This window comes from Segatella bryantii (assembly GCF_022024215.1).
Lineage (GTDB): Bacteria > Bacteroidota > Bacteroidia > Bacteroidales > Bacteroidaceae > Prevotella > Prevotella bryantii.
Genome location: NZ_CP091798.1, coordinates 115,344 through 173,014, shown reverse-complemented (window position 1 = coordinate 173,014; position 57,671 = coordinate 115,344). Strand labels below are relative to the sequence as shown.

General features: G+C 37.9%; 37 protein-coding genes and 1 tRNA gene (2 of these 38 cut by a window edge). 19 read left to right on the top strand and 19 right to left on the bottom strand.

Annotated elements, in window-relative coordinates; translation table 11 throughout:
• The 9 genes from L6471_RS04930 to L6471_RS04890 form a co-directional block, all read right to left on the bottom strand.
• Positions 1–3,121 carry the 5' portion of a family 78 glycoside hydrolase catalytic domain gene (locus tag L6471_RS04930; protein ID WP_027453128.1) on the bottom strand. Its footprint begins 632 nt before the window's first position, so the window shows 3,121 of its 3,753 coding nt (coding positions 1–3,121); its start codon is at positions 3,119–3,121; its stop codon lies off the left edge, out of view.
• A gap of 51 nt (positions 3,122–3,172) precedes the next feature.
• Positions 3,173–4,639, bottom strand: a complete 1,467-nt coding sequence (locus tag L6471_RS04925) for a glycoside hydrolase family 140 protein (RefSeq protein ID WP_074614321.1) — start codon at positions 4,637–4,639, stop codon at positions 3,173–3,175.
• A gap of 25 nt (positions 4,640–4,664) precedes the next feature.
• Positions 4,665–7,076, bottom strand: a complete 2,412-nt coding sequence (locus tag L6471_RS04920; RefSeq protein ID WP_237797744.1) for a glycosyl hydrolase family 95 catalytic domain-containing protein — start codon at positions 7,074–7,076, stop codon at positions 4,665–4,667.
• Positions 7,077–7,760: 684 nt separating this feature from the next.
• Positions 7,761–9,062, bottom strand: coding sequence for an alpha/beta hydrolase family protein (locus tag L6471_RS04915; RefSeq protein ID WP_036857966.1), 1,302 nt, complete (start codon positions 9,060–9,062; stop codon positions 7,761–7,763).
• A complete protein-coding gene (locus tag L6471_RS04910; protein ID WP_223918707.1) occupies positions 8,995–11,190 on the bottom strand; it encodes an alpha-L-rhamnosidase in 2,196 nt (731 codons plus the stop codon). Before L6471_RS04910 ends, L6471_RS04915 begins: the two co-directional genes overlap by 68 nt.
• On the bottom strand, positions 11,191–14,505 hold the full coding sequence (locus L6471_RS04905) for an MGH1-like glycoside hydrolase domain-containing protein (RefSeq protein WP_051214634.1): 3,315 nt from the start codon (positions 14,503–14,505) through the stop codon (positions 11,191–11,193). It lies immediately after the preceding gene.
• Positions 14,506–14,552: 47 nt separating this feature from the next.
• Positions 14,553–15,467, bottom strand: a complete 915-nt coding sequence (locus L6471_RS04900; protein ID WP_027453132.1) for a glycoside hydrolase family 43 protein — start codon at positions 15,465–15,467, stop codon at positions 14,553–14,555.
• On the bottom strand, positions 15,464–17,176 hold the full coding sequence (locus L6471_RS04895) for a right-handed parallel beta-helix repeat-containing protein (protein WP_450103972.1): 1,713 nt from the start codon (positions 17,174–17,176) through the stop codon (positions 15,464–15,466). Before L6471_RS04895 ends, L6471_RS04900 begins: the two co-directional genes overlap by 4 nt.
• Before the next feature lie 96 nt (positions 17,177–17,272).
• Complete coding sequence (locus tag L6471_RS04890) at positions 17,273–17,740, bottom strand: nucleoside deaminase (protein WP_006282660.1); 468 nt, start codon at positions 17,738–17,740, stop codon at positions 17,273–17,275.
• A 104-nt stretch (positions 17,741–17,844) separates the two neighbouring features.
• Between L6471_RS04890 and L6471_RS04885 the strand changes: the two genes are divergently transcribed.
• The 3 genes from L6471_RS04885 (at position 17,845) to L6471_RS04875 (ending at position 22,572) form a co-directional block, all read left to right on the top strand.
• A complete protein-coding gene (locus L6471_RS04885) occupies positions 17,845–21,291 on the top strand; it encodes a DEAD/DEAH box helicase (RefSeq protein WP_237797496.1) in 3,447 nt (1,148 codons plus the stop codon).
• A 359-nt stretch (positions 21,292–21,650) separates the two neighbouring features.
• Complete coding sequence (greA, locus tag L6471_RS04880; RefSeq protein WP_006282662.1) at positions 21,651–22,118, top strand: transcription elongation factor GreA; 468 nt, start codon at positions 21,651–21,653, stop codon at positions 22,116–22,118.
• 49 nt (positions 22,119–22,167) lie between these two features.
• Complete coding sequence (locus L6471_RS04875) at positions 22,168–22,572, top strand: HIT family protein (RefSeq protein ID WP_006282663.1); 405 nt, start codon at positions 22,168–22,170, stop codon at positions 22,570–22,572.
• A 74-nt stretch (positions 22,573–22,646) separates the two neighbouring features.
• Here L6471_RS04875 and L6471_RS04870 read toward each other — a convergent pair whose 3' ends face one another.
• Positions 22,647–23,735 carry a mannose-1-phosphate guanylyltransferase gene (locus tag L6471_RS04870; protein ID WP_006282664.1) on the bottom strand — a complete coding sequence of 363 codons (1,089 nt, stop codon included), beginning with the start codon at positions 23,733–23,735 and terminating at the stop codon, positions 22,647–22,649.
• Positions 23,736–23,907: 172 nt separating this feature from the next.
• Here L6471_RS04870 and L6471_RS04865 point away from each other — a divergent pair.
• A tRNA-Leu gene (locus L6471_RS04865) sits at positions 23,908–23,989 on the top strand.
• 400 nt (positions 23,990–24,389) lie between these two features.
• Here L6471_RS04865 and mutY read toward each other — a convergent pair.
• Complete coding sequence (gene mutY / locus L6471_RS04860) at positions 24,390–25,391, bottom strand: A/G-specific adenine glycosylase (RefSeq protein WP_006282665.1); 1,002 nt, start codon at positions 25,389–25,391, stop codon at positions 24,390–24,392.
• A gap of 66 nt (positions 25,392–25,457) precedes the next feature.
• Between mutY and L6471_RS04855 the strand changes: the two genes are divergently transcribed.
• Positions 25,458–25,646 carry a hypothetical protein gene (locus tag L6471_RS04855; protein ID WP_237797495.1) on the top strand — a complete coding sequence of 63 codons (189 nt, stop codon included), beginning with the start codon at positions 25,458–25,460 and terminating at the stop codon, positions 25,644–25,646.
• 127 nt (positions 25,647–25,773) lie between these two features.
• Here the strand turns inward: L6471_RS04855 and L6471_RS04850 are convergent, their stop codons facing one another.
• Positions 25,774–27,528 carry a 1-deoxy-D-xylulose-5-phosphate synthase gene (locus L6471_RS04850; protein ID WP_074614316.1) on the bottom strand — a complete coding sequence of 585 codons (1,755 nt, stop codon included), beginning with the start codon at positions 27,526–27,528 and terminating at the stop codon, positions 25,774–25,776.
• Between the two features lie 552 nt (positions 27,529–28,080).
• On the bottom strand, positions 28,081–31,887 hold the full coding sequence (locus tag L6471_RS04845) for a response regulator (RefSeq protein WP_237797494.1): 3,807 nt from the start codon (positions 31,885–31,887) through the stop codon (positions 28,081–28,083).
• 236 nt (positions 31,888–32,123) lie between these two features.
• On the opposite strand from L6471_RS04845, the gene xyl3A reads away from it, so the two are divergent.
• The 4 genes from xyl3A to L6471_RS04825 all read left to right on the top strand — a co-directional run bounded on the left by xyl3A (position 32,124) and on the right by L6471_RS04825 (position 38,659).
• Positions 32,124–34,697, top strand: coding sequence for a xylan 1,4-beta-xylosidase (gene xyl3A / locus L6471_RS04840; RefSeq protein WP_237797493.1), 2,574 nt, complete (start codon positions 32,124–32,126; stop codon positions 34,695–34,697).
• A 9-nt stretch (positions 34,698–34,706) separates the two neighbouring features.
• Positions 34,707–36,176 (top strand): D-xylose transporter XylE, encoded by a 1,470-nt coding sequence (xylE, locus tag L6471_RS04835; protein ID WP_006282670.1) that lies wholly within the window; start codon positions 34,707–34,709, stop codon positions 36,174–36,176.
• A gap of 196 nt (positions 36,177–36,372) precedes the next feature.
• On the top strand, positions 36,373–37,041 hold the full coding sequence (locus L6471_RS04830; protein WP_006282671.1) for a Crp/Fnr family transcriptional regulator: 669 nt from the start codon (positions 36,373–36,375) through the stop codon (positions 37,039–37,041).
• Between the two features lie 22 nt (positions 37,042–37,063).
• Positions 37,064–38,659: an RluA family pseudouridine synthase gene (locus L6471_RS04825; protein ID WP_237797492.1), complete on the top strand. Its 1,596-nt coding sequence runs from the start codon at positions 37,064–37,066 to the stop codon at positions 38,657–38,659.
• A 190-nt stretch (positions 38,660–38,849) separates the two neighbouring features.
• Here the strand turns inward: L6471_RS04825 and L6471_RS04820 are convergent, their stop codons facing one another.
• The 3 genes from L6471_RS04820 to L6471_RS04810 all read right to left on the bottom strand — a co-directional run bounded on the left by L6471_RS04820 (position 38,850) and on the right by L6471_RS04810 (position 43,568).
• On the bottom strand, positions 38,850–40,592 hold the full coding sequence (locus L6471_RS04820; RefSeq protein ID WP_006282673.1) for a helix-turn-helix domain-containing protein: 1,743 nt from the start codon (positions 40,590–40,592) through the stop codon (positions 38,850–38,852).
• A gap of 482 nt (positions 40,593–41,074) precedes the next feature.
• The gene (locus L6471_RS04815; protein ID WP_006282674.1) at positions 41,075–42,736 is read right to left on the bottom strand and encodes a putative transporter; all 1,662 of its coding nucleotides are present in this window, start codon (positions 42,734–42,736) and stop codon (positions 41,075–41,077) included.
• A gap of 13 nt (positions 42,737–42,749) precedes the next feature.
• On the bottom strand, positions 42,750–43,568 hold the full coding sequence (locus tag L6471_RS04810) for a pyridoxamine kinase (RefSeq protein WP_006282675.1): 819 nt from the start codon (positions 43,566–43,568) through the stop codon (positions 42,750–42,752).
• 197 nt (positions 43,569–43,765) lie between these two features.
• Between L6471_RS04810 and L6471_RS04805 the strand changes: the two genes are divergently transcribed.
• Together L6471_RS04805 and L6471_RS04800 are read left to right on the top strand one after the other, a co-directional pair.
• Positions 43,766–44,683, top strand: coding sequence for a helix-turn-helix domain-containing protein (locus tag L6471_RS04805; RefSeq protein WP_237797491.1), 918 nt, complete (start codon positions 43,766–43,768; stop codon positions 44,681–44,683).
• Between the two features lie 20 nt (positions 44,684–44,703).
• Positions 44,704–45,579: a helix-turn-helix domain-containing protein gene (locus L6471_RS04800; protein WP_143031339.1), complete on the top strand. Its 876-nt coding sequence runs from the start codon at positions 44,704–44,706 to the stop codon at positions 45,577–45,579.
• 103 nt (positions 45,580–45,682) lie between these two features.
• Here L6471_RS04800 and L6471_RS04795 read toward each other — a convergent pair whose 3' ends face one another.
• The gene (locus L6471_RS04795) at positions 45,683–46,399 is read right to left on the bottom strand and encodes an ABC transporter ATP-binding protein (RefSeq protein ID WP_237797490.1); all 717 of its coding nucleotides are present in this window, start codon (positions 46,397–46,399) and stop codon (positions 45,683–45,685) included.
• 87 nt (positions 46,400–46,486) lie between these two features.
• Here L6471_RS04795 and L6471_RS04790 point away from each other — a divergent pair, with 87 nt between their 5' ends.
• The 4 genes from L6471_RS04790 to L6471_RS04775 are packed head-to-tail and all read left to right on the top strand — an operon-like array spanning position 46,487 to position 51,541.
• Positions 46,487–48,388 carry an AAA domain-containing protein gene (locus L6471_RS04790; protein WP_027453143.1) on the top strand — a complete coding sequence of 634 codons (1,902 nt, stop codon included), beginning with the start codon at positions 46,487–46,489 and terminating at the stop codon, positions 48,386–48,388.
• The gene (locus L6471_RS04785; protein WP_006282680.1) at positions 48,381–48,773 is read left to right on the top strand and encodes a hypothetical protein; all 393 of its coding nucleotides are present in this window, start codon (positions 48,381–48,383) and stop codon (positions 48,771–48,773) included. The genes L6471_RS04790 and L6471_RS04785 overlap by 8 nt, the downstream gene beginning before the upstream one ends.
• 27 nt (positions 48,774–48,800) lie before the next feature.
• Complete coding sequence (locus tag L6471_RS04780; RefSeq protein WP_027453144.1) at positions 48,801–49,730, top strand: bile acid:sodium symporter family protein; 930 nt, start codon at positions 48,801–48,803, stop codon at positions 49,728–49,730.
• A 41-nt stretch (positions 49,731–49,771) separates the two neighbouring features.
• On the top strand, positions 49,772–51,541 hold the full coding sequence (locus L6471_RS04775; protein WP_237797489.1) for a GH25 family lysozyme: 1,770 nt from the start codon (positions 49,772–49,774) through the stop codon (positions 51,539–51,541).
• On the opposite strand, the gene dinB is transcribed toward L6471_RS04775, so the two are convergent.
• Positions 51,534–52,625: a DNA polymerase IV gene (gene dinB / locus L6471_RS04770; RefSeq protein WP_006282683.1), complete on the bottom strand. Its 1,092-nt coding sequence runs from the start codon at positions 52,623–52,625 to the stop codon at positions 51,534–51,536. The genes L6471_RS04775 and dinB overlap by 8 nt on opposite strands.
• A gap of 78 nt (positions 52,626–52,703) precedes the next feature.
• Here dinB and L6471_RS04765 point away from each other — a divergent pair, with 78 nt between their 5' ends.
• The 3 genes from L6471_RS04765 (at position 52,704) to L6471_RS04755 (ending at position 56,196) form a co-directional block, all read left to right on the top strand.
• Positions 52,704–53,762 (top strand): alpha/beta hydrolase, encoded by a 1,059-nt coding sequence (locus tag L6471_RS04765; protein ID WP_237797488.1) that lies wholly within the window; start codon positions 52,704–52,706, stop codon positions 53,760–53,762.
• A 129-nt stretch (positions 53,763–53,891) separates the two neighbouring features.
• Positions 53,892–55,709, top strand: a complete 1,818-nt coding sequence (argS, locus tag L6471_RS04760) for an arginine--tRNA ligase (RefSeq protein WP_094448308.1) — start codon at positions 53,892–53,894, stop codon at positions 55,707–55,709.
• 13 nt (positions 55,710–55,722) lie between these two features.
• Positions 55,723–56,196, top strand: coding sequence for an RNase H family protein (locus tag L6471_RS04755; RefSeq protein WP_006282686.1), 474 nt, complete (start codon positions 55,723–55,725; stop codon positions 56,194–56,196).
• A 52-nt stretch (positions 56,197–56,248) separates the two neighbouring features.
• Here the strand turns inward: L6471_RS04755 and ribD are convergent, their stop codons facing one another.
• The gene (gene ribD / locus L6471_RS04750) at positions 56,249–57,211 is read right to left on the bottom strand and encodes a bifunctional diaminohydroxyphosphoribosylaminopyrimidine deaminase/5-amino-6-(5-phosphoribosylamino)uracil reductase RibD (RefSeq protein ID WP_006282687.1); all 963 of its coding nucleotides are present in this window, start codon (positions 57,209–57,211) and stop codon (positions 56,249–56,251) included.
• Positions 57,212–57,270: 59 nt separating this feature from the next.
• Between ribD and prmC the strand changes: the two genes are divergently transcribed.
• Positions 57,271–57,671, top strand: partial view of a peptide chain release factor N(5)-glutamine methyltransferase gene (gene prmC, locus L6471_RS04745; protein WP_027453146.1) — the 5' end (the start) only. Its footprint extends 427 nt past the window's final position; the window shows 401 of its 828 coding nt (coding positions 1–401); it begins with the start codon at positions 57,271–57,273; its stop codon lies off the right edge, out of view.

Here is a 57,671-nt window from a genome sequence, read left to right as displayed (position 1 = left end):
GTAACATTTCACGTTTGCTCCAGGTTTTACCACCATCCTTAGATTTAACAACCCATCCCTGCCAGTCAGAGATTTCCTCTGCTATCTTAAAGAAGCACCATATCTCTCCATCAGGCATAGTAAAGAGAACAGGATTCCAACAAGCTTTACGAGCTTTGTCTGTACTATTGAGTGGACGATGTAGATAATCATCTGTACCATCTGCAATCATCATTGGAGCCTCCCACTTATCAGCACCCTTTGGTTTTCTGCTTACCCAAATACATACATCAGGATTTTTCTCTTTTGTTCCACCAAAGTAAGCTGCAAGCAGGTCACCATTTTTCAACTCGGTTATAGTAGAGGCATGAGCCTGAGGGAAAGACGTATACTCATAGAGGAACTGATCTTCCATGAAAGCCTCATCCTTGACAGGCATCATCACATCATAAATATATCGACCACTTTCAACAGTCTTTCTGCTTCCATCTGGGAATACAAGTTCTGCATCTGTATTGACAGGCACCTCAACTTCCCAATGAACTTTCTTACCATCTTTTTTCCAATTACTAACCACCTTACCATATGGGGTAACATAAGAGGTATTAGCATGGAAGCAATTCGGTATTTCAAAACTTGGTTTTAGCAACAGATGCTTATAAGCGATACTATTCTTCTGCTGTTGGATACCACCTACATACTGATAGCACCAAGTTAGCAAATCGCCCAAAAGCATAACATGATTACCAGAATTCATTGCAGGATCAGCTTTATCGCCATTCCACAATTCCCAAATAGTAGTAGCTCCATTTTTAACCATATATCCCCAAGATGGATAAGTAGCATTGGTAGCCAACATCCAAGCAACATCAGCAAAGCCATGATCAGAGAGTCCTCTGAGCAACCAACTTATACCGATAACACCACAAGTAACATGACCTTTTCCTGGAGTGATAATATTGTCTACTATCTGCTTTACGATATCACTCTTTACACTATCAGGAACTATACCAAAAGCAAGTGGCAATAGATTAGCTGTAGCTGTATTATTACCATAATAAGTACTATCTGGATAAAGCACATGACCTGGACGAACAGAAGTGCCTTTCTTTACAGTCAGGTATTTTTTATTAAAAGCTTCAGTCATTTGAGTATACTGTTTTTTCCAGTAAGCTGCATCTTCGGAAAGATTTTGTAATTGAGCAAATTGTTCCAACAACTGCATCACACGAACACCATAAGCTGTAGCGATGAGTGAACCATCGGTTACACGTTTAGGATCCTGACTGTGAATCAATTCCAATTTTTCAGGTGGTACACACCAATCACCATATTTATCTTTGGTAATAATACCATCCTGTGTATTTTCATCAAGCATATGAAGCATCCATTTCTTCATATACGGATAAGACTCTATGATCGGTTGCTTATTACCATACTGTCGATAAAGCATATCACAACCAAACGGCAAAGCAGCAGGCCACGTCATATCGTCGGTATAATAATTCCAAAAAGCAGGAGCAACATCTGGTATGACACCGTCTGAACGCTGAGACTCACAAATATCGCGCATCCACTTGGTGTAGAGGCGTTCATTGTCAAAGAGGAAACTTTCGCCCAAACTACCTACAGTACGGTCACCCAACCATGGCTGACGCTCATTACGTTGTGGACAATCTACAGGCATACCTTTATAATTATCTTTCACACCCCACCAGGCATTCTTCATAATTTGATTCAACAAGGTATCAGAAGTTTCAAAAGTGCCAATTGTAGTCATCTTATCGCCAACCATATAAGCTAAGAAATCCTCCTTCTTCGCATTTTTTACACCAGAAACTTCAACATAGCGGAAGCCATGATATACAAAAGTTGGACGCCAAATCATACCCTTTTCCTGCCCATTGCAGACATAGATATCCTCAGAATAGGCATTGCGAAGGTTATCACGATAAAGCGAACCATCCGCATTAAGTTTCTCTGCATATTTCACACGAATAGTATCACCCTTGACACCACGAACTTTAAATCCAACCCATCCTGCCAAGTTTTGACCAAAATCGAGGATATAGTTATTCTTATGCTTCTTTACAGATATCGGCTGACCATAAATTTCTTCGGTCATTGTAGGAAGCATATGTGATTTAAGAGTACCATCAGGAATTGAAGTACGATCAGCCTTACGCCATTTGCTATCATCAAAACCAACCTGATTCCATCCAGTTAACTGCATACGGGCATCATATTCCTCACCATCATACTCATTAGTATTACGAATAGGACCATTGGCTGAGAGCTTCCAGTCTGTATCCGTATTCCATCGTTCTGTCTTGCCATTAGCATACTCTACAAGAATGTTAATACGGCATTTTGGCAATCCGAAAACAGGAGCCTTATAATATTTTTCCTGACGCATAGGGAATACACGTCCAGCAGCCAATGAGATTGCTATAGCATTTTTCTGCTGAAGAAGAGAAGTGATATCATAAGTCTTATAGAGAATCGTTTTGCGATAATCTGTTGGAGAAGGAGTTAGTGCTTCATTTCCACCAACTTGCTGACCATTAACATAGAATTTGTAAAGACCAAAACCTGCTACATAAGCAAAGGCACGCTTCACTTCGTTTTTGGCTGCAAATTCTTTACGAAGATAGCGAACAGCAAGACGAGGATGAATACCACGGCACTCTCCTGGTTGAAGTTCCTCCAAGCCTATCCATCGGCCACCCCACTTTGACTCAGTAAGCAAACCGATGCTAAACTTCTGAACAGGGCTCCACCCTGATTTTCCTTTATTAGTAGCAACACGTGCCTTCCAATAAACCAACTGATTGCTTACCAGAGCTTTACCCTGATAAGCAATCGCTAATTGTTGGGCGCTCTGCACAGATGAACTGTTCCAAAGATCACCCTCATTATTATTCAATTTTGCTTCAGAAGAAGCAACAAGAATTTGATATTCAGTCTGTTTAACTTGCTTCTTATCTGATTTTATTTTCCACGAAAAATGAGGTTTCACGACATCTATACCCAAAGGATTAGTTAGATGCTCCACCTGTAAATCATAGATTTCTACTTGAGCTGCCTGAACAGTAAAGGCCCAGAACAACAAAGCTAAAAATATATTCAGTTGCTTCTTCATCATCTTCTATTGCGTTTTACCTGCGTACACTATGTAATATTTGAATTATCCTTATTCATTTAAGTCTCTTTTTTTATCGGCCAGACTGATACCCGAAATTTCCTGCTGATCTATAGTAAGATACTTTTTGCTAGCGTCTACAGCTATTAGTACACCATCAGCAACCTTCTTATTACCACGGCTTGGAGTATACCGGTATGTTTTATCTGAAGATTGACCTAAATAAGTAAGTTTACCTGTAGCTGCATCCATCCACCAAAGCTGTTTCTTTTTACCTGAAATCTTTTTCAGATTTATCTCGATAGGATTACTGTTATAATCGTACACCAACATATAATCATTACCACGGGTAGCAATCAGTCTGTCGTAACGAACCCCATTTTTACCCAAAAGCACACTCTGGTCTGGAATACGTTCAAAATAAGGAAAACTCAAAATCAAATATTTAAGATATTTCATTTGATTAAAACCAGGATCTTTCAATCCTTGATACCATGCTTTCTCAGCCCCATCACTACCATAACTGGTAGGATAACCCGGTTTAAGCATCTGCATAATAGCATTATGACCATAAGTATGCCCAAAGCTTCCAGCAAACACACTCCAATAAGCATAACGGCGAACATCATAATCCATCCATCGCTCTTCATTTGGGTCGTGCAAACCTTTAGGAATATCCTCATAACTAGGTTCATCATCAAGGACAGGTTTTATCGGCTTATAAGCCCAAGTAGAGTCTACATACATCCAATTATCCTCTTCTGTATTATCTGGGATAGGATAATCTTTATTACCCATACGCTGACCATATTTACGATGACCACTCTGGAACATATGGAAATCGAGCCAAGAAGCTTTACTCCACCATTTAGCTGATGTATAACGACCACGAGGATGATAAGTCATCAGATGATGATGATCGAGTCCCTTGATCGTTGTTGCTAAAGCATCCCATACCTCTGGACGAATATCACCCTGAATATCACCACCGATAATCCAGATAATATTAGGACAATTCTTATAACGTTCAGCCAAGAAACGACCATAAGTCTTAGCCTCTTCTACATTCATATGGCCATCTTTGACAAGACCACCCCAAATAGGCACCATACCAATGTATATACCATTTTGCTGAGCAAGATCTACGATATAATCGAGATGATCCCAATAGGAATACACTCCCTTTGGATCTGCAGCGTCCATATTCCAACCATCAGGGTTGGATGATTGACCATAAATATTATACGAAGGAACTCCATTGAGCACTTGTACCTGTACCATATTATAACCAGCACGGCGACACTGCATCAGATAATATTGCGCCTCTACGCGATCAAGTCGTTCAGGAAGGAGCCAGCCTGTTTCACCCAACCAGAAAAAGGGTTTGCCATTTTTAAACTGCAAATATCGATTATTGGCAGAGACCTGCAATTCTCCATTATCCCATGGCTTATTCTGTGCATGCAACGTTGTCATCGAGAGCATTGCCGCCAGGATTGTCAGTATGTATTTACGCATATTAGTTGTTATAATTTATTCTTGTTTACAGTATTTTTATGATTTCACCAGCTTTTGTTGATATATCATACAGGTAACTCTTGGGCAAAACCACTTTATTTAGTTTTACCTGGGCAGAATTTAGAACCTCTTTTTTATCATATAAGCAGAATAAAGCATTAGGATTTTCACCTTTAGCTTTCTTCAAACCTTTGACTGGGGCATTAAGACGAAGGCGCAAATTACCACCTACCTTAGACTTGATCACCAATTTGGTAAGTTTGCCATTCTTCCATGCCATATCTACGATTTCAAAACCACCACGAGCAACGATACCTTTTACCTCACCATCCTTCCAAGCATCTGGTAAAGCTGGCAAAAGTGCGACACAACCATCATGACTCTGCATCAACATTTCTACAATACCAGCAGTACAACCAAAATTACCATCAATCTGGAATGGTGGATGAGCATCGAAAAGATTACGATAAGTACCACCCTTCTTCTTGTTCGTACCAAAAGCTACAAATCTATCATTTGTCAGAGTAAGCTGATTATGAATCAATTTATAAGCATGATTACCATCCAAGAAACGTGCCCAAAGACATACCTTCCATCCCATTGACCATCCTGTTGACGGATCACCACGGTGTATCAAAGAGGTACGAGCTGCGTCAAATAATTCAGGAGTACGATATGGAGATATCAGATTACCTGGGAACACTCCATAAAGATGGCTAACATGACGATGGGTATCCTCAGGATCATCCCAGTCTTTAAGCCACTCTTGTAACTGTCCCCATTTTCCAATTTGCATCGGAGCCATTTTCTTTAATCGCTCTGCATAATAACTTTTAAGCGTATCATCCACACCTAGAATCTGTGAAGCAACCGACACACTATTGAAGAGTTCATGTAATAGCGTGTTATCCATAGTTGTACCATAAGTAATAGCAATCTTACCATCCTTAGATGGATGATAATTCTCAGGAGAAACCGATGGAGAAATAACCAACCAACCATGCTCAGGTTCAGGTATCAACATTTCATCTAGGAAAGTTGCAGCACCCTTCATCAGAGGATAAGCCTTTTTCAAAAACTCCTTATCGCCAGTGTAGAGATAATGTTGCCAGAGATGAGCACAGAGCCATGCACCTCCTAACATCCACATACCACTGGAAGCATGGTCGATTCCACCAGTTACACGCCAAATATCAGTATTATGATGTAATACCCATCCGTCTTTGCCATACATCATCTTGGCACTGATACTACCACTTTCACTCACTTCACGAATGAGTCGAAATAAAGGTTCATTCAAATCTGAAAGATTAGCAATTTCAGATGGCCAATAATTCATTTCCAGATTAATATTAGTAGTATACTTACTATCCCATGATGGCCATACACGATGATTCCAGATACCTTGCAGATTAGCAGCTTGTCCTCCTGGTTGAGATGAACAAATTAGTAAATAACGGCCAAAATTAAAATAGGTGGCTATCAAACCATTGTCATCACGATGAGCAAAATTGATAATACGCTGATCTGTAGGTTCATTCTGAAATAAATCTTTACCTAAAGACAGTGACACACGATTCATGAAACTCTGGAATTTTGCAATATGTGTCTTTTTACTTTGCTCATAATCCTTAGCAATAGCCTGACGGAGAATCTGCTCAGATTTGGCTACTTCATCACCACTGATATCTTTGTAATTGACAAAATTTGTCGCAATAGAAATATAGATGGTAGCCTCATCCGCATTTTCTACCGTGATTTCTCCATCTCGCGAAGAAGCTTCTTGGCGAACACCATTCTTCATGGTCTCACAGAGCATACGCCCCATGAAACGCACTTTACCTTTACAGCCTTCCAACTTACCACTTACACCTTCAAGAATAGCTTCATTCTTCTCACTGCGAATTAATATTTCCTCTTGAGGAGTAGAATAATGAGCACCAAAAGTCAGCTTACCAGACTTTGAAGCTGTAAGATGAATAGTAATAACGTTGCTATCAAAAGACGTAATAACTTCTCGACGATAAGTTACGCCATCAACAGTATAGGTAGTAACAGCAATTGCAGAATCTAAACTCAATTCTCTACGATAATTGGTATATCTTAGAGCATTTGGAGTAGTGATATATACATCGCCAAAGGTTTGATAAGCCATACCCCAATTGGTACCCGACATGACATTATCGTTAGCCATTTTATCAGCTGTATGATATCTACCTTCAAAAAGAAGTTGCTGAATCTTGGGTATTGCGTTCAAAGCTTTCTTATTGGCATTATGATTAGGTTGTCCTGTCCAGATTGTCTCTTCATTCAACTGGATATGTTCTGTACTAGGTATACCATATACCATAGCACCTAGACGACCATTACCTAATGGAAGGGCATCAGTCCACACCTGTGCCGGCTCATTATACCACAACTTATATTGGCCATACATAGGCAGCACCGAAAGAAACAGTCCCGCAAGGGCACTAAATGCTTTTGAAATAGTCATATACATCAAAATTATATATTCTGTAGACGAATAAGATGTGTATTTGTCACTGAAAAATGAGAGAAAAATCCATATTGTGAAACGGGCTTTTTTTATTGGGAACAAAAAATATTTAAGCAAAATTTCAACTCTGAAAGTTTTTCAACTATTACTGAATGATTTCCGAGCAACTATCATTATTTTGTCGCATATTATACTTTTATTGTCGCATAAAAGGGAAAAAAAATATTGTCTGATTAATCGTATTATCGTATCTTTGCAATATCAAAAAAAACAAAGTTGATTATTCGCAAACATTAAAAGATAAAAAGAGATGTGAATCTCACATAATGGTTATAGGTTATTTATTCGCATTAGATTAGAAGACACAAGTGATTTATGTTACGCATCAACATCAAAGTTCAATAAGTTTGTATTAAATCAAGTGAGAGGTAAATAGAGGATGTCACCGTAAAAGGGACATCCTCTTTTCATTAATACTATTCAGCCCACAAAAAATATTTGTCATCATCAAGCCCTGAAAGCCGATATTAATGCATAGAAAAAGGTGCACCGGATAAGACCAGTACACCTCATTGCAACCAAACTTCTATATATTAATAATCGAACTTTTAATACCTATAAATTTTATTTTAGAACAGACTGTAAGACTTCAGGTTTTACTATCGTAACCTTACTTTCATCCCACATTTTACGATCAAGACCAAACACCTTAATAAAGAACTCATAATTAGCATTGCGCTTATTTACACCATAATCATGACGCTCTTGAGGAAGATGTACATTCTCTACTTTATTTTGAGCGCCATAGAAACCATATACACGTTGTAAATAAGGAAATTCCAACTCTGGAACAGAAGCAGTCCAGTCACCACCATCACTAACAACCAAGAGAGGTTTTGGTGCAAAGAAAGCAAGAAGTTCAGGATTACAAGTACCACCACCTGCAGTCTGAATAGGTTTACCACTTTCACAAGGACATCCGCCATCAAAATGGCTGGCCAAATTTACAGTTGGCGCAGCAGCCGTAATACGATCATCAAGCACGGTCATCAATACAGTATGAGTTCCTCCACCAGAACCACCATTTACACCAATACGCTTTTTATCTACATCCTTGCGGTTATTCCACATATAATCTAACAGCACTTCTGCATTAAGAGCCTGGATAACATGAGCACGATCTGTATGGTGACTATCTTTACCATATTCTTGCTCAGACTGTCCCCAACCATATAAGTCGAAATCAACGCAGATAGCACCCATACGAGCCAAAGTAGCCAACCGTTGTTGCTCATCCTTACGATAACGACCACCGTTAAAATGTCCATCAGGGCAGATAATCAAAGCATGCTTGCCTTTCTTGGCTGGTGTATAGATACTACCAAAGACATGTTCTCCAGGTAAAGTCTCCAAACAAATATTCTGAACAGTATATCCATCATACTTACGAACCTTACCTAAAATAGGTTTTTTATGTACCAGACTGTCTTTATAAGCATCTATACCAAGAAGTTGACGAACTTCTTTTCGCACACTATCCTTACGATTTTCAAATTGCACCTTGTCACTATACAAAGTATTGAGATAGGCCAACATTTTACTTCCATCATCAGTATGACGGCGAGGATACTCATAAGGTTTTATTTTATAAAGATTATCACTCTGTTTCCACCAATTAAAGTCGAAATACTTACAAATATTAGTTAGGGTCTCTTCGATGGAATACGGACGAACACGATAATCAGCATAAGGCAATCGCTTGCCTACTGTATCCACATTATATTTAAAACGAACATGAAAACGAGTAGAAACGTCTTCCATGATGTCATGGAGACTACGTGTATACTGACCAGCATAATTATTCTGCGCCGACAAGTTGGTATTGAAAGCGAAGATGGCGCTGAGCACAAAAACGATTGATTTCATCATAATCTATCTTAATTTTATTTTTTCCTTCTGAGTGTATATTTACTTGAAATACGTTTCCTTTAATAGTCCAGTCTACTGCTATTTTGCCACCATTAGCCATGGTTGAGCCTTTTGCCCATGTTAAGTTTCCTGCAGGTTTTGGAGAGATTACAACAGTATCACGCTTAACCTGAATACCCACCATATCATGTATAAGGTGATTATTGATATGGGCCAACATAAAATGATTACGGGATGCACCTTTACGTGGATCCCACTGCTCTGTCAAAGTTGTCATTCCCATTTTCAACTGGAATCCGTATCCTGGCTCTTGGTCATGATTAAGCATCGTATAGAGCAGATCTTGCTGATGATTATTAATCAATACCCGGAAAAGATAAGGAGTTCCGATATCACCAGTCGTCAATCGATCTCCATGCTGGTGAATATCTTCTAGCAATTTATCCAATAAATCCTGTTTTTTTCCTTCTGGATAAAGATTCAAGTCTAAGGCTATAGCTAAAGCTGCCTGACTCTTAAGATCAAAATTACGAATAAAGGCTTGGCGTATACTGTCAGCCCGTTGCTCCAAACCTGCTAGTTTGGTCCACAAGTAATAATGTGCAGTACTAACTAATGCTACAGGAGTATTCTTGGCAAAACCGGCCTTTTCTCCATTATAGTCGTACCAGTCACCCAATCCGATATTAAGAATATAGGCACTGTCTCGTGTAGCAAGATAATCTACATATTTACGAATGTGTGGCTGATATTTTTTCAGTAAACTATCATCACCATAACGGTGCAGATAAAGCACAGGCAAAGCCACTAGAGCACCACCCCATTCTGGCGATTCTTGAAATGGAGGCGCCCAACTGCCTTCAAAGCGGATATACTCAGGTGCTATTTCTGGCATCGACCCATTAGCATGTAGGGCATCAGCTATTACATGCTGCGTTTGTTCGAGCATTGATTTACAATCATAATTATCAACCAACCCTTGTCCATTAAGCCAATCTTGTTCTAACCAGCCTAACTTCTCACGATGCGGACAGTCTGTCCATACATGTTGCCAATTACTACGAATTGCAGCATCTATAATAGCGTAAGTTCGGTTAAAAAGCGGATTACTGCAAGCAAAACTTCCTATTTTAGGAGCTGAATTACTAATGAAACATGATTCCAGTTTATCAATAACCGGTAAGTTATTAGGATTAGCATCTCCCTTCAACACAGCTCCCTCTATTTGGATATACTGATAACCATAATAGGTAAAATGAGGTTGAAACAGTTCTATTCCCTTTCCACTTAATGTATAAAGATAATAATGAGGACTTCCAATACTCTTCTGACTTACCGATCCATCATTTTTTAAGGTTTCACCTAAAATAATTTTAACTTTCTGACCAGCCTTTCCCTGAATAGAAAATCGAGGAAATCCTGCCAAATTCTGTCCCATATCAAAGACATGAGCAGACAGGCGCTTAGCTATAGGATATTTTTTATAGATACGTATCGGATAAGATAACTGTGGATAAAGTTTACCTTGAGGAGACTTCTGTACTACCACAGGATGCCACCGATCAATAAAAGTTGCATCATGATCTTCACCACCATAGATACTGTTATAGACTATCTGGCTTCGTTTCCATTTCCATGTTTTATCGCTTTTCAGAATATCATGCTTACCATTAGTATACTCTATATCAAGATAAAACAATAAAGTAGAAGGACCAAAATTAGTCTTCAACTTATGATAGCGTCGTCCACGCTCATGAAAGAATCCGTTACCCAGCAATACCTCTATCGAATGAGAACCTGCAGACAAAACTGATGTTACGTCGTAAGTATTATAAAAAATAGACTTACGATAATCACTCCAGGCTGGAGCCATCAAATCTTCGCCAAACTTCTTTCCATCAATATAAAATTCGTATGCTCCCAAACCACAAATCATAAGTTGCGCCTTTTTGATACCTTTCCGGCATTTCAACACATGCTGCAACCAAATACTTCGATCTGCCAAAGAATCATCCTGATTTGTCGTAGCACCTATCCACTGAGCATTCGAAAACACATTATCCGCCCTGGTTATCAAGGCGGATAACATAACTAGACAAATTATGAATACAAAAAATCTTTTCATTTAGAGCGCTGTTGATAATCGACCAAGATTTTGACGACGAGCTTTACATACCCCATCAATCCAGATACTTAACCCTTTTCCCACATGATATCGGCTACCATCCTGATCCCATACAATGGCAAGACGATGACCGTGATAAAGGATATTATCTACACAAAAATAAGACCATTTACCCTGCGGTAAAAGTGGATTTACTTCAACGTTATTATCTTCACGAGGACGAAGTCCACAAAGTCCTGTAATCACTAGGTCATTAAAGGTAGAATGATTATAATAACGGCTTCGCTCCTGATCACCTTTGAGCCAATAGCCGGTCTGTTCATCTAGATATTCACCAATATATGGTTTACCACGATGTGTCTGACTCTGAACATATTTCTCAAGTTCCACAAAATAAAGGCTGTCTGAAATTACTGGCTTATCAGAAACATTCAGATAATTAGCCATACCTGTTAACGTCTGTGCTGTAGCAAAAGGCCATACAGCTCCATCCCACTCGCACTTACCTGTACCATGACTTCTGAACTGCGGATGACGCTGCTCTGCTGTTGTCTGTCCGTAAGGAGCAGAAAAGCCTTTTGAATCTCCTGCTTGTTTCCAGGCTATATCAAATTTAGAGTCAGTATCAAACATATTCACATACCAAGGCATAAAACCAATAGCCTCACGAACCTTAGCAAAATCACCCGAAGGATATTTTACTTCGAAGAACTGTGAACTATCATTCCAAAGTTCTGTCTCAATTAGTCGCTTGAGAGTATCTGCTTTCAGAGTATAACTTTTTGCTAAACTTTGTTGCTTTGCCAATGCGGCGATATTAGCGATAGCACGAAAGTTACCATACATATAACTATTGATAGAAGGACGAGCATTCTTGGCTCTACGACCACCACTAATAGTCTCCTCCATGGCATCTTTTACATCGTATTGCCAATAGAGGTCGGCCTTACCGTTCTTTTCCCAACGATGATCATCCCAACGATTTACTTCTTTAATCAAAGCTGGAAGGAGAGCCACCACACTATCCTTTCTTCCATCAACAAGATAACGGTCCCATACACTCTGAGCCAGCCAACTGCTATAAAAATTGAGTTTCTTCATCGCCTGACCATTATTACCAAACAACCAAGTATGAATATTCTGATCAAGGTAAATAGGATTACGTAACCAACGGCTCTCATGAATATGATGACCTAAACCAGAAGATATCAAATTATACTGATCCGCATAACTACGTTTCACGAGGAATTCAGTCATAGCATAACCTACAGGCGTCTTCTCAATATGTTTGCGAAGTGTCCACCAACGATAATACCACATCTGCTCAAAGCTCTTATCTGGAGCATCAAAAAGAGGTATATTTTCCTGCATCCATTTCCAAGACTCACTATTTGGGATGGCTTGAACGATATTTTCATCCTCCATCCCATTAAAATAGTCTACATAATGCTTATAATCTGCAGATTGAAGCAAAGCTGCTCCTGCATCGATATCATTATTAGTTGTCTTAAAATGAGCAATCTTAAACACGGCCAAAGAATCACTCTCTCCAGCCTGTTCAAGTGTTCCATACCAATCAGGCTCTGTATCAACGGTTGGGAAGGTACGATACTCACCTGTACGGAAAAGTACTCGATTAATAGTATGAGCAGGGGCAAAGAACATACTCTTGGCAATGAGTTTACCGTCACTATAGAGATCTACACGACGACGAGCCACAGAAAGGGTTAACTTGAGATGATATACCTTATTAGCTTCGTATTTACTCTTGCCTGCATTTCGGGCACCATTCTTGAGTTGAATAAGTCCATCGGGAGTTAATTCCATACGAGCCGCAGCTATACCGTTATCACCAATAAACTCAACCTCAAGTGTACCATGATTATTCTGCAAAGCTTTTAAATCAAACTCTACAGTAAGATCCTTGCTTGCTGGAATAAGTCGCTCAACCTTACTATAATCGAATTTATCAGAATCACTTAGTGTAAGCCATTCACCATCGAGACTAACAGGCGCCTCTTTAGGAGAATAAATATTCCAAGTGGTCAAATCTGCAAGCCGTTTATAAGTAGTAAAGTCATCATCTGCTTGCGCGTGTGCTTCTGTCAGTACAGGGACAGGTATGCGGGCTACCCACATATCTTCCTTATTCATCGAGTATGATACCCATAAATTACTGTCAGCCGGTTCACCATTTCCTTCTAAGATACCACGTACATACTGAGGACCTCTACTTTTATAATTACCTCCATAACGAATAGGTGGAACTTCACCATTGACAAGATTCAACGTGGTATACTCTAATCCATCTTTACTCAATGAAATAGCAAGAGGCCATCTGAATTCTGATGGATTATACAAAGTTGCATACGAACCGTCAGACAAGCGCTGTCCCCAGATTTTAGCATTACTATTAACAAACCCTTCTGCACGATTTACAGGTTCCAGCCAAGTTTTACCGCCATCAGACGATATAGAAGTCAAGGCATGTTTCCAAAGGGCTACGATACGACCATCAGGAAGTGTATAGTCATTATAAGCCTTATATTCTTTCTTCAGTGGCAAGATAGGATCTTCACGGTCTGCTTCTTCTACCCACTGCATCACCAAACGAGGGTTAGCTAAAATCTCTTTGCAAGCTTTCTTTAAATGCTTATCTGCATGAGTATAAAATGGATAATCAGTATTTTTCTCATTAAAGTCATGGTTGTAGTAGATAAAATAAATTTTACCCAATTTACCATCGGCCTTTACTTCTCGAATTACTCGTCCGATACCATTACCATCATTATTATGATCTTTTTTATTAAGACATACACCATAAGATCCTAAAGCATAGAGTCTACCCTCACTGCTAATATACCACCCCATACGCTGGTGCATGACAGCTTTCATGTTATGAGCCACACCATCTACACCTTTCTTGGAAAATCCTTCGGGTACATTATATTCAGGGAACAGTTCTATCGGGTCAGACCAAGTATAGCCATCCTTAGAGACCTGATAATTGGTATGCGATGGCGGAACCTGTTCATCTTTTGGGTCACAAAGATAATGAACGTAGAAACGACCACGCCAATAAGCCATCATCGGTTGATGGTTATAGGTCCATCCATTACCATTGGCTACAGATGGATGTTCGCGATTCGCACGTAGTATCTGGATATTATGTACACCCATAACAGGTGACAATCCTCCGTCATGACGATTAGGATCGCTCAGTTGTGTTCCTGTATAGCGTACCAGTTGCTGAGCGTATACAGGATAAACAGACAGGCTTAAAGCAAAAGCTATCGGCAATAGTTTATTGTTCATATCGAATACCTTTTATTCTTTCTATTATCGTATCGTAATTATATACTCTACTTACTATTATTCAATAATTTCTTAATCAGTCGTTTTGGCGCCTTAAAAATGGTGCCATGCTTATGTAGAGGGGTTACATGTACCTCTTGGGTTATCTCTTCAAAATGCTTGAAATCACGCGTTTTTTGGGCACCAAAGTCCTTTGAACCATACCGGTCATAATAAATGATATAATCGTTGCCGACCTTTGCCGTTGCAGGTCCTTCCGTTAGAGGCTCTGTAAATGGTTCAGAAGGTAAGCTCCATGGACCATGAGGATCATGGGCAAACGAAATCTTAATATTACGCATCTTACGAGTATTATCTTTCACCACCATCACATAATCATTCCAACCTTTTTTCACAAGAGTAGCATCAATTACACTATATCCAGGATCGATCAACAACTTTGCAGGACTAAATGATTTAAAATCCTTGGTTGTAGTATAGTACAGACGATGGTTATTCTTCTCATCCTCAATACCTCGGGCAAATTTGCCAGGTATACACGACGCCCAAATAATCATACATTCCTTACGATCTTCATCATAAAAGAGTTCCGGAGCCCATACATTTACGGTCGTCGGATCGTCCATCACATGAATCATACGTTCTTCACTCCAATGTATCAAATCTTTACTCTCGGCATAGCCAAATCCTTTGTCACCACGCCAGCTAGTAGTCCAAACTAGATGATAGATACCATCCGGAGTGCGTACGATACTTGGATCACGCATCACTTTCTGCTTACCGACTTTAGGTTTTAGCCATACCCCAGGTATACTATCCCAGTGAAGGCCGTCTTTACTATAAATGTATCGTAGTCCATCTGTTGCTGGTTCATGGAAACTGGAATAAACATAATAATTGCTTCCACACGAACTCAACATTAGAGCAACAAAAGCCCCTATCATTATAAACGTCTTTTTCATCTTCCTGCTCGATTTTTGATTTGTTCACTCACTTGTGGACCATTGTTGAGCCATTGATTATTAGGTCCAACGGCATTCTTCAAATATTTATCAGAAGGTGTCCAGTTGTCTTGAAGTGTTATATTAGAGCTTCCCTCATCAGTATATAAATAGAACCAATGATTAGGATCATGTACATACGATGGTTTAGCAATATCTCTTACCACATTTTCGGTTATCATTGTACCGGGTTGATTGCCTAAAGTATAAATACCTGCGCAATCATACATATGTTGGGCATAACGATAAATCAAATTGGCATGTACACGATTATTTCTCATGCACACACTATCACGATTCCATCCCCATCCCAAGCTAATGGCAGAATATGGAACATCATGTATTTCATTATGCTCAATATTGATATTCTTTACATAGCCCGCTGCAATAGCCAAACATCCCCATTCTTCGTTGGCTACATCAGTAAAGAGACTCCTACTTATTTCCTGATATTCACAAACGTCCTTGAGGTCAGGACGATAAGGGAGATGTGTTTCCAGTCCTGCAGGTGAAAAACTACCAGACACATAGCCATTCAGTGCAATATCAGTAAAGGTGCTATAAGAAGTTACCCCACCTTTACATCCCTCTAAATAATCTAGGCCCATACCTCCTAAATGCGAAAAAGTACATTGCTTAAAATGGATGCTATCAGCATAATAAACCTTTATTGCAGATTCTGGTCTACCGAGCCAGCCCTGATTATCCAGTTTATGATTATTCTTACGATCTATCTGTGGACGGAGCTTATAAGCTTCGGTAAGATACATACCTGCCTGCAAAGGAACATGTCCCTGATAACTTGGACGCATCCATGAGGTATAAGAGAATGTGATATGATTAAAAGTAATATCAGAAGGTTTACGATGAGACATACCTGTCAGTTCTACCAATGTTTCAAGAACAGGAACTTCAACATCAGCCAGCATCATATTCTCTCCACGCAAAGGCATATAATAGAGACGATGATTGCGAATATCATGATACCATTCACCCGGCTCATCCAATAAAGCCAAAGAGTTGACCAAATAGAAAGGAGAATCATGCTTACTATGATACATCGGTGATGGCCAAGGATGCTCAAACTGGATACGCGCTTCCGGCTGATGGAATGTAATAGCTGTACTATCTCCAAAAGTTTGTATAGACTTCACACGAAGAATACCAATCTCCCACATCTGATGGAGCACAAGCTCGGTATATCCAACCTCACCCTTAAGAACCTTCATTGCTCGAGAAGGAACCCAAAGAATCTGCTTTTTCTTATCATAGTTCAAGATGCGAGGCATCTTTTCAAAATCAGCTACACTACGAGCACGAATAGCTTTCTTACCATTCACCCATAACTGTCTGAAGTCTATCGGACGACCATTAAAATCAGGTACATCTGCTACCCAAAGCTTACCTTCCTTACGCCATCCCTTAATCTGAATACTACCAGCAATAACAGTACCTTCTTCACCCGTCAACTGTAAATGACTATCTTCTGGGTGAAAACGCAATGCCTCATAAAGGCGATAAATGCCAGCTGACAAACGAATTTCAGCAGTACCTCCATCATGCCGTCTACGATACTCACGTGCTTGACGCAATGCCGTCTGAAGTATGCCCTCTTCACCTGGAGAAACATACAAAGTTGTATCAGCAGCCTGCACCTGTAAGCCACTCATACAAGTAATTATAAATAAAAGAGTATTAAAAAGCCGTTGTTTCATCTTTTTACTTTATTTACTAAACAGACGAAATAACGGCTAAGATGTCATCAATTAATATTCAGTCTTATCAGACTTCTTTTCCCACATCTGGAATGCACGGATACCTTCTTCAGGAAGCATAATCTCCATATGCTTACTACGGTCAGCTGGTTTCAGTACAATTTCCTGATAAATGAAATCATCATCAAAACCAATCTTTGCAGCATCCTTACGATCATTAGCGTAATAGATATGATCCAAATGTGCCCAATAAATAGCTCCCAAGCACATTGGACATGGCTCACAAGAGGTATATATATCACATCCTGCCAAGTCAAATGACTTTAAGATTTTGGTAGCTTTACGGATGCAGTTGATTTCAGCATGAGCTGTGGGATCATTATCTATAGTTACACTATTAGAAGCTTCTGCAACTATTTCACCATCTTTTACAATGACAGCTCCAAAAGGACCTCCACCTGTCTTCACGCTATTCTCAGAAAGCGCAATAGCTCTGCGCATAAAATCTTTTTTCTCCATAACAATATTTTTTCTTAATGCTTAAAAAGAGGGGGCTTGCAAAGTTAACAAAAAGTTTCTCGCTACAAAATAATATTGCTTCTTTTTTCGTACTTTTGCACGCAATGAAGCAAGTTATAACAGCAGAAGAACTTTTTTATAAGATAAAAGACTTCCTTACTGACGAGGAAGTTAGTGGCATAATGCGTAATAAGATGATGCACGATACTATTGTGCTCACTTGTCATGAGGGTATCCGAAATACGCAACAAGCTTTCGGTAACCTGTTCTCTCAAGTGGATTTTCTTTGTAAACAGCATCATCTTAGTATAGCCGACAAAATGAGCATACAAACGGCTCGCCGACATTCAAACAGTGACGAGCCTTTATCGAGAGAAGATCTTGCCTATGATGGTAGGGCTATCGCCGTCTTTATCTCAGCTATCTTTTCTAAGGACATACCGGATTTTCTGACGCCTTTTATTCCTCATCATAACCGTCCATCAGCTCCTCATCTTACGATTAACCGTCGTTATATCCGCTGCTCTGTGAACCAATGGACAGAAGACACACTGACGGTGAGTATCGATCAGGAAACTGATACTGATGAATATCTCGTAAAGCTCTATGATGAGGAGAATCATATCGACCATCGATACATAACTCGCCTCATTCAAGAAGGCAGCCAACTAAATCTTCTCGACTGTACTATGACCCACCATGCATTGGTTTCTAGTGACCATCAAAAGCGTATGCAGGTGGTATTGCCACGCTTAATCATTTTCCAACCAGACTTTCTTATCGATATCAGTTCTATAGCTACTTGCTTTGCCGATTATGGTCATCATCCACTGCTTTATCTTCTTCATCAGATGCGCCCAAGAGCTAATAGTCAGGCAACTATCCTTGGTAATTTCGCTGGTAGTGCACTCGATGATATCATCAACAGCAAACATGAATATATTCTTACAGATACCATCAAAAATAATTTCAAAGAGAAAGCTCTAGAATACTGTACTTGTCCACATTTTGATGCAGCCAAATTTTACAAGGATGCTACCACACAGGCAAACAATCTAAAAGAAGTGGTAGATATACTCTTCAAAGGTACACGCTATTTTGATCAGCGAGATCAAACCATCGTATATGATAAAGATAAAGCTATTTTGGAGCCTTCATTTGTATGCGAGGCTTTGGGTATACAGGGACGTGTCGACTTAATGACTACAGACATGAAACTACTTGTAGAGCAGAAATCTGGACGCAATATGAACATCGAGCACCATCAACCCAATCCTCTGTATCATAGTATGCAATTAGAACCGCATTACATACAGCTACTATTATACTATGGTGTGCTCCACTATAACTTCAAGTTGGCCAATAATGCCATTGATATCCGTTTGCTTTACTCGAAGTATCCACCTGCAGACGGACTTATGGTTGTTGCCTTTTATCAAGAATTATTTCGTGAAGCCCTAAAATATCGTAATCAACTGGTATCCAGCCTGATGGCCATCGGTCGAGAAGGTTTTGAAAAGTACATCAACCTATTTAAACCTGAAATACTCAATACAAAAGGATTACAAGATTATTTCTATACCAAATATCTTCGACCACAGTTAGAAGAAGCCACAACTCCACTTCATAGCTTATCGACAATAGAACGAAGCTACTATACCCGAATGATGACCTTTGTACTACAAGAACAAATCGTTGCTAAACTCGGTTATCAAGAAGGGCAAGGCAATGCTATAGCTGATTTTTGGAATATGCCACTATCCGAGAAAAAAGATGCTGGAAATATTTATACAGACCTACGTATTATCGACAAGAAAAAGAGTTCACCATATAATGGCTATGATACCATTATCCTTGAAATTCCAAAACAAGGACAAGACATCCTTCCTAATTTCCGCATAGGCGATATGATATATCTTTATGCTTACGGACACAAGCAGAATGACATAGAAGGAGAACCATTCTCCACTCCAGATATTCGCAAAGCGATACTTTATAAAGGTATATTACAGGAAATCACGACACAACAGTTAACAGTACACCTCAACGATGGTCAACAAAATGAAAAAGTATTTGTTGATACCACCTATGCCATCGAGCATGCAACAAGCGACAGTTCTATCTCAAGTCAAATTAAAGCACTTCATGCCTTCATCTCAGCCGACAAGAGTAAACGTGACCTGTATTTAAGCCAGCGAGCACCTCGTAAAAATGAACAAGTACAACTTACTCGCTCTTACGATACAATACTTGACCCTATCCTACTAAAAGCCAAACAAGCACAAGATTACTTTTTGCTAGTGGGTCCTCCAGGAACAGGTAAGACTTCGCGTGCCCTACAATTTATGGTAAAAGAAGCTTTGGCTAGTGGAAAAACCATTCTCCTCATGTCGTATACCAACCGTGCCGTAGATGAAATCAGCGAGATGCTTGTCGACAACAACATCGATTTTCTTCGAATCGGTAATGCATATTCTTGTGACAAACGATTCCTACCCTATTTGTTAGAAAAAACCATCGAACAATTTCCGAAGATGCAGGCTCTTCAAAAACAAATACAGCAAGCTCGCATCATCGTGGGTACAACAAGCATGATTTCTTCACGACCATATATTTTTAATATTAAGCATTTCGATTTGTCTATTATAGATGAATCATCTCAAATACTCGAACCCAATATTATCGGTTTGATTACTCTTACTAATAAATGTATCTTGATTGGTGATTACAAGCAGCTACCTGCAGTGGTACAACAACGAGAGCAGGATGCAGAGGTAACCGACCCAACACTTCTGGAAATTGGACTCACCAACTGTCGTAACAGTCTTTTTGAGCGACTCATCCATTGGGAATATACTAACGAACGAGAAGACTTTATAGGTATCTTACAACGCTACGGACGCATGCATCCCGAAATTGCAGAATTTCCAAATAAGAAATTCTACTTTCATGAGAACCTACAGCCCGTACCATGTGCACATCAGTTGGAAAAGTCACTGAACTATACGGCCAAAAGTCAAGATACCTTAGATGACATTCTCAAGCAGCATCGTATGCTCTTTATACCTTCCGAATTCTGTGTACGTCCAGACTTGTCCGACAAGGCCAATATTGACGAAGCTGTAATTGTAGCAAATCTGCTTCATCGCATCTATCGCTTCTACGAAGGTCAATTTGATGCCGACAAAACAGTTGGAATCATTGTACCTTATCGCAACCAAATTGCTATGATACGCCAGGAAATAGATAAGCTTGGTATACCAGAGCTACAACACATCAGTATTGACACTGTAGAACGCTATCAAGGTAGCCAACGTGACGTTATCATCTACTCATTTACTATTCAGCATTTCTATCAATTAGAATTTCTAACAAGTAACTGTTTCGTAGAAGATAATCAAATTATAGACCGAAAACTTAACGTAGCTCTCACCCGAGCACGCAAGCAAATGATTATGACTGGTAATCCTCGCATACTCACAGGAAATGAACTATTTAAAGAACTTATGGAATATTGTAAAGAAAAAGGTGGTTATTACATCATAGAATAAAATCGAAGAATAGTATAATACATAGGGGACAAAAAAAAGGGGCTCCGCTGAGTCCCAACCTTTTGTTAACCTTAAATCTAATACTATGAAAAACACGATGCAAAGATAAAGTAAACTCGCTGTTATCGCAAACAATAGGTATAAGAATTGTACTAATGACACGTTTTCTTGATTTAAATCAACCTAATTGTTTTAAATATTTAAAAAATTTGGTTATTCAAAAAACATTTTCTAACTTTGGCAACAGAAAATAAAATATGACGGATTAGAGAATTGGAATTCCGACACTGGACCATGTGTCGGAATTCTAATTTTTTAGTATCTCTCATTAAGTACTAATATAATAAAAATAGAAAATTATGGCTTACATGTCACAAGAAGGCTACGATAAGCTTGTAGCCGAGCTTAAATACTTAGAGTCAGTAGAGCGTCCTAAGGCATCAGCCGCTATCGCAGAAGCTGCAGATAAGGGAGACTTGAGTGAGAATTCAGAATATGATGCTGCTAAGGAAAATCAGGCACATCTTGAGGCTAAAATCAATCAAATTAAGATGACTATTAGCCAGGCAAAAATTGTTGATATGTCTCGTTTGAGTGCAGATGCAGTTCAGATTATGACTACTGTAGAAATGACTAATCTCGGTAACAATGCCAAGATGAAATATACTATCGTTAGTGAGAGCGAAGCCGATCTTAAATCTGGCAAAATATCTATCAAGACTCCTATTGCACAGGGACTGCTTAATAAGAAAGTAGGTGATACCGCAGAAATTAAGATTCCTCGTGGTACCATTCACTTGCGCATTGACAAAATTTCTATCGAATAATCATTCGTATCCCTCAGTAAAAGAGGGATTCCACTAAACCTAAGATCTTATGAGTACAATTTTTAGTAAAATCGCAGCTGGAGAAATTCCTAGCTACAAATGTGCAGAAAACGATAAGTTTTATGCTTTCCTTGATATTAGTCCATTAACCAAGGGCCATACTTTGGTTATTCCTCGTCAGGAAGTAGACTACATTTTTGATATGGAAGATGCAGACTTAGCAGAATTTCAGATATTTGCCAAGAAGGTTGCTAAGGCTATCAAAGCAGCATTCCCATGTAAAAAAGTAGCACAGGTTGTACTTGGCCTTGAAGTTAACCATGCTCATATTCATCTGCTCCCAATGAACAGTGAATCTGACGTAGATTTCCGTAAAGAACATCTCAAGCTCTCAGAGGAAGAATTCAAGGAAATAGCAGACAAGATCTACACTGAATATCAGAAACTCAAGTAAGAGTTATAAAAATATAAAAGAAATCCCTTGCTTTTACATATTTGAAAGCAAGGGATTTCTTTTATATATAAACATTATACAAAGGCATCACCTTTTTTCAGCTGAACCTCATTTACATATTTTCTTACTAATGCAGAAGAATCTTCCTTTTTACAGATGAAAAGAACATTATCATGCTCTGCCACAATATAACCATCCAAGCCGTTGATGACAGCCAATCGGCCTTTTGGCAACTTAATAATATTATTATGCGATTTTTCAAATATCACATCAGAGTCAATAATCACATTATCCCCTTCATCCTGTTTCTCGGCCTCATACACACCATGCCAGGTTCCTAGGTCTCCCCATCCAAAACTACACTTCTTCACATAAACGTCATCGCTTTTCTCGAGTACAACATAGTCCATAGATATATTTGGGAAAGAAGAAAACTTCTCTTTCACAAAAACCTCTTCAGCCTCTATTGTATGTAAATCAGAATTCTTATCAAATACACGGAATACCATGGGTAGTTCTTGGAACAAGCATTTTTTGATAGCATTCACCGTTCCCAAAAACATACCTGTATTCCAATACCATTCACCGCTATCAACAAACATTTGGGCAAAATCCCGATCTGGCTTTTCTGTAAACGATTTCACGCCATAAATAGCATCTATATTCGAATACTCCCCTATCTGTATATAACCGTATCCAGGCTCAGGACGAGTAGGTTTGACTCCCATTGTAAGGATAGTTTCACGTTGTTGAACAAAATCCAATCCTTCACAAATATCCTTTTTAAATGTCTCTTCATCAAAAATCATCTGATCAGAAGGTACAATAACAATATTAGCATTCGGACAATCGAATTCTATACGATGAGTAGCCCAAGCTATACTCGGAGCTGAATTACGCTGAATAGGTTCTGCAAGTATTTGCTTGGATGCCAAACAAGGAAGCTGCTCTCTTACAAAAGAAGCATAAACCTCATTTGTAATAATGTAAATGTGATCTTGAGCAATAATTTTGCTCATACGCTCAAAGGTTTGCTGCAATTGAGTCTTTCCAGTTCCGAAAAAATCAATAAATTGCTTAGGATACTCTGAGCGACTACATGGCCATAGTCTCCGACCTTTACCACCAGCTAAAATCACACAAAAATTATTCGTATTATTCATGATGTAAAAATCAACTTTTGCTGTATTTAATCTATGGTAAAATTAGCCTTTTTAGTTGACACTTCCAAAAATAACACAAGAAATTGCATCTTTTTTAATATTTTTCGGCAAAAAAGTTTGCCAGTTCAAAAATAATGCTTACCTTTGCACCCGTCTTTAAACAAGATGCCATGCCCAGATGGCGGAATTGGTAGACGCGCTGGTCTCAAACACCAGTGCCGCAAGGCATGCCGGTTCGATCCCGGCTCTGGGTACAAAAAAAGGAGAAACTTAATTGTTTCTCCTTTTTTTTGTACCAGTTTTCTTTCTATATAAGTCACAAGCCTATTTTATCTTTGTTTTCTTTTAAGATCTACTCAATTTTAAGATAATATTTGGGTCTTAATACATTGTTCTTATACATTTTATAATAAGAATAGAAAAGACTTGGCAGAAGCATAGCTTTTACAAATTAAAACATAGGGTTTATCAGCTTAAATGTATGGTTTTATCCATCATTGGTTATGGTTTTTCAGAAAGTAAGGGTAAAGCGTTGTAACAAGATACCCAACAGTTAATTCAAAAGCTAAAGATTTCGAGCCAGATGACGTTTTCAGGTGACTATTTATTTGACTCTATATTTTACAGCCTGTACATTACAGGCTGTAAAAATCATTATCGAGGTAAACTATCTATCAATATTTCGATAAGCCTAGGCAAAGCATACTGCTCAATATCAGCTTCTTTTATCCATATATATTCATCAGACAAAATAGGCTTATCTTTGGCTTCCAGGAGATAGAAGTCAGCCAAAAGTATACGGTGACTCAAAACATGCTTTACTTGTTGACGAAGCAAAGTCATTTCACCTGAAAATACCGGTATAGGCTGATTCTCAATTAAAAGCGGTTCCCATAATCCCTGCCAGATATCTCCAGCCGGACGACGACGGATAGCAATCTTCCCCTCATAACGGATATAGATATAGGTAAGTTGACGCGTCTTCATCTTAATCGTTTTCAGTTTAACAGGAAGTCTATCTACCTGTCCCGTGCGATAAGCTACACATTCTTCTGCAAAGGGACAAATGGAACAATCAGGTGATTTTGGTGTACATTGTGTAGCTCCAAAATCCATCATCGCCTGATTAAAATCTGCCGGACGGTCATATGCAACTATATTCTGGGCCAACTGAGCAAAAAGTTTCTTACCATCAGTACTATTAATTGGGGTATCGATTCCCTCATAACGTGCCAATACGCGATAGAAATTTCCATCGACAGCAGCTGTCGGAATACCAAAAGCAAACGATGCAATTGCAGAAGCGGTATAATCGCCTACTCCTTTTAATTTCTTAATTTCATCTAATGTATCCGGGAAATGTCCCAATGCCACAATTTGCTTTGCAGCTACATGTAAATTACGCGCACGACTATAATATCCAAGTCCTTGCCACAATCGCAATACTTCATCCTCTGAGGCTTCAGCCAACTTCTCTACAGTAGGCCACATAGTCATAAAGCGTTGCCAATAATCCATACCCTGTACGACCCGGGTCTGTTGCAAAATAATTTCACTGAGCCAGATAGCATAAGGATTTTGAGTATGCCGCCAAGGTAAATCACGTCCATGAGCATCATACCATTCTAGGAGTTTTGGGGTAAAAGTATTATCCATTAGTGCAAAGATACAAGTTTTTTATTATATTTGCAAAAGAATAAAAATCTATCAAATTATAACGATATGAAAATAGAAGAATACAGACAAGCTATCTTGGAAGCAATGATCCAGGCCAAAGACAAAGATGGTAATCCACGTATCGATGCAGAAGGAGCAAAAGAACTGTTAGACGACTTCACTAATGAAGAACTTGAAGAGGGAATGCCGTTTAATACACCAGAAGAAACTGCAGAAATTCTGCTCGAAGATTAAATCTGCATAAGCTAATATACTTTATCTATACAAGAAAAAAGTCCGGTACAAGATTTCACAATCTCATCCGGACTTTTTCATTTATTATGTGGTTTTTGTGTTGAAATTAGTTTAACGAAAACAAGCGTTACAATATAGCTTTAATGTCTGCTACAATTTGCTCCTCTGTTAAATGATTCTCACGAAGCAATTCATTCACATCATAACGATCATAAAGTTGTTTCTTTACACCGAAGTTGATAACTTTCATATCTGAAGGACCATAGAAACGAGCTATACGCTCACCAAAACCACCATCAAGAGAACCATCTTCTATCGTTGCTACTAACTGGTGATCTTTTTTCAAATCATTAAGCAATGCTTCATCCTCACCAGAGAGATAACGAGGATTAATGAGTGTAGCGTCAATACCATCATTAGCCAAAGCATTTACCACAGCCTCACCCTTTTGATAGAAATCACCAACTGCAATCACTGCTACTTTCTCACCACGATGAGCAACCTTATACTTATTTAACTGAGAATAATCAGTATCAACCTCTTCTAAGCTATGAGCACAACCATACGCTGGCACACGGATAGCAACAGAATACTGCTCTTGCTGAATTGCCCATGTTTCCATAGCAATAAGTTCCTCATATGTAGTAGGAGCCAAATATACCAAATTAGGAATATGACTCAACATAGGGATATCAAAGAAACAGATATGGGTAAAATCGTTCATACCATAGATAGATGAACCCAATACATTGATAACAGCAGGATTACCATTTACGGCTAAATCCTGAGAAAGCTGGTCGTATGTACGCTGCAAGAATGTAGCAAAAGTCGAGAATACAGGATGAGCACCACGCTTAGCCATAGCAGAAGCGATAGCTACACCTTCCTCTTCCGCAATACCTACATCAATAAACTGTTTTCCAGCTTCCTCGCGTCTTTCCTTATCAAAATAGAAGGCAGGAGCGGTACCAGCTGCAATACAAACCATCTTTGGATCTTTCTTCAACTGTTCTGCCATCCACTGACCCAAAAGAGCAGTCATATTTTCCCCATTACCAGGATTTTTCAAGCTACCATCTTCACGATTAAACGGCATATGATAGTGCCAACCTTCTTTATTCTCTACAGCAGGCGCATAACCATGTCCCTTCTCTGTATGAATATGAACAACGATTGGATGATCAATATCCTTGACTTTTTGGAAAGCCTCAACAAGTTTACCAACATTGTTACCCTCTTCAACATAGATATAATCTAAGCCGAAAGCTTTAAATAAGTTATTAGCAGCCTGTCCATTGGTTTCACGGAGTTCCTGTAGATTGCGATAAATACCACCATGATTCTCAGAGATACTCATTTCATTATCATTGAAGATAATAATCGCATTAGTACCTATTTCACCAACAGTATCAAGGCCTTCAAAAGCCTCACCACCAGAAAGAGAACCATCACCGATAACAGCAATAACATTTTCGTGACCACCCAAAACATCACGACCTTTCATCAGACCAGAAGCCAAAGCAACAGAGGTTGATGTATGACCAACTTCAAAATTATCATATTCAGGATTCTCCAATGGAGAAGAATAACCAGATATGCCATCCATCTTTGCAACATCAAGGAAACCTTCCTTACGGCCAGTCAACATCTTATGCGGATAACTTTGATGAGAAATATCAAAAACGATCTTATCTTCTGGCGCATTGAATACATAGTGAAGAGCTACAGTAGCCTCAGTAAAACCCAAGTTAGGACCGACATGACCACCATGCTCACTTACACGATTGAGCACACCTTCACGCACTTCGTCAGCCAAAACATTAAGCTGATCAATTGTCAAGCCCTTTAAATCTTTTGGGCTATTAATATTTTCTATATACATACCTAAATGAATTTTTCAATTTTTGCGGAACAAATTTCCTACTTTACAATCTTATTTACCTTATTATTTTATTCTAAAAGTTACCTATCTGATAAACTGAAGCATTATGACTTATTTTACGAGTGCAAAGATAGATATATTTCATCTTATAAGATATAAACAAATTACAGATAAAAATACCAATTTCAAAGATACCCTATAAAAAAGATAAATCTTTCCATCAAAAGGCATATTTCATTACCATTTATTAAGATTTGGGCGCGTAAAAAGCTGTATATTAACATTAATAACTGATAATTTACCCCGTTTATTGAAGTTTTAAGGTGATTAACTTATTTATTTTGCACTCAAAAATAAAAGTATGTATATTTGCAAACATAAAAAGATACTAAATGTTTTGGTTATAAATTAGGTTATACGTTAATAGTTTATTAGAGTTTTAATGTAAAAAGATTAGTGAATCAGTACAAATCTCTCGCTCCGAGCTCCTTTGCGAAAAGGCGTTCGGAGTTGTTATTTATGAAGACTTGACATCAAACAGATATAACTTTTTCACTTCTTTACTTTTTCACGATATTCAGAAGGAGACATACCTGTTTCTTTCTTAAAGCATTTGCTGAAATACTTGGGATCTGAAAAACCAACAGCATAGGCGATTTCCGAAAAAGAAGACTTACTTCGGGCTACCAATTCTTCAGCTCGCTGCATACGCACATGTCTAACGAAGTCAACTGGAGTCATACCAACGATGCTCTTTATTTTCTCATAAAACACAGTACGGCCGAGGTTAACAGCAGAAGCCAGGTCATCAATACGCAATTCAGGATTACCAATATTGTCCTCTAGAAAATTCATCAAAGTTTTCATCATTTGCTGGTCGGCATCAACGATTTGCGGAGATTCTAATTTATATTCTGCACTATTTTCTGGCGTAATCTGTTCCAAATAACTCTGTTGAAGGGCATGCCGTTGAGAAATTATATTTTCTATTCGACGTTTCAGATAGGTTGCACTAAAAGGTTTAGTAATATAATCATCTATACCTTCCTGAAGACCTTGCAGACGATCTTCGAGCGAAGCCTTTGCCGATAGAACTATAACTGGAATATGGCAGATATCTTTATTCTGCTTAATCTGATGTACCATTGACAATCCATCCATAACAGGCATCATGACATCGGTAATAATAAAGTCTGGCAATTCATCGACCGCTCTTTGCAAACCGATCTTACCATTTTCAGCAGAAATCACTTCATAATTTACTCGTAAAATCTCAGTTAGGAATGAACGCAAATCATTGTTATCCTCTACAATTAACAGTTTACTCTTACTCTGAGAAGATACCTCTACGGCATCACTTACAGGAACGGACAAAGCAGATGAAAATACAGGAGCACTGGCATCATCCACCAAATAATTATCAGTATGATTATGGTCAAGCATTCGATTAACCAAAGCCAACATCTGACGAGAATTACGTTGTACCATATCCAACTGCCGACGCCCTATCTCTGAAAGATTTTCTGTATCTAGCACTTGTGTAACAGGTCCACCTATTAATGTCAAAGGAGTACGAAGTTTATGACCGATTTCAGTAAAGAAGCTAGTCTTCATGCGATCCATTTCTGCATCAAGCTGAGCACGTTTACGTAAAGAATAAACAGAGAAGAACAAATAGAGCAATCCTGCACCAAAGAATACATATAATATTTTAGCCCAAATCGTTTCCCAGAAGGTAGGTTGAGCATGTATCATCAGCGTAGTAACATTATCCATCCACATACCATCAGCATTCGTACTCTTTACCAATAATTTATAATGCCCTGCAGGCAAGTGATTGTAAGAAGCGCAGTGATTAGAGCCTACATAATTCCACGACTTATCCACACCTTCCATCTTATAAGCATAATGAATAAGATAATTGTCGTGATAATCGAGTGCTGAGAAAGAAATGGTAAGATTTCGCTTATCCGAAGGTATTTCTAAAACCTTAGTATATAATATTGGTTGAGGTTCACTCTCACCATTAAATTGGGCACTTGTAAATACAATTCTCGGTTTAAAACTACTTTTCTGTATATTCCGAGGATGAAATATTACAAGTCCTCCCATAGCACCTAAAACAATACGGTCTGTACGAGAATCATAGAATGGTTTTGCTTCAGAGAACTCTATTCTACCGCCCAACTCTCCTGCTCCATATGTACTGTAATCACCTGTTTTAGGATGATAACACTCCAAACTGTTTTCACGAGGAAGCCATAAATTGCCTAAACCATCTTCTACTACAGATAGTGTAATACCTCCTAAAGTATAGGCATTACGCAAGGATTTGAAACGTACATTCCCTTGCAACAAATTACCCTCAGTTATAACCTGCAGGCTACCCGACATAGTAACTACATATATATGTCCATCACGCGTAACACAAGTCTGGAGTACATCACTTGTTTCCAAAGAGGTTGAATCGCCCGGTATATGAGTATAAGTATGAAATTGCATTTGAGCTGGTGATGTCACTTTACCATCAAATACCAAGAGACCATCAGTAGTAGAAGCTATCAGCAGCCCATCCCGTGTTTCCGTTATTCGACGAACCCTGTCAAATTTTTCCTTCGGATAGTTCTTGAAAACATTCCTTGACGACAAAAATCTGATTTTACCATTAGGCATCATCTGCACCAAATTAAGACCACCACCATAAGTAGCCACCCAGATACGATGTTGACTATCTTCAAAAATATCGTAAATATGGTCATCACCTAAAGAATACTTATCTTTGTCATCATGAACCAAATGCTGCATAGCGTTCCCAGGGCATTTGAGATAAATACCATGTACACGATCCCCCATCCAAAGGCGCGACTTGGAATCATGATAAATAGCATATATCTTTTCTGAGAAGGCATATGGATTAGTGCCTAACTCTCCTGTAGAACCAACAAACTGAGCAGTTCCACCATCTGGAGTTACTGAAGCCACCCATCCATTATTCAACCCCGCATATACCAAGCCTGAAGGAAGAGCACAAACCGAACGAACCTCTCGTTTAGAAGCTATCGGAATAATCTGGAAACGGTGCGTATTAAAATTTACCAATGTAAGGTCGTGGGTACTGGTAAACCACATATTACCCTGATAATCGAAAAATTTACGATCGATAGACGGCTCACATGCTACGTCTCCATTTTCTGTTGTAAGCACATAAGGTACTAATTTCTTCTTATGCTCATCATAATAACTGAAAGTACCTTGGTTAGGTACGACCCATACAGTATGATTTCGATCCTCATATACAAAGGGATCTACGCTGGTTGTTTCTACATTAACAGAAGAAGCTGTAGCCATCAGCCATTCTTTACGCAATTGACGATCTATACGTGTAACCCCATTACCTTCAGTGAAAGCCCAAATTGCTCCCCGACTATCCAAATACAAAAAAGTAATCAAAGCGGATGGTTGAGAAGGATTCTGCATAGATAACACTCGTGCCTGATGCGTTCTCTTATGAAACAGCACCACACCAACATTCGTTCCCAAAGCAAGATAATTCTTGTCACGCTCTATGATGGAAGTAATTTTCGTAACCTCCGCAGGTAATGGAAGCCTACGAACATCCTTTGCACCATAATGGTATTCAGCAAGAATGCGATCAGAGGCCAAATAGATATTTCGAGAATGACTTATATTCTTATATTTACTCTCCAAGAAATATTCGAAGTTTATACGAGAAGGTATACGATAATGTGGCAACTCTACTCCATTTTCTGTGAATAACCATGCATTGCCACGACTATCCTCACTCACCTTACGTACATTACCTTTTAGCTTACGACCTATTTTTCCATAAGCTTCTATACCATAACCATTCTTAATATTCACATCATCTATACAGAAGCATAAATTTTCAGCATCTCCAGTCGTTACCCACGTATGTCCATTCTTCAGTGGATAGACATGATTCAAATGAAATTCTACTCCAAATTTTCGTTTAATAATGGCAGTAACATCAACAAACTTACTTGTTTCACAATTAAACAAATATAGATTTTTATCGTATGTAGCACACCAGATATCACCTTGAGAATTTGGTTTAATAGTTAAAAGACGATTCGTAGACAAAACTTCACCGACACCGGGCTGATCACGGAATGTAGTAAAACGATAGCCATCAAAACAGCATAAGCCATTTCGTGTACCAAACCAGATAAGTTGGTTAATATCTTGTTCTATTCCTGAAATATTATTGGCCGCTAACCCATCTCGCACGCTATACGTTTTGACATTACAATAAGGTTGTGCTACGCTTAAGATACTAGTCAAAATAAAGCAAAGGATAATACCAATTCGCCTTTTCATATAATGATTAGATTTAAATAATTAGATTAATCGCAAACTTACCATTTTTTTTTGAGATAGTCAAAAATATTCCCTTAAAATATAATCAGAAGTATTTATTGAATTATGGACAGGTGGAAAATCGTTCATAAAACAGGTGAAACATTATCAGAAAAAATATTCCAACAAAAAATATACACACTAAATCGCTTTTCTTTGTATTTTTGCGATAAAGAATACATAATCTTAAAACACTAATGAAAAGTAAACAACTAATAACTTTATTTATTGTCAGCACAAGTATATTGAGCTTACATGCACAACATTTACCTTATCAAAATCCTTCTTTATCGGCAGAACAAAGAGCAGAAGATCTCTGTAGTCGATTAACATTAGAAGAAAAATGTAAACTCATGCAAAATGGTTCTCCAGCCATCAAAAGACTCAACATACCAGCATTCGAATGGTGGAGCGAAGCCCTGCATGGCACAGCCCGCAACGGATTTGCTACTGTATTTCCTAATACAACAGGCATGGCGGCTTCATGGAATGATCAGTTACTTCTGCAGATTTTTTCAGCTATAGGTAATGAATCACGTATTAAAAATACACTGGCTCGCAAATCAGGAAACATAAAAAGATATCAAGGCCTTTCTATCTGGACACCAAATATCAATATTTTCAGAGATCCACGTTGGGGAAGAGGTCAAGAAACTTATGGTGAAGATCCGTATCTGACAGGTAAGATGGGACTAGCTGTTGTAGAAGGTTTACAAGGACCTAAAAATAGCAAATATTATAAACTACTTGCTTGTGCCAAACATTTTGCCGTACATAGTGGTCCCGAATATCTCCGACATTCATTTAACATCGAAAATCTGCCCGCAAGAGATCTTTGGGAAACCTATCTACCAGCATTCAAGACATTAATACAAGAAGGCAATGTAGCCGAAGTTATGTGTGCATATCATAGTATGGATGGTCTACCTTGCTGTGGTAGTAACAAGTATCTTCAACAAATATTACGTCAAGACTTAGGATTCAAAGGAATGGTTGTTAGTGATTGTGGTGCTATTGGTGATTTCTGGATACAAGGCAGACATGAAGTTGCTCAAGACGCAGCACAAGCATCAGCTCAAGCAGTACTGGCAGGAACAGACGTAGAATGTGGAGCAAACTATGATAAATTACCAGAAGCTGTAAAAAGAGGAGAAATATCAGAAGAAAAAATTAATGTAAGCGTAAAGCGTCTGCTTAAAGCTAGATTTAAACTCGGTGACTTTGATTCTGATAACATGGTGGAATGGACACAACTACCAGAAAGCCTCATTGCTTGCTCTAAACATAAACAGCTTGCCTACCAAATGGCTCAAGAATCAATGACACTTCTTAAAAATAATGGTATACTTCCCCTCCAAAAGAATGCAAGAATTGCAGTTATGGGAGCAAATGCCAACGATTCAATCATGCTTTGGGGCAACTATAACGGCTATCCTACAAAAACTATCAGTATACTAGAAGGCTTGCAAAATAAAAGCAAACATATATCATATATTCCAGGATGTGGTCTGACCAAAAACGAATTCATTGACAGTAGATTCAGCCAATTCAAAACTCCTGATGGCAAAGTTGGTATGCGCGCAACTTACTGGAACAATACTAAAATGAATGGTACACCAGCCACTACTATGGATATTACTGAGCCTATCAATCTCAGTAACGGTGGAGCAACCGTTTTCGCCCCTGGTGTAAATTTAGAACACTTTTCTGCTAAATATGAAGGAACCTTCCATGCAAATAAATCAGAAGATATTCACCTAAAACTTTCAAGTGATGATTTGGCTCGCATAATTATAGACGGTGACACCATAATCAATAGTTGGAAAGCACGCGAAAGAGTCAATGTAAGTGATAAAATTGTACATGTAGAAGCCAACAAAGATTATAAGATACAAATAGATTATGTACAGAATGACGCAGCTGCTATCATACAATTCGACCTTGGGCCATTAGTAAAGATGACAGAAAAAGAGCTCTTACAAAAAGTAGGGGATGCCCAGGTTGTCATCTATGTTGGTGGTATATCACCAAGATTAGAAGGTGAAGAAATGAAAGTAAACGAACTTGGATTTAAAGGAGGCGATCGAACCACTATAGAACTTCCACAATCTCAGCGTGATATGATAGCTTTACTTCACAACTCTGGTAAAAAAGTAATATTTGTAAACTGTTCGGGTGGCGCAATAGCTCTTGAACCGGAAAGCAGAAATGCAGATGCCATTTTACAAGCTTGGTATGGAGGAGAGATGGGTGGACAAGCAGTCGCTGATGTTCTCTTTGGTGATTATAATCCAAATGGAAAATTACCTGTAACCTTCTACAAGAATGATAGTCAGCTACCTGACTATAATGATTATACAATGAAAGGTAGAACGTATCGTTATCTGCACCAAGCTCCTCTTTATCCTTTCGGATATGGATTAAGCTATACCACATTTGCATACGATAATGCCAAATATGACCATCGAAAGGGCAACCTCTCTCTAGAAGTTACCAATACTGGTAAATGCGAAGGCACTACAACGATACAAGTATACATACGACGGACTGCAGATATAAATGGACCTATAAAAACATTAAAAGCTTTCCAAAAAGTTTCATTGCAAGCTAATGAAAAGAAAAGAGTTACAATAAATCTACCTCGCGAACGTTTTGAAGGATGGGATGAAACGACTAACACGATGCGAATAGTCCCTGGAAAATACGAAATCATGGTTGGCCAACATAGTGACGATCCTGATATGAAAAAATTAATTATTTACCTAAAATAAAACCTTAAAATGCAAGAAACAGAAAAAGGAAGTAAACTCTATTTAACTTCTATTGTTTTGGTAGCTGTACTCGGCGGACTTCTTTTCGGATATGATACAGCTGTCATCTCAGGTGCCGAAAAGGGCCTACAGGCCTTTTTTATGAGTGCAAAAGACTTTAACTATACCGATGGCTGGCATGGATTTACCTGTGCTAGCGCCTTGATTGGTTGTATTATCGGTAGTGGCTTATCTGGTATACTCGCTTCGAACTGGGGACGAAAGAAGTCCTTGATTTTTGCAGGCGCCATGTTTTTTATTTCCGCTTTGGGAAGCATGGAACCGGAATTTGTCTTCTTTAATCACGGAGAGGCTACTTTAAATCTATTAGTCACCTTCAACATCTATCGCATCATTGGCGGTATAGGTGTAGGTTTAGCCTCTGCAATTTGCCCAATGTATATCGGTGAGGTCGCACCAAGTGATATTCGAGGTATGCTCGTTAGTTTCAACCAATTTGCTATTATTTTTGGCCAATTAGTTGTTTACTTTGTCAACTTTATCATCTTGGGCAACCATGTTAACCCTATTATTGAGCTGGTTAATGGCGTCAATCAAATTATGAATCCAGAAGCAGCTTCATGGACAGCATCTACTGGATGGCGCTATATGTTTGGTAGTGAAGCTATACCAGCAGGTCTATTTACAATACTTATCTGTCTTGTACCAGAAACTCCTCGCTATCTAGTCATGACGGGAAAAGTAGAACTTGCACGATCTATTCTGACTAAAATCAATGGAAAAAACACGGCAGAACAAATTATCAACGATATCCACAATACCATGACCGAGAAAACCGAGAAATTGCTTTCATATGGTTTCATGTGTATTTTTATAGGTATCATGCTTAGCGTATTCCAACAGGCAGTCGGTATCAATGCTGTATTATATTATGCTCCTCGTATCTTCCAAGATATGGGCATGCAGAACCCTATGGTACAAACCGTCATCATGGGCATAGTTAACATATCCTTCACATTAGTAGCTGTATTTACTGTTGAAAAATGGGGTCGAAAACCATTGCTTATTTGGGGAAGTATTGGTATGGCTATCGGTGCTTTTGGCGTAGCTTTGACATTTGGCAACCCTACTCTTGATTTGGTTACTATGATTTCTATTATGGTATATAGTGCTTCTTTCATGTTCAGTTGGGGACCTATCTGTTGGGTTCTCATCGCTGAAATTTTCCCAAATACTATACGTGGAAAAGCTGTAGCTATCGCTGTAGCTTTCCAATGGATATTCAATTGGATTGTCAGTTCAAGTTTCGTACCAATGTTTAATATGCACTTGTCCGAAGGAGACAATTTCGGTCATTGGTTTACCTATGGTTTATATGGCGTCATCTGTGTAATTGCTGCAATATTCGTATGGAGACTTGTTCCTGAGACTAAAGGTAAATCACTAGAGGATATGAGTAAGCTTTGGAGGAAAAAATAAAAAGAAGCCTAATCTGTCATTCATAGAGAGACTCGTTTTATAATCTATGGAAACATAAGCAGATTATCATAAATAATTATTCTAAATACATCAAGGGGGGGATACATATTCCACCCCTTTTTACATTATAAGAAGACTGCTATTTTTTACTTTTCCATCAAAAAACAGTATCTTTGCGCTATTAATAAGATATAGTATGCAACAATACGTTTTAGAGACACTACAAAAATGCCCATTATTCAAGGGTATGGAACCTTTGGATATAGAAATGGTCATGTCGAGAGTAAACTACAAACTGGTGGTATATGAGAAAAAAGATGTCTTTACTTTAGCTGGTATGCCTTGCCTTCATGCAGACTTTGTTATCCGTGGCATACTAATCTGCCGTATGTCATCTCTATCTGGTAAACAGGTAGAGGTAAGCAGATTAAAACCAGGCAACCTAGTTGCACCAGCCTTTATCTTTGCTAAGAATAAAGCGATGCCTGTTAGTGTAGAAACTGATACAAAAGTTGAAATCCTACGGTTGTCGCCACAAGCTCTCAAAAGCATAATTGATACTGATGAAAAAATACGCATGAATTTTATTGAAGTACTTTCTAATATTGATGTATTTCTCACAACAAAGATGAGAGTACTATCACTCTTTACTATTAAAGAGAAAGTAGCTTACCTACTCTTGGAACAATCAGGAGAGCAAGGTAGTAACAAAATTCACTTACTAAGATCACGCCAAGAAATCGCAGATTCATTTGGCATTCAAAAGTTCTCGCTTCTACGTGTTCTTTCTGACTTTGAAAAAGTAGGAGCTATTAAAATAGATGGCAAGAATATAACAATTCTAAACCGAAGCAAACTGAAATAATATCATTAATCAAATAAAAGCCATGTCCTTTCATCCTCTTCATACCGATATTCCACTGCCCGAGAAAATGAACAATCCATTTTTCTACGAGCCTCATCCACTATGTCTACTTGCAGCAAAAGAAATACAAGCCCATATTCCACAGCTACAATTGAACGAGGGAAAAATGTTTGGTACACTAATCGTTAAAAAAGGAGAAGAACTTGGCTATTTAGCTGCCTATAGCGGACAGATAGAAGCTATTGACGAAAAGCATATTTCTGAAGAAAACTACTTCGTGCCTGCTGTTTTTGATTACTTGAATCCGAAAGGGTATTTCAAAATTAATGAACATCGTATTTCACTGATTAATAAAGAGATAACAAAGTTATCAACAAGTTATCAACAGCTTAAATTACGCCAAGAATATCAAAATTTGGAAGAAAAGAGCAAAGCCCTAATAGTAGAAAAACAAACCGCTATGAAAATTGCTAAAGCAAAAAGGGATAAAACTCGTCAAACAAGAATTCTCACAGAAGAAGAACAGCTGACAATGACACGTGAAAGCCAATACTTGAAGGCTGAAGTACATCGTGCCAAGCTACAATATAAAGAAAAACTACAACTGCTTCGCCAAGAAATAGAGAAGAACGACCAAAAAATAGCTCTTCTAAAACTGTCAAGAAAACAACAGTCTGATCAACTTCAGCAATGGCTATTCTCTCAATTCAATATATTAAACAAAGAAGGAAAGACCAAAAATTTATTGGATATATTCCAAGATACAGCAGCCAAAATACCGCCCGCAGGAAGTGGAGAATGTTGTGAACCTAAGTTGCTACAATATGCCTTTGCAAACCACTATGAACCTATCTGCATGGCCATGTTCTGGTGGGGACCATCACCTAAAACAGAAATCAGACATCACCTTCATTACTACCCTGCCTGCAATGGCAAGTGTAAACCTATTCTTCTTTGGATGCTACAAGGATTAAACATAGAGGATAATCTACTAAACCTGCAAAAAAAACAAGAACTTGAAGAAATATATAGCGACCATGATTTGATAGTAGTATACAAACCCGCTGGCATGTTGAGTGTTCCAGGAAAAAATATTCGGGAATCTGTACTTTCGATACTAAAAGAAAGATATCCAAAAGCTACCGGTCCTATGATTGTTCATAGATTGGATATGGCAACTAGTGGTTTACTTGTTGTAACAAAAAATTTAGAAGCCTACATCAATTTACAAAAACAATTTGCAGAACACACCATCAAAAAAAGATATGTAGCTCTATTGGAACATATTCCTGATCAATCTATAGGTATAGTTGATTTACCACTATTACCTGATATCATGGACAGGCCACGACAAAAAGTGGATAAAAAGAATGGGAAAAAGGCAATAACCAAATATCAGGTTATTGCTCAAAATCGTGTATGGCTTTATCCTTTAACAGGAAGAACTCACCAATTACGCATGCATTGCGCACATGAAGAAGGCTTAAACAACCCAATACTTGGGGATAACTTATATGGTAAGCCAGCAGATAGATTATACCTACATGCTGAATACCTTGAGTTTACACACCCCTCAACAGGAAAACGAATTCATTTTGAATATAAAGCTCCTTTTTAAGTAAAAGCTTAACCAAAAAGTGCTAAGCTTTTACACACATAGTATCATACCACAAGAAGTTTTACTATACTTTTCCACGGTTATCAACAAAAAATCCTTGAGTTATAAACAAATTATTCTTGAGTTATAAACAAGTAAGAACATACTTATCAACCTAAAATAATACTTATAAACACAAAAAAGTGAGTTATCAACAATTTTCTACATTATCTACAGAGTTATCAACAAATTCTTCCATAGAGTTATGCACATGATCCTCCATTTCAAGAAACTGTTTACGATAAACCGAAGGCGTTATACCAACAGCTTGCTGAAAAACTTTATAGAAAGTAGAAGGTGAGCTAAAACCAAGATCGCTCCATATTTGCTTCAAAGGATAAGAAATCATATTTTTATCCGACAGTATTCTAACAGCTTCGTTGATACGATATGAATTTACAAACTGCAGATAATTCATACCAGTCTTATCTTTTATCACCTTAGACAAATAAGTACGATTAGTATGGAGACGCTCTGCCATCTTATCACGAGTAAGTTGTGGTTCGGTATACAAACGATTATGTTCCATCAATTCACAAAGCTGCTGATAAAGACCATTCAACTTATCATCATCCATCGACAGCACCTCTTTTTCCTTTTCAGACTGTCTTACCAGCATTTCCTGTAACTCTTTTTGACGAGCTATAGCTTTCGTATTTTGCATCACGATTTTTTTATACAGCTGATTACGGTGGCGAGTATTAACATAAATAACTATCAATAAAGCCAAAAGGATAAAGATGATAATACCCAGCATCAAATTAAAAGTCTGCTGCTCTTTCATTTGTACTTTTCTTTTTTCCGCCTCCTGATCCTTACGATTTATATCCTGCATCATAGTTAGCTCATGCGTCAATCTATCCATATTAACACCTACAAGACGATTTAAAATGGCATGTGCATATTCCAAATACATCAAGGAATGTATTTTATCACCCATCTCACGATAATTACGTGAAAGTAACTCATATCCTTCGACCGATTTATTAGTAACCCCTATCTTATTGGCAAGTTTAAGAGCATCATTCACCAAATGATTAGACCGCACATACTCACCTCTTTGATAAAGAGTTTCTGCATATATTATATAAGCATCCACGGTAAGATGTGGTTGATGATTCTTTTTTGCCAGTACCAATGCTTTTTTAGAAAATCCTTCAGCCTCCAACAATTTTCCTTTTGCTAACATAACCTTAGCATAAAGAACATATACAGAAGATATATCTGCATAAGGGAAAGAACGATAGATTTCGAGTGCTTTTTGAATATATTTCTCTGTTTCAGTATATCTATGCTTATGCAAATAATACATGGCTATATAATAGGTACCTAAACACGTATACTCAGCATCACCTATCCTATTACCATAATTATAAACACTAATTGCATACTTAAGCGCTCCAGAATATCCATTAGATTGTGACAATGTAAGAAGGTTACCATAAATGCGATAACAAATTGACTCATAACCAGCTCTTTTAGCATACTCTAACGCCTTGAAAAAGAATTGTTGGGCAATAAAGCTGTTATTAGAAACCATAGCATGATAGATACCACGAGCATTCATCACCATCGCTTTTATAGAATCATGATGAAGCTCATCTGCTAAATGCATCGCTTGATCCAAAAATTTTTGTGAACCATGAATATCACCTTGAAACATTTTAGAGAGTCCACTATAAAACAATCCATAGGCTTCATAGGCAGAATTACTTTCCTTCCGGGCTTTAGATATCAACAGGGAAGAAGAAGAAACTAATGCTTTATAATCAGACACACCTCTTTCGTATTCGCATTGTTTTTTTATATTGGCTAACGAACTATTTTGTAAAGGAGCAGCTGTTAATATCCATCCATTACAAAACAACAGCAATATTACTATTAAATATTTCATTAAAAAAGCTATAAACTTAAATCGACTTAAATTAACACAAAAGTAGTTATAAACTTTCAATTTGCCAAAAATATAAGCAAAAAGACTCGTTTTTTGTTACAAATTTGGCAAAATTGTCGTTCCCGTAAAAAATTAGTTTGCCTTTTTGTGATAAACATAGTAATTTTGCAAACAAAAAGATATACTTTATTAAACTGTAACAAGACCAATCTTTTTAACTATATGATTTAATATTAGGATAAATATGCTTACGTCATCGTAACTGGATTACATAAGATGTGAGATTATAAAATTTGTCCAACTATGAAAACACAGGGTTAGAAAATACCGTATGGTATAGACGTACTTGTCAATAACAACTTCAACAAAAAGTTCTCTTCTAATACCTTAAAATTAATTCAAGTAGAGAAAGATCCCATACCAGTATTACTGGATGGGATCTCTTTTTTATACACTTATTTCACCACAGAAATAAGATATAATTATACAAAAAACATAATCAGAATTTGAGCAATAATAACCCTGACAAACATGCCTAAAGGATAGACCGAAGCATAGCTAATACTGGCAGTATCGCCCTTTAAAGTATCATTAGCATAACCTAAAGCCATTGGATTAGCCATACTACCACACAAAATACCACAGATCGTTCCAAAATCATATTTCTTACTTTTCAAGGCTATCAAACCAATAATAATAACCGGAATAACTGTTATCAAAAAACCGATAATAATCCAAGCAATACCCTCAGGACGAACTACTGTAGCAAAGAAATCCTTACCTGCATCCAAACCCAAACAAGCCAAGTAAAGTGACAAGCCTAATTTGCGAAGCATCAAAGAAGCACTTCGAGTTGTATAAGATATCATGTGCAAACGAGGGCCAAGAGCTCCAATGATAATACCCATGATTATAGGACCGCCAGCAATACCCAAACGAACAGGAGTAGCCATTCCTGGTATTAAAATAGGGATTGTACCTAAAGCCAAGCCTAAAATAATGCCAAGGAAAATACTGCCTAAATTAGGTTCGTTAAGCGTTTTAACCGAATTACCTAAGAAATCTTCAACATGATTAACATCTTCATGCAAACCTACAACTGTAACTCGATCACCATACTGTAAGCGAAGATCATTCGTAGCCAGCAACTTAATATCGCCACGAATAACACGACTTACATTGACGCCATAAGAAGTACGTAAATGCAATTTGCCCAACAACTTACCATTTAGTCCAGGTTTAGTCAATACAATAACACGACTCTCAACATTTGCATCCATCGCATTCCAATCGATCATATCCTTATTATAATCTTTTGGTACACGCTTACCAAATAGTAGCTCCATCGCGGCCTCATCTTCTTTAGATGTTACTACAAGAATATTATCACCCTGTTCCAGTTTGGTAGTTGCCTGAGGCACAATAACAGCATCAGCTCGCCAAATACGAGAAATAATAAATTTCAAATGCGTCTGCTCCGAAATTTCAGCTATTGTTTTATCAGCTACCGCTGGATTAACAACAACAAACTGAGCAATAAACGTATGATCATCTTCTGTCAATGGCTTTATTTCCAAATCCTCTGGTTTAACAAAGAGTTTTCGAAGTAACACCATGGCCACAATTACACCTAACACGCCCAAAGGATAAGTGACAGCTGTAGCCAAAGCGACACTTTTGCAAGAAACACCTAAATGCTCTAATGCCTGTGTTGCAGCACCAAGAGCTGGGGTATTTGTTGTTGCACCACAAAGAAGGCCCACCATATTAGGCACATCAACATGCGTAATAGGAACCATAACCATAGAGAAAATGGTACCTAACAGAATTACAGCAAGACTCCATACATTAAGAGATAAGCCTTCATGACGCAATGAGCCAAAAAAGTTTGGACCGACATGAAGTCCAAGACAATAAACAAAAAGCGATAAGCCAAATGTTTCTGCATAATCGAGAGTCGTACTATCGATATTAAAACCTACATGACCAGCAAGAATACCTACAAAGAAGACAAAAGCCACCCCTAAGGATATTCCCCGAACATGAAATTTTCCTAAAGCCAGACCCAGCGAAACAATTAAAGAAAGAACTACTACTGTCTGAATTGAGGAATGTACACTAAAGAGCTGTTGAAACCACTCCATTTACTTATTATTCTTACAAAATATTGAGATAATTTTCCAAAGGTATACCTCGGTTTTTATCTTCATTGTTTTTATTAGCATCTATCAGTTTATACACGCCATCCATAGCCTTGCGCGTACTATCCTTCAATGGTTCACCGTCCAATAAATGCCCTATCAAAATAGCTGAGAAAATATCTCCTGTACCTGGGAAATGAACTGGTATTTCGGTATACTGCAGTTGGAAATATTCATCAGTGTTATGATTATATCCCACTACGGAAGGGTCACCATCAACTTTTATACTTGTAATCAGAACAGACTTCGAACCAATCTTACGAAGATGATCGATTAGATTCATAGCTACATCCATATTAACACCTTCAGGATCAAATTCACGACCTGTAAGATAACAAGCTTCTGTATAATTAGGATAACAAAGATGTGCAACACTCAACATTTCGCGCATACTTTTGATTGTTGCCGGTGTCACTCCATTATACAATTTTCCTTCATCACCCATAATAGGATCTACAAAAATTGTTGTCCCCTTCGCAGCCTCTTCTTGACAATATTGACTAACGATAGAAGCTTGATACTCACTAGCAATAAAACCTGTAGCTATTGCATCAAAACGAAACCCAAGCTCACGCCATACAGGAAATACACCCTTGATATAATCAGTAGTATCAAGAATGTTGAATTTACCATAATCTAACGTATTAGACACAAGTGCAGTAGGTAAATTATATGTAGGATGACCAAAATATGAAAGAATAGGTAACATTGCAGCTGTTGCTACCTTACCATATCCTGCCATATCATTAATCAGGAGAATCTGTTTTTTATTCATTTCCAGTTCTAATTTTCTCGGCAAAGGTAGTAAAAAGATAAGATATATCCACGTGACTCTTCGAGATTTTTGTTATATTTGTGTAAATAAATGGTGAAAATCGGTCGATAGGTAATAACGATACATTATTCTGTAATCGATGTACTGCCATTTAGAGAAGAATATCATATATTTGCACCCATAAACCCTATATAGATATGGAAGAGAATGGAATTATCATCGTTGACAGCATTGATCAATACAACAAATTAATGGGATTTTCCACCAAAAATCCTTTAGTTGCCGTTGTTGATATGTCGAAATCAGAATTGACAAAAGCTTGTCAAGAAACAACCATAGAATATGAAGTTTATTCTATCTGGCTGAAACAGTCATACTGCGGTGACATTACCTACGGCAGACAACCATATGATTATCAAGAAGGTACAGTTACAGCATTTGCCCCTGGACAAATTATACACTTCAAGCCTGCAGCTGATTACAAACCTAAAGCATTAGGACTTCTTTTCCATCCAGACTTGATTAGAGGAACTTCTTTAGGACACAACATTAAGCAGTATGACTATTTCTCTTATTCTTCACGTGAAGCACTACATCTGAGTGAAGACGAAAAAGTTATATTCCAAGACTGCTTAGAGAAAATAAAAATGGAAATAGAGCGTCCTATTGATAAACATAGCAAAAAGCTAATCTGTAGAAATATAGAGCTCTTACTAGATTATTGTATGCGTTTTTACGAACGGCAATTTGTTACCCGTAAAGCAGCAAACTTGGATGTGCTTGATAAATTTGAGAAATTACTCGACCAGTATTTTACAGGAAACAGGGCAGAACAGGAAGGATTACCTACAGTAAAATATTTCGCTGAAGAATGTTTTTTATCGCCAAACTATTTCGGTGATCTTGTTAAAAAAGAAACTGGAAAAACTCCACAAGAACATATACAAGCCAAAATTATCGATTTAGCAAAAGAGTCTCTTGCCGGGACAGACAACACGATTAATGAAATAGCATATCAGCTGGGATTTCAGTATTCGCAACATTTCAATCGCTATTTTAAACGAAATGTGGGAAAAACGCCATCACAATTTCGTAAAGAAATGGCTCTTTTATAACTTAAAAGATTGGGAAAAACTTGAAAAATATAATACATTCTATCTGTGCATGTAACAAAAAGTTTCATGAAAAGACAAGACATCCCCTTGTCAGTATAATCAATCTAGCTTATGAACAGGAAGATATTCAACTAGAAATGGGTAGCTATGCTGTCATTCTGCGTCAAATTGATGCAGATAGTTATTGCTACGGCAGAAAAAAATACGATTTTTCTGATGGAACACTGATTTTTAGGAGTCCTGATAAAGCTATAGCTTTAGATACGGATAAAACAACAAAAAAATACGGTACCATGCTTGTATTCCATCCAGAATTATTATGTGGCACCACATTGGCTACAAAAATTAAAGATTATACTTTCTTTAAATATAAAGAAAATGAAGCTCTACACCTTTCCTCTTGCGAAATGAAACAAATTTTACAAGCTTTCAACTGTATACAAGATGAATTAGAATGGGGTATAGACAAGTACAGCACAACCATAATATGCAATAAGATTGAGACATTACTCAATTACTGCTGCCGGTATTATAACCGTCAGTTTACTACTCGTCATGATGCGTCTAGTCTACAAATGAACGAAGCCCAAAAAATGATAGACCAATATCTCACGAGTCAGAAATATGACAGTTGTAATCCTCCTTGTACTTGTAAATTCTCGACAAAACTGGGTCTTTCCAGTGCATATTTTAATGACATGTTAAAATATGAAACAGGAAAAAATTTCTACGACTATATCAATTTAAGAAGAATTGAATTAGCCAAACAGTTACTTCTTGGTACAAACAAGAGCGAACAGGACATAGCACAAGAATTGGGATATTGCTCTGCAGGCCGATTCAGACAAATGTTTATCAAACTCACAGGTAACACTCCCGAAGCATATAGAAGTTAGTAATAAATGAAAAAATCAATAAATACCGACTTATAAACCTATTGATATCATTAATGCTACAAGACGTGGCTATATATCGCAAGCCATTATCAGACTATCAAAATCAGATATCTAACAGAAGGCTCATTTCCTTCTCAACTTGCTGACAATCTACCTTTTGGATTCCAGAATCTGCAACTTGAAGTAAAGTATCAGCTAATCTCACAGCCAAGTCTAGATCATGAGTTGATAATAAAATCGTCTTGTGCATATCATGAGCTAAATTTCTTAATAGTTTCATTACTTCTACCTTACTTGGAAAATCAAGAAACGCAGTTGGTTCATCCAAGATTATTACAGGTGTCTGCTGGGCTAAAGCTCTAGCAATCATCACTTTTTGTCGCTCGCCATCACTTAGTTCACGAATCATTCGTCCTCTTAACTTATCTATCCCCACTAAAGATATAGCTTCATCGACAAAAACCTTATCTTCAGAAGACAGTCCCCCGAAGAAATTAGTATAAGGTGCTCGCCCCAAAGCAACTAATTCTTCTACACGCATATTACGAAGTTGTGGATGATCAGTTAAGACAACCCCCACCTGTTTAGAAAGTTCTTTCTCACTATACTCTTCTAATGCTCGACCATTAATCATAATAGAGCCCGATAACTTAGGGAGTAATCCTGATAATGTACGTAACAGAGTAGATTTTCCAATACCATTGGGACCAAGAAGACATACCAACTCACCCGAAAAGATAGAAAGATTAATATCCTTGAGTACCTTCCGACTATCAGTCTTCTGCCTATATCCTATTGATAATTTTTTAAGAAGAATCATTTCTTTTTCCATAACATCGCAAAGTTAATAAAATTATCCTTTCTCCCCTCACTTCTTCTCTTTTCTTTTTATTACCTTTGCATCATAATGAGTGTACAAGAATCTCCCATACAAGCTTTAATGCGCCAACGCGCGCTCCTACAAATGGAGTATTATGCGGAAAAAGAAGCATTCCGCAAGCAAACTGAAACTATAGGCATTACCAGAAAAGTAAAAAGAGGCGATGCATGGTTTCCCGTGAAAGTCGGTAAAAGCTTCTATAACTCACTCAATCAGAACGCTTTAGAAATCGCCAGAACTACCGATCTCGAAATCGAACATAATTTTGAATTCGGGCGGCCTGCCGCCTTTTTCCAAGTAACAGACGATGGTAAATTAAAATACTTTAATTTTACATGTACCGTCAGTTTCGTAGATGGAGACAGAATGGTCCTTATTGTTCCCGAAGGAGGAAGTACCATTGACATTCAAGGTTGCGCAAACCCTATTGGCATACAACTCTTTTTTGACGAGACAAGTTATAAACTGATGTTTGAGGCTATCGACAGAGTTATCAATGCCAAAAATAATCGTCTCGCCTATTTAAGAGATCTTTTTTATTCTCACCAAAAAGCTGAACGATTTACTTTTGCACCAACTCGTTTTCCTTGGCTAAATCCATCTCAGGAGAAAGCTGTAAACGAAGTACTTTGGGCTAAGGATGTCGAAGTGGTTCATGGGCCGCCAGGAACAGGTAAGACTACCACACTCGTAGAAGCTATCAATGAAACTTTGATGCGTGAAAATCAGGTTTTAGTATGCGCACAAAGCAATATGGCTGTAGACTGGATATGCGAAAAGCTCGTAGACCGAGGCATCAACGTACTACGTATTGGAAATCCGACTAAAGTAAATGAGCAAATGCTATCATTTACATACGAACGCCGATTCGAAGCACACCCCGACTATCCACAATTATGGGCTATTCGCAAAACTATACGACAACTTCGAAGCCAGAAAAAAGGAAGAGATGACCGATATCATCAAAAGTTGGAGCATCTTAAAGCTCGCGCCACAGAACTAGAAATACGCATCAACACACAACTGTTCGGAGAAGCCCGTGTTATTGCGTCTACTTTAGTAGGCTCGGCAAATCGAATCCTAGAAGGACAAAAGTTTGGTACTCTCTTTATAGATGAAGCAGCACAAGCTTTGGAAGCAGCTTGCTGGATACCTATGAGAAGAGCTACACGAGTGATTCTGGCAGGAGACCACTGTCAATTGCCACCTACTATAAAAAGTTTGGCAGCCTTAAAAGCTGGACTTGGCAAAACACTTATGGAACGAATTGTGGAGAACAAACCAGAAGTAGTCACCCTTTTAAAGGTACAATATCGCATGAATGAACAAATCATGCAATTCTCAAGTAACTATTTCTATCATGGAGAAGTAGAGACTGCCCCACAAATAAAGTATCGAGGTATCCTCGACTACGAAGATCCGATGATGTGGATAGATACGAGTGAAATCGAAGTAGGACCAGATGAACCATCGTTCAAAGAACAATTTATAGGAGAAAATTTTGGACGAGTTAACAAAGGTGAAGCAGAACTTACACTCCGAACATTAGAAGAATATTTCCAAAAAATCGGAAAGACCCGAATATTAGACGAGAACATTGATGTAGGTATTATTTCACCGTATCGCGCTCAAGTACAATATTTGAAAAAACTGATACGAAAACGAGAATTCTTCAAACCATACCGTAAGTTTATTTCCGTAAATACCGTAGACGGTTTCCAAGGTCAAGAACGTGATATCATACTAATCTCCATGGTAAGAGCAAATGATGACGGACAAATAGGATTCCTCAACGATTTACGAAGAATGAATGTGGCCATTACACGAGCAAGGATGAAACTCATCATATTGGGAAATGCCCAGACCATGAGCAAACACCCTTTTTATCATCAATTATGGAACTATATACAAGAAATTAATCATGCTTGAAAGAGACTATTTTTTAAAAATAATCGAGGAATTTGCTGTAGCCATTCAACGATTTTTAAATAAGAAGAAAGAACAGCAGACTGATGAAGAAATACAAGATCTTTATCGGCAATATGTAGGCGATTATGATATATTAAGAAATTTAACCGTAGAAGAAGCCATCGATTATGCTCGTCAAGAATGGGAGGACTATAGACAGTTAGAAAAACTAAAAATGCTGGCAGACCTTTGGTATACAGAGGGGGCTATCAAACAACAGCCTTTACGCGACATACTACTCACTAAATCCTTCAAGCTCTTTGACTATATTGATGGACGAGACAAAACATTCTCATTGCTAAGGCAACAAAAGATGACAAAAATAAGGGAAATGCTTCATAGTTAATATCTATTTTGATAAATTACAATTATGTTGAAAAGATTTTGTGATGTTATAGCTAACCATATGGCTACTATTGTAATCATAGTAGCAGTTTTGGCACTTCTTTTACCAACCACATTCTCCTGGTGCCCGACATCATGGATCAGTCCAATGCTAGGGCTAGTAATGTTTGGCATGGGACTCACTTTGGATCCTTACGACTTTAAAATTGTCTTTACACGACCTAAGGATATTCTCATAGGGTCACTGGCACAATTTACGATTATGCCTTTCATAGCCTATATTCTAGCCAAGATATTTGGTCTTAATGATGAACTTACAATTGGAGTTATCCTCGTAGGCTGCTGTCCAGGAGGCACCGCATCTAATGTAATAACCTATCTTGCCAAGGGAGACCTTGCTTTATCAGTAGGTATGACAACCGTTAGTACAGTACTTGCACCATTGCTTACCCCCCTACTAACGCTTGCTTTAGCTGGTGCCCGTGTAGAAGTAAACGCTTGGGGTATGTTTATCAGTATCATAGAAGTCGTCATATTACCAATAGCCATAGGGGTTATCCTTCAGCATTTTTGGCCTAAACAGACGAAACAAATTTCCTGTTACCTTCCAGCTTTCTCATCGACTGTAATCGCCATAATTGTAGGCAGCATCGTTGCATCAAACTCAAGCAAATTACTTGAAAGTGGCCTACTCATTATCCTCATCGTCATACTACACAATATTTGTGGACTAACCTTAGGCTATAGTGTAGGAAAACTATTAGGATTAGAATTAAAAAAGCAAATAGCCATATCCATAGAGGTAGGTATGCAAAATAGTGGACTCGCCAGTTCTTTAGCAAACTTGCATTTCGCCTTATATCCTATGGCAACTATACCAGGAGCAATCTTCTCTGTTTGGCATAATTTAAGTGGAGCACTCGTGGCAAAATTTTATGCCCATCAAATAGAAAAATGAAAGAAAAATTATTTCAATTAATAAAAATCAGAACAAAAATTATGTTTCTGATTACTACTATTATTGCAGTAGCATTTATAATGACACACCTGATTCCACTATCTAATCGGAAAAAGGAAAACTGTGCTGCTATTTTACACCAATATAACCAATATGCATTAACAGTCAATGGTAAAGAGGTTTTATACTTAAAAAATGATACTTTGAGTTTTCCTGCAGCATGGACCAAGCGCTGGGTTCTACAACCTTATAGTGATGGCAGACTGGTAACTCTATATCATGATACTAAACTCAAGCCTTATACAGATCTACCAGTCAGTCAATTTGTACAAAGCTATAAAGAAGAACTCCAAAACCAAATTGACAGCATGGCAAGCGAAAGTAAAGAGTTACATTATTACCTACGTGTACATAGCGTCGATGACGAAGGATTTACTATCGTTTCCAAATATAATATTGAGCTAGATTCAGTCATTACTCAAACTGCAAAAATTCTACATATTCTCGATAGTATTAAATCTTCTGATAAACTCGCTATTATAAGCAAACAAAAGTTCGCAGTACGCTATCTTGACCAGCATGGCAAGGAAACGATTCAGACATGTATATTGAAAGAAAAGGCACATAAAGGAAAATATCTGATATTTCAAACCAAAAACAAGAAAACACCAGAACATGTGGATATCTTGAATCATCAAGCATATCTTACTGCCATACCTGATTATATCTATACACAGAAGTATGGTACAATAGGCTTGGAAGCTATTCATTCCTGCAAAAATATCCAATTTGACAGAATATGGAATAACGGTTGGAAACTGACTAAAGACCAATGGATAAATATGAACGGCTACAGGATACAAGGCAAATGGAAAAATGACACCTTGTATTATGGTATCAGAAAAGATTCTCTCGGTATATATACAGGCGAAATGAACCGTTATGCCATAGCCAATGGATATGGAAATTATAATGCAGGAAAAGGTAATTATTCTGAAGGATTTTGGAAGAACAACCAAAGAAATGGATTTTGTTTTTCTATTCGTCCAAAACAGAAAATCAGAGCTGGAGAATGGAAGAATGATAAATATTATGGCGAAAGAGTCAACTATACAAGCAACCGTATCTATGGTATCGACGTAAGTAAATATCAACATGAAATAGGCAAAAAGAAATATGGAATCAACTGGAATCAAATTAGAATAATCAGCCTTGGAAAGCTCAGCAAGAAAAAGATTACAGGAAATATAAACTATAAAGTATCTTTTGCTTATATTAAATCAACTGAAGGAAAATCTATCTATAATAAATACTATAAAAATGATTATAATAAGGCCAAAGCTGCAGGCATTCGTGTAGGTACTTACCATTTCTTCTCAACAACGTCGAGTGCTACACAGCAAGCCAACTTCTTCTTGAAGAAATCATGTTTCCATAAAGGAGATTTTCCTCCAGTACTTGATGTTGAACCTTCTCACGAACAAATAGCCAAAATGGGTGGTGCACAAAAATTGTTCTCCCAAATACGCACATGGCTGCATATTGTAGAAAGAAAAACAGGTGTAAAACCTGTACTATATATCAGCCAGATGTTTGTAAACCGGTATCTACCTATGGCCCCTGACTTAAAACACAAATATCAATTCTGGATAGCTCGATACGGTGAATATAAGCCTGATGTAAAACTAGCATACTGGCAATTAGCGCCAGACGGACGTGTAAGTGGTATCCATGGAGAAGTAGATATTACCGTATTTAATGGCTATCAAAGCCAATTTTCCGATTTTGTAGACAAACATACCATCAGGTAAAATCAAAATCCAAAAAGCCCTCTTCCCAGTGAGGTTCTGTATCTATAACTTCTTCATGAGGATTTGATACAGATAGCCCCATCAGGCGAATAGGGTGATTTGCGTCAAATCTAAACTGAGTAAGCAATTGTTTTGCGAGAGGAAGAATCGTATCTTTCTCTCGCAAGTATTTTTGTTGTGTAATACTTTTCGATTTCTGAGTAAAATCACCATATTTAATTTTCAAAGTCAATGTTTTACCTCTGAAATCATCTTTTTTCAAACGCTCTACCAATTCTAATACGATGTGATATAGTGCTATGATAACTGATGAACGAATACTTATATCTTCTAAAAAAGTCTGTTCGCATCCTACCGACTTTCTGACATGCTCACTAATAACAGGACGTTCATCTATACCACGAGCAAAATTATAGAAAACAGGCCCAGATTTGCCAAACAGTTCTTTTAAATGATTGACAGAACACTGCCGCAATTGTAATCCATTAAAAATACCGACATGATGCATTCGAAGAGCTGTTTTAGGACCAACTCCCCAAAATTTTTCAATTGGTAATTGAGCTATAAAATCAAGCGCTTTATCAGGATGAATTACAAATAATCCATCAGGTTTACGATAATCCGAAGCGATTTTAGCTAAGAACTTATTATAAGAAATGCCAGCAGAGGCTGTCAAATGAACAGTTTCAAAAATACGTTGCTTTATTTCTTTAGCGATATCAACAGCCAAATCACTACCCTTTTTGTTTACTGTTACATCTAAGAAGGCCTCATCGATACTAATTGGCTCAATTTTATCTGTATAATCTTGAAATATCTCATGAATCTGATGCGATATTTTTGCATAGTAACTATGATGACTAGCTGCTATTATCAAATTAGGACATAACCGCTTAGCCATCTGAATCGACATGGCAGAATGAACACCATATTTTCGAGCCTCGTAACTTGCTGTCGACACGACACCACGATCACCATCACGACCTACAGCCAAAGGCTTGCCACTCCATTCAGGATGATCTCTTTGCTCTACACTGGCAAAGAATGCATCCATATCAATATGTATGATTTTCCTTCGATCCATAATATGCAAAAATACAAAAAAGATAGCATACAAAAGGAAAAAAAACGTATATTTGCATATACCTATAAAATTCGACTTATGAAGAAATATTTTTTACTATCCACTTTCTTATTTTTCTGCACACTTCATGTGTTTGCTATTTCTGAAGTTGTCAAGATTCAAGGAGACCATGGTTTACTTGATGCCATTATTCAAAAGCCTATGACTACAAATGAGCAAAAAATACCTATGGTGATTATTTGTCATGGATTTATGGGCAACAAAAATGAATTTTTACTTAGAAATGTCGCAGATAGTCTAGAGGCAAGAGGCATTGCTAGTATTCGATTCGATTTTAATGGCCACGGCAATAGCGAAGGGGAATTTGAAGACATGACTGTACCCAACGAAATAAAAGATGCCTTACAGGTATATTACTATGTAAAAGCACTACCATTTATTAAAAATATTGGAATTATAGGGCACTCCCAAGGAGGAGTTGTAACAGCCATGCTCAGCGGCCAGCTAACTCATGAAAAAATATCTGCTATAGCCCTTTTGGCTCCAGCGGCAGTGTTACGTGATGACTGCATCAGAGGAAATACAATGGGGGCCATGTACGACCCGTTTAATGCTCCTAACGGTGTAAAATTATTTAATGGTAAGAAATTAGGTGCCAACTATATCCGCACAGCGTTTAATCTGCCTATTTACGAAACCGCCATAAATTATCAAGGCCCAGCTTGCATTATTCACGGAAACAAGGATAAAATAGTACCTTACACTTATGGGCAACGCTTCAGCTATATCATCAAAAACAGCGAGTTTCACCTGATGGACTTAATGGATCATGGATTTTCAAAACATGAACAAGAAGTTGCTCATTTAGTAGCTAATTATATGCAAAAAATATTATTATCTACAACCAAGAGCCAAAAATCTATCAACAAAAAGAAAAGAAAGATAGAATCCAAATTAAACCCTATAGAAACAGAAGATTTAGGAGGAGGATATGCCCGAGACAAAAATCACGCTTATTATAATGGCAAAATTATTTCTGACGCTTGGGGTGGTAATCAGTTCATTTACAAAGGTGACGGCTATGCTACAGATGGTATCCATACCTATTTTAAGGGACGACCTGTAGATCGAGACTAATCACAAAGCATTTTGTTATTTATGCACTCGATACAGTCAAATAGAGCAAATAATCAGACATAGCCCCAAATATCTCATTTTTTTTATGTAGTTTTGCAGCAAAATTCGAATTTATATTATTATACCGGTATGAAGATTGAAAATCAAATCAGTAATGCTGTCCTTGCGGCAGTAAAAGAACTATACGGACAGGAAGTACCAGAAAATATGGTACAGCTGCAAAAGACTCGCAGTAACTTTGAAGGTAACTTAACCTTGGTAGTGTTCCCATTCTTGAAGATTTCCAAGAAAAAACCAGAGGACACAGCTCAAGAACTCGGTGAATACTTACAAGCTAATTGCAAAGCTATCGCAAAGTTTAACGTTGTTAAGGGATTCCTTAACCTTTCTATCGCACCTGCCGCTTGGGTAGAATTGCTGAATGAAATCAATGCTAATCCTAAATTCGGCGAAAAACCCGTTACAGAGAATAGTCCTCTCGTGATGATTGAGTATTCTTCTCCTAACACCAACAAACCTCTCCACCTAGGCCACGTACGTAACAATCTTTTAGGTTGGTCTCTAGCTCAGATTATGGAAGCTAATGGTAATAAGGTAGTTAAAACTAATATTGTAAATGACAGAGGTATCCATATCTGCAAGAGTATGTTAGCTTGGTTAAAATGGGGAAATAATATAACTCCAGAAAAAGCAGGTAAAAAGGGTGACCACCTCATTGGCGACTTCTATGTAGCCTTCGACAAACATTACAGAGAGGAAGTAAAAGAGCTTGTAGCTCAATATACAGCCGAAGGTATGGATGAAGAAGAAGCTAAGAAAAAAGCAGAGCAAGAAGCTCCACTTATCAAGGAAGCTCACGATATGCTTGTAAAATGGGAAAATAATGATCCAGAAATTCGCCAACTTTGGGCTAAAATGAATTCTTGGGTCTATGCAGGTTTTGACGAGACCTATAAAGCTCTTGGTGTAAGCTTCGATAAAATTTATTATGAATCAAATACATACCTCGAAGGCAAGAAAAAAGTAGAAGAAGGGTTGGAAAAAGGCCTTTTCTATCGTCGTGATGATAACAGCGTTTGGGCAGACCTTACTAAGGATGGTCTTGACGAGAAATTGTTGCTTCGCTCTGATGGTACTTCTGTATATATGACTCAGGATATCGGTACTGCCGATATGCGTTTTTCAGACTTCCCTATCGACAAGATGATCTACGTAGTTGGTAATGAGCAGAATTATCACTTCCAGGTACTCTCTATTCTCCTCGACCGTCTAGGCTTCAAGTGGGGTAAAGACTTGGTACATTTCTCTTATGGTATGGTAGAATTGCCAAACGGTAAAATGAAGAGCCGTGAGGGAACTGTTGTTGATGCCGACGATCTGATAGCAGAAATGGTGAAAGACGCTCGTGAGACATCTGACGAATTGGGCAAGTTTAAAGATATGACAGAGGAAGAAAAGAATGAAATAGCTCGTATCGTTGGTATGGGTGCTTTAAAATACTTCATTCTCAAAGTTGATGCTCGAAAGAATATGCTATTCAACCCTGAAGAGAGTATCGATTTTAATGGTAATACAGGTCCATTCATTCAGTACACCTACGCCCGTATTCGCAGTATCATGCGTAATGCTAAAGAGCAAAATATCAATATACCTGCATCTCTAAGTGATAATGCTCCTCTGAATGAAAAAGAGATTGAGTTAATCCAAAAGATGAACGACTTCTCTGCTGCTGTTGCTGAAGCTGGCACAAACTACTCTCCAAGTGGTATTGCTAACTACTGCTACGAACTGACAAAAGACTTCAACCAGTTCTATCATGACTACAGTATTCTGAAGGCTGATACTGAGGAAGAAAGAGTAACCCGTCTGGTCATCGCTGAAAACGTAGCAAAGATTATCAAAAATGGTATGGAACTCCTTGGAATTCAAGTTCCAGAGAGAATGTAATCAGACATTATAAATGGCAAACGACAAACTGATTAATCCACCAGACTGGCGACAAGATACGGTATTACCTATTCCTAATGAGGTTAAAGCCAATGCTTGGGCAGTAGATGCCGCTTGCAGTGGCAACCCTGGTCCCATGGAATATCAAGCTATCGACCTGACAACAGGTGCTCGGGTATTCCATTTTGGTCCGACTCATGGCACCAATAACATTGGAGAGTTTCTAGCCATTGTACATGCCTTAGCCCTCATGGAGCAAAAAGGCATCAAGGATAAAGTAATCTATTCTGACAGCTACAATGCCATCTTGTGGGTCAATAAGAAAAAATGCAAAACCAAAATGGAACGGAATGCTCAGACAGCCCAGCTCTATAATATTATAGAAAGAGCTGAAAACTGGCTGAAAACACATGCTGTTACAGTACCTATTTTAAAATGGGAAACAACAAAATGGGGAGAAATTCCAGCCGACTTTGGTAGAAAATAAAAAAAAGAGTAAGTAGTATTTAGATTCTACTTACTCTTTTTTGATATATGAATTACAAGTGTTCATACCAACTGATACGATTTCCATCATACATTTTTTGTCGCACAAGCTGAGCCGAATAAGGAAGAATTGGAGATTTAATACCTTCAGTAATTGTAAATGGAGACGTTTCTATACGAATTTCATCCCAAAGCCCGGCTTCTATGAAAGCTTGAAGAATCTGTGCTCCCCCTTCAACTATTAAACTTTGTTTTTTCTCTTGATAAAGATGAGTAAGTACAGAATCGATGTCTGTAAATGCAAGAAAACCTTCAGGTATACCATCTGTATTATGACTTAATACTATCCGTTCTGGTGAAGGACCATACCAGTCACGTACATTCAATTGCGGATGATCACTCTCAAGAGTTCCTCTCCCGATAAGAATAGCATCACACTCTGCACGAAGCTGATGCACAAGCATTTGGGTAAAAGGTGTAGAAATATGCAATCTATCTTTCCCTCCCATAAAACCATTAATCGTCTGCGCCCATTTCAATATAATATAAGGACGATGCAACATGTTAAATGTAAAGAAGCGCTTATTCGAAGCCTTACATTCCTTTTCAAGGACTCCCACTGTAACATCAATACCAGCATCTCTCAACTTCTTAATACCCCGTCCCTGCACCTCAGAGAAAGGGTCTATACAACCACAAACACATCGCTTTACACCTTTTCGAACTACTAAATCAGCGCAAGGAGGTGTCTTTCCATAATGTGAACATGGCTCCAAACTGACATAGAGTGTAGCATCGGCTAAAAGATGTTCATCTTCTGGTTTAACCGAAGCAAATGCATTTACCTCAGCATGAGGACCACCATAAGAAGAAGTATAGCCCTCTCCTATTATTCGATTATCTGCAGAAACGATTACAGCACCTACCGAAGGATTTGGTTTGGCAGAATTCAGACCGTTACGAGCAATTGCTATACAACGGCGCATATATTTTTCGTCTATCGATTTTTGGTTCATACGCTTATTTTTATTATTTTTGCACGAAGGGCAAAATTAAGAAACCCTGGTTTTATATCATGACTTATCAACAAATTTGGCAAAGACTTACTCCCCTATATGAAGCAGGCGAAGCACGTGCCATCACCCGTTTGGTACTTGAGCGTCTTTTTAATATGTCTATGACCGACATTGTTATCGGCAAAGTTAGTGAATTATCTTCAGAAGAAGAGAATGAACTAGAGAAAAATATACAACGAATCGAAAAAGGAGAACCCGTACAATATGTTCTTGGAAGTGCCGATTTCTATGGCAGAACATTCCATGTTGAGCCAGGTGTTCTGATTCCCCGTCCAGAGACAGCAGAATTATTGGATTATATCCCTAAAGTCAATCAAAAACAGACTATTCTCGACATCGGTACAGGTTCCGGATGCATTGCCATTACAGCTTCTCTTGAGCATACACAGGCAGAAGTATC

Coding starts and splice junctions, on each gene's coding strand:
- L6471_RS04815 (WP_006282674.1), bottom strand. CDS start 42,736: ATGGAGTGGTTTCAACAGCTCTTTAGTGTACATTCCTCAATTCAGACA.
- L6471_RS04820 (WP_006282673.1), bottom strand. CDS start 40,592: ATGAAATATTTAATAGTAATATTGCTGTTGTTTTGTAATGGATGGATA.
- L6471_RS04845 (WP_237797494.1), bottom strand. CDS start 31,887: ATGAAAAGGCGAATTGGTATTATCCTTTGCTTTATTTTGACTAGTATC.
- L6471_RS04775 (WP_237797489.1), top strand. CDS start 49,772: ATGTTTCTGATTACTACTATTATTGCAGTAGCATTTATAATGACACAC.
- L6471_RS04795 (WP_237797490.1), bottom strand. CDS start 46,399: ATGATTCTTCTTAAAAAATTATCAATAGGATATAGGCAGAAGACTGAT.
- L6471_RS04790 (WP_027453143.1), top strand. CDS start 46,487: ATGAGTGTACAAGAATCTCCCATACAAGCTTTAATGCGCCAACGCGCG.
- argS (WP_094448308.1), top strand. CDS start 53,892: ATGAAGATTGAAAATCAAATCAGTAATGCTGTCCTTGCGGCAGTAAAA.
- L6471_RS04910 (WP_223918707.1), bottom strand. CDS start 11,190: ATGAAAAGATTTTTTGTATTCATAATTTGTCTAGTTATGTTATCCGCC.
- L6471_RS04830 (WP_006282671.1), top strand. CDS start 36,373: ATGCAACAATACGTTTTAGAGACACTACAAAAATGCCCATTATTCAAG.
- L6471_RS04850 (WP_074614316.1), bottom strand. CDS start 27,528: ATGTATATAGAAAATATTAATAGCCCAAAAGATTTAAAGGGCTTGACA.
- L6471_RS04885 (WP_237797496.1), top strand. CDS start 17,845: ATGAAGCAAGTTATAACAGCAGAAGAACTTTTTTATAAGATAAAAGAC.
- L6471_RS04875 (WP_006282663.1), top strand. CDS start 22,168: ATGAGTACAATTTTTAGTAAAATCGCAGCTGGAGAAATTCCTAGCTAC.
- L6471_RS04825 (WP_237797492.1), top strand. CDS start 37,064: ATGTCCTTTCATCCTCTTCATACCGATATTCCACTGCCCGAGAAAATG.
- L6471_RS04810 (WP_006282675.1), bottom strand. CDS start 43,568: ATGAATAAAAAACAGATTCTCCTGATTAATGATATGGCAGGATATGGT.
- L6471_RS04895 (WP_450103972.1), bottom strand. CDS start 17,176: ATGAGTGGCTTACAGGTGCAGGCTGCTGATACAACTTTGTATGTTTCT.
- L6471_RS04890 (WP_006282660.1), bottom strand. CDS start 17,740: ATGGAGAAAAAAGATTTTATGCGCAGAGCTATTGCGCTTTCTGAGAAT.
- xyl3A (WP_237797493.1), top strand. CDS start 32,124: ATGAAAAGTAAACAACTAATAACTTTATTTATTGTCAGCACAAGTATA.
- L6471_RS04805 (WP_237797491.1), top strand. CDS start 43,766: ATGGAAGAGAATGGAATTATCATCGTTGACAGCATTGATCAATACAAC.
- L6471_RS04905 (WP_051214634.1), bottom strand. CDS start 14,505: ATGAACAATAAACTATTGCCGATAGCTTTTGCTTTAAGCCTGTCTGTT.
- dinB (WP_006282683.1), bottom strand. CDS start 52,625: ATGGATCGAAGGAAAATCATACATATTGATATGGATGCATTCTTTGCC.
- L6471_RS04765 (WP_237797488.1), top strand. CDS start 52,704: ATGAAGAAATATTTTTTACTATCCACTTTCTTATTTTTCTGCACACTT.
- mutY (WP_006282665.1), bottom strand. CDS start 25,391: ATGGATAATACTTTTACCCCAAAACTCCTAGAATGGTATGATGCTCAT.
- L6471_RS04755 (WP_006282686.1), top strand. CDS start 55,723: ATGGCAAACGACAAACTGATTAATCCACCAGACTGGCGACAAGATACG.
- L6471_RS04920 (WP_237797744.1), bottom strand. CDS start 7,076: ATGTATGGCCAATATAAGTTGTGGTATAATGAGCCGGCACAGGTGTGG.
- L6471_RS04915 (WP_036857966.1), bottom strand. CDS start 9,062: ATGAAATCAATCGTTTTTGTGCTCAGCGCCATCTTCGCTTTCAATACC.
- xylE (WP_006282670.1), top strand. CDS start 34,707: ATGCAAGAAACAGAAAAAGGAAGTAAACTCTATTTAACTTCTATTGTT.
- L6471_RS04855 (WP_237797495.1), top strand. CDS start 25,458: ATGAAAATAGAAGAATACAGACAAGCTATCTTGGAAGCAATGATCCAG.
- L6471_RS04925 (WP_074614321.1), bottom strand. CDS start 4,639: ATGCGTAAATACATACTGACAATCCTGGCGGCAATGCTCTCGATGACA.
- L6471_RS04785 (WP_006282680.1), top strand. CDS start 48,381: ATGCTTGAAAGAGACTATTTTTTAAAAATAATCGAGGAATTTGCTGTA.
- L6471_RS04870 (WP_006282664.1), bottom strand. CDS start 23,735: ATGAATAATACGAATAATTTTTGTGTGATTTTAGCTGGTGGTAAAGGT.
- L6471_RS04900 (WP_027453132.1), bottom strand. CDS start 15,467: ATGAAAAAGACGTTTATAATGATAGGGGCTTTTGTTGCTCTAATGTTG.
- greA (WP_006282662.1), top strand. CDS start 21,651: ATGGCTTACATGTCACAAGAAGGCTACGATAAGCTTGTAGCCGAGCTT.
- ribD (WP_006282687.1), bottom strand. CDS start 57,211: ATGAACCAAAAATCGATAGACGAAAAATATATGCGCCGTTGTATAGCA.